Below are 43,122 nucleotides of genomic sequence, written 5' to 3' on the forward strand. Positions count from 1 at the left end.
TTCGTATGTACAAGGCCCCCATACCTTTTACATTCCCGCCAAGCAAAGACTGCAGTAACTTATTATATCTCCCGGCCTTCACTACACTATTCATCCAGGGCAGCATGGAAAGAAGAAAAAGCAGACTTATATTCCCAGCAAAGAAAGAAGGTATTTCACCTGCTGAGATGTCACTTGATACAAAGAAAAAAATGCCGACTGCTAGCAGTACGACACCAAGCATTTGGAAAACCCTGTCGGACCTGGGGAAATTAACGAATAACATAACCATTCCCATGATCCCAATGACGAAGAAGAGAATGTCATTTGCCCAAAACACGTGAACAATATTTAATAAAAACACCAATGAGTAAAAGATGTATAAATGGTTTGTAATCCTTAAATTATGCATAATCTCTCCTGCCCATAGGCGAACAAATAACATATGGAATGAGTTCGTCTACTTATTTTTACCAATGCTCTCATCCTATCGGTTACAATGAACATTTTCAAGAATCTTGAATTTCGGACTAACCCCAAATTTCAAAAAGGCAATCTTATGGCTTTGAACCTGAGAGAGATTAATTTGCATCCTAATATAACAAATATAAAAAGATTGACTACTCTTTTTTTGCGCCCCGCTAAGAAGCCTTTTCTATACTCATTCCATCCACTAACTCTTGAAGTTCATATGTTAATTGATTTAGCTGATCAACGACTGCTTCCAATTCCTGAGACATGGCCAGCTGTTGTTGAGAAGCAGCAGCTATTTGCTCACTGCCCATGGAATCTAGAACTCTCGCTCCACTTGTACGGATTTGGGAAGAACGCTGGCCCTTATCTTTCATTCGGTGAGTTCATCCGAGATGGCGTCTTTTCTGTAATATCCCGTACAACAGAAACAAAAGTAGAGACCTCACTAATACTAATGTTAATCGGGTTCCGTATCTACTCGTAAAAAAAAAGCTGCCGGAAAACCAGCAGCTTCATTCTTTCCTTCATTCTTTTTATCGGATGTTCATCTCAGAAGGTTTAGGTCCTTTTCTTTCTCCGCGGTCTAATTTATTAATTGCATTCATGTCCTCTGCCGTTAGTTCAAAATCGAACACATCGAAATTTTCTTCGATTCTTGAAGGTGTTACAGATTTTGGTATAACGATGGTATCATTTTGAAGATGCCAGCGGATAATGACCTGGGCGGCTGTCTTATTGTGCTGCTCCGCTATGGATTGGATGGTCTCGTCCTTCAGAACTTCTTTCCCTTGCATTAATGGGCTCCACGCTTCTAAATGAATGCCATTTTTGCGGCAGAAATCTTTTAGTTCATTCTGAGCAAGGTAAGGATGGCATTCAACCTGGTTGACGGATGGTTTTACTTCACACTCTTCCATCAGGCGGTCGAGATGGTCGATATCAAAGTTACACACGCCGATCGCTTTTACTTTTCCATCCTTCTGCAGCTGTTCTAGTGCTTTATAAGTTTCTACATATTCGTCATATTCAGGCGTTGGCCAATGGATAAGATAAAGATCCACATACTCAAGACCCAGTTTATCCAGACTAGTTTCCAACGCTTGAATTGTGTTGTCATACCCTTGGTCGGCGTTCCATACTTTGGTCGTAATAAAGAGTTCGTCACGGCCTAAACCGCTTTGTTTAATAGCTTCGCCCACCTGTTCTTCATTTTTGTAGGCAGCAGCCGTATCTATATGGCGGTATCCAGTTTCAAGTGCCTTGGATACAGCAGCCACAGCGTCTTTCTGTTCTACTTGCCATACTCCGAATCCTAGTTGAGGCATTTCCACATTGCTATGAAGTGTCATAGATTTCATTCAAAAAAACTCCCTTTCTTATAAAGGTTTACAGAAGAAGTGTAGCATAGAAAGTTTTCCCAATGCTTCTATTCTGCTTACCCTATAAGAAAGGGAGGCTTCTTAGTATTATTTATATGTGACTTGATATAATTCTACAGACCTTTCATGGCCACAGGTTAGTTGATAGATGAGATCTCCTTCTTGCTCCTTCTTATCAATGCTTTGACACGTCTTTGTGGTTACCTGTCCATTTCCGAGTTTATCTCTTCGGTTATCATGCTTATAATTAATCTCTTCCCCATTAAAAAATAGATCAATAAAAATAGGATCGCCTTCTGTTGTACGCCTTACGATGTGTACCTCATCCACGATCCCCTGCTGAACATTTTGAATAAAAGTATCCAGCTGTTCAATAATCTCAACTTGATTTTCTACAGACTTTTCCTCCGTTTCTTCTTGGCTCACCACAGGAGAGTCCTCCAGCTCTTTTTCTTCTTTCGGATCGGCTTCATGATCTTTCGTCTCCATCGTTACGCTTTCCTCTTCCTCGGAGTGGTCCTTTTCAGTGCTCTCAGCGCAGCCGGCAAGTAATAAAACAAGCAATAAAATTCTCCATATTTTCATGCTTGATCACCTCTACTTCATTAGACGAATCAAATGAAATTACGTTACAACCGGCCGCGAGAAGCTCAATTTTTAAATAAGGTAATCTGCCAATTCGATCCAGTTCCAATGTTATAAGCATTGGCGAACGAACCCTGATTAATAGCTACACCTAGATTATCAAGTGAATTCACGTAAACTAAAGGCTCCCCTTTATGTGTATCAGCAAACGAACGACCAAAAGTCATCGAGTTATGGTAAGCTTCCCGACCATCGTAAGAGATCGCCACTTCCAACGTATCTCCATAACCAACCCCAATGTGTTTGAAAAAATCATGGGGGATGTTGGTCCACAAGTTACCAAAACGAATATCCAAGATGTCGATGCTGCCAACTACGTAATCTCTCCCTATGCTGGGTTCCTGTATAGGAAGTACCTCCAGGGAATCTAACGCTACTTCCGGTCCTACTTCTTCAAACGAAATCACTCCAGAAGCAAGACGCGCTCCTGTATATGCATAAATATCTCTTCCGTGAAACGTATAGGATTCCCCTGACCTTGGCAGCCGATTGATAGATTCATCAATTTCCCTAGCCTGGACAATACCTTCTGTACGCTTAATGTGAGTTAACGTTCCGTTATCAGGAGTAATCACAAAGTGACCTGCCCCTGTCTTTACTCCGAGACTCCTTCTCGTCGAACCTACACCGGGATCCACCACTGAAACAAAGACCGTGCCTTCCTTCCAGTAAGCAATGGTCTGCCACAATCTGTAGGAAGCTTCCCATATATTGAAAGGGGGAATGTCATGGGTTAAGTCAAAGATAGATAGCCCATCAAATACGGAGTAGGCCACCCCATGCATGGCGCTGACTGCCCCGTCACTTCTACCAAAATCGGATTGTAGAACTAATGCTCGATTCATTGAATCCCGCCTCTTTTTTTAGTTATAAATTATTGATAGTTTATCCAAATCCTTCAGCAAAATCAACAAATCTTTGTTTAACTTATTAAAACGATTTTACACATAATCCGCTCGAAACGATTTAAACAATACTTTTTTAAGTCATCATGTTAATTCTTAAAGATAAACTCCCATTACTGGAGCACTCAGTTTCGAGATAAATGGGGACCGTTACTCTATTTGGAAGAGGGCTGGCGGGGAAATAACTCGCTTTCCTATGGCCCTACACGACGTGGGGTCGATCGACCCTGCGTCGTGCAGGGCCGCGGAAAGCGAAATCGTCCCCCGAAGGACCTTCACTCTAACCCAATATCTCGAAACTGAGTCTTAAAGTAAACGGCCCTATTGTGGAATAAGGCTATGATGAAATAACGAGCCAAATTGCTTAATAGAGCCAAATAATAAAAATAACCAAACGTTACAGTTAACGTTTGGTTTTCTTCTTAGGATATATAATAATCATCCGAAACATGATATAAAAAAACAGGGAAAAAAATATAAGAGCGCTGAGACTGTTGGGAACGGGTGTGTTTTTTAAAAGAATACTTAAAATTAACGGCACGGTAGCAGCATATGCCGTCATCTTCCACAACTGCTGGTACGTCAATTTACGTTCCAACTGTCTCGTGATAAGAAGAGCCGCACCTGCAAGAGCAGATACACCCACGAGAATCAGAAAGATAATCAGCATCGGATAGAAGACAAATACCTGTACCAGATAGAGTCCGCGGGACACTTCCGTCAAGTTTGAGTCAAGACGTATAATCGTACCAATCATATCCGGCAGAAACAGTACCGTCATTAATATGAACAAGTACACGATGGTATTTGTAATTCCTTTTCTATTTAGGCGGAACATGGCTTCCTTCTTAGGTAAACGTACACTATTCCATAACGAGTCAAAAAACCCCATTTTATTCTCCTGCCTTAATCTGCATAAACAGCAAGTTCTTCTTCAATCTTTGTACGGATTTTATCCAGAGCTTCTTCTTTCGTTTTAGCAAAGACACGAGTCCCATTAACAATAGCATAAGGTCTGACCGCACACATGCCGCAGAAGGATAGGCATTCGTTCATGAGTACCGCCACTTCAGGGTATTCGGACTCAATAATGCCTTCAATATCCAGCTCAGTTATTAAGTTTCCATCACAAACTTCGACTACAACTACCCCCATGGTTGAATACTCCTTTCTGTGATGACTAAAATGATAGCCCTAGAATCTCTCGTGCATGGCGTTCGTCCTGTTTCATTTCTTCTACAAGTGCATCCATTCCCTTGAAATCCACCTCATCCCGAAGATGACGAAGGAACTTCACGGATACTGTTTGATCGTATAAATCCCCTGAAAAATCCAGAACATACGCTTCGACTTTATAAGAATCACCGTTTACCGTTGGCCGGTAGCCAGCACTAATTAGCGTATAATAATATTCGGGAGCCTCCCGGTAAAGTTTGACCACTCCAAGGTAGACAGCTGGCTTTACCTCTACATATTCCTTAATATCTCCCAAATTCAAAGTAGGAAACCCTAGTTCGCGTCCAAGCTGCTCTCCTTTTTCTACAACCCCTGTAATTTCTAAGGGACGTCCAAGCATGGCTTGAACAGCTTCCATTTTTCCTTTGTGCACAAGGGATCGTATTTTTGTACTGCTGATCTTTTCCCCATTCATTTTTAAATGCGGCACAATTTTCACAGGTACGTTTCTTTCCTGACAGAGGTCAGCAAGCCCCTCTGCATCAGAGCCTCTTCCCTTACCGAATCGAAATCCTTCCCCGACAAGAATGTGTGAAATATTTAATTTGCTTAAATGCTCAAAGACGAATTCTTCCGGAGATGTTTTCGCATACTCTTTTGTAAAATGAACATGGTAGTAACGATCCACTCCGTACCCTTGAAGCAATCTTATTTTATCTTGATAAGAAGATAGAGATGAAGCATATTCAGGGTCTCCTTTTAACACCCATTTGGGATGATCGGAAAATCCATAAACGGCAATTTGATCCTCAGAGGAAGCCAGTTTTTTCGCTTCATTCAACAGGTGTTGATGTCCCAGGTGTATTCCGTCCATTTTACCAATAATTAATACGATAGGCTCTGAGTTTTGCGGCGGCTGTGCCGTTACTTCAAATATCTCCATCTCCATTGCTCCCCTTTAGTATAATGATTAAACCTATTAATTATATAATACCATGTCCTATTTAAGCAACACTTGCTCTCATTTGCAACTGTTCTGCACGTTGTGTTTAATAATAGGCAAGAGCTTTTGCAAAGGAGGCTAGCTGATGATCAAGGAAGCGAGAAATTTTGCTGCAGAAGCCCATAAAGGTCAAAAGCGAAAAAATTCAAATACGGACTACATCGTCCACCCTGAAAGAGTCGCAGAATCACTGTTAAAGGCAGGTTTTAGCACAGAAGTAGTGTGCGCAGGTTATCTTCATGACGTGGTAGAAGACACGTCCTATACGCTTAAAGACATTGAAAAAGAATTTGGAGGAGAGGTTAAAGCATTAGTAGACGCTCACACTGAGAACAAAAGCAAATCCTGGCAAGAGCGAAAAAGCCACACGATCCAATCTGTTAGAGAAGGTTCATTGGAGCTTAAAGCACTAATAGTGGCTGACAAACTAGATAATCTTCAATCGTTGAATCAGGATTTAGAGATAAATGGGGATAAAGTGTGGAGTAATTTTAACGCTGGTTATACACATCAGAAATGGTTTTATCAATCTGTAGCAGAAGTGATGGGGGTTGGATTAAAGGAGAAGGATGTTCCAGCTTTCTTTAACACGTACCGTAAACTAGTTAAACAAACGTTTGATTAACTCCAGGGGAAGGCCCGGGTCTCCCCGTCCTTCCCTTGACTTATAACATTACAGGGCGATAATAACTGTCGATAATTTCTTCATCTGAATGAGGAATTTCTTCTCCTCTTACAATCTGGGCATTGTTTATACAGCCACTGGTAAGGAGGATAATGTCATTTTCCTGACCAAGTTCCAGAGACCTCTTTACTCCTTCAGCACGGGTCTCGGCCGTATGAATATAAGATGCTTTAGGTTCTTTAAACCCCGTCATTACTTGATCAATAATGACTTGAGGGTGGTGATAACCTGGGTGATCGACGGTTACGACCACTTGATCAGCTTTTCCTTCAATCGCGGCAGCCATTTTGGGCATTTTTTTAAAGTCCCGGATTCCTATGCCGGCTATCATAACAATTAACTGGCGGTAATCAAGTTTCTTTACTTCTTCCAGCAACCTTTCCAGAGCGACCGGAGTATGAGCATAATCTAAAATGACTTTTTGATTGTTTGGAGTTTGAATCACCTGGAATCTCCCTTCTGGTCCTTCAAGTTTAGGAAGAACGTTTAAAACTTCTTCCATGGTAAATCCAAGCAGAAGGGATGTTCCTATAGCAGATAGAACATTTGCTACATTATAGGTGCCATACACTGGCACATACACCTTTTGTGTAGATCCATTAAAGGTTAAATCGAAAATCGAGCCCTCTTCTGTGACTTCAATATTTTCCGCTCTAATATCCGCCTCGCTGTTTGATTGGATACTGTATGTGATCATATTTTCATCGTAAAGTTTTAGAAGGTCTTCTCCCATTCCCTCGTCATCTGCATTAACCACTTTATGAATGGATTGATGGAAAAGCCTCATCTTGCATTCTTTATAGTGAGCAATGGTTTTATGATACTCGAGGTGTTCTTCAGAAAAATTTGTGTGAATGGCTACATCAAACGTTATTCCTTCTACACGCTGTTGATCAAGAGCTATCGATGAAACCTCCATGACCGCAGCATGATCGCCTTCCTCAACTAAATCACGAAAAATATGATGCAAGTCTAATGACTCAGGAGTAGTGGGAGTACTCTTCTTATAAACAAACCTTCTTTGAGACGACCAGATCCCCGTTGTGCCGATTGACCCCGTTTTCATGCCTAGAAGTGTTAATAATGAACGCACATAAGCAGTTACAGTAGTCTTGCCATTTGTACCTGTTACCCCAATTGTTTTTAAACGCTCATCTGAGTTGCCGAAGAAAAACTTTGAAAAAGAAGCCATGGCTTCTCTAACGTCCTCCACAACAATAAACGTACAATGGGGGTAAGTTTGACTAAGCTCCATAAACAACACTTCATTCACGCCGATAATAAGTGATGCGCCGTTCTGTACCGCTTCTGCTACATATTGATCTCCATTAAAACTCTCTCCTTTAATACTGAAGAAAGCAAAATTCCTCTCCACCCGTTTGGAGTGGAAGGCAAGATGAACCACCTCCTGATAATCAGGACCGTACCTACGCTTTATATTCAAATGTTTGAATTGATCAAAATGTATCATCATAGTTGTTTCCTCACTCATAATATAATAGTTAGCGTCGTCCGTTTCGCATAAAATTATGTATGTTCTCTCTGTCTGATTAACGGAAATAAAACCATCATCTTCCGGGCTTCAATATACCCCCGCCCCCACACTAGATTAATTAAGGCTTTTCCCTCATTTTAACGCAGGCAAACGCTTTTGAGGTCTAATAAATGAAAAACAGTCCCAGCGCCCAGGTTATTCCCAAATAAACCCACCTCAGGTCATCCATAATATGGATGACCTGAGGTGGGTTTATTTTCCTTATTCGCTTTTTTGTTGTGGGGATTTTCAGTAAGGGGAAATGAACGCAGTTGCCCTAAAGCTTATAACATTCACTTGCTTAAACTCAGTTGGAAAAAGGAATGCACTGCACAGCTATCCACCTAGCCATTAAATACTTTAAAGGGAATCCTCTTTATGACTGCGGCTGCACTTCCTTTTCCTCTTCTTTAACAAATGATGTCTTTTTTGTCTTATTCATCAAGACTGTTAAGCTGATGAGGGTAACAAGAATTGTAGCACCCATATCTGACAGAATAGCTACCCATAGTGTAAGCCAGCCCGGAATGGTCAGAAGTAACGCGACAAGCTTCAGTCCTAAAGCCAGTGAAATGTTAAGCTTAACAACTCGATTCACTTGCTTGGCAATTTTTATAGAGCTTGGCAGTTTACCCAGGTGGTCCTGCATAAGAACTATATCCGCTGTTTCAATTGCACTATCGGTTCCTTTCCCCATAGCAATGCCAAGATCAGCTGTAGCTAAAGCTGGTGCGTCATTAATACCGTCACCTACCATAGCGAGCTTAGAACCTTCACTCAGTCTCTTTACCTGTTCTACTTTCTGCTCTGGAAGCAGTCCAGCATAAACATCGGTCAGCCCGATTTCTTCAGCTACTTTTCGAGCTGTTTTGTCATGGTCTCCTGTAAGCATTATCGTATGCTTAATCCCTGCCAAATGAAGGTCTTTAATTAAGGACTTACTTTCTTCTCTTATCTCGTCAGCGATTCCGAATAAACCAAGAATCTCCTCTGAACTTGAAACAATGACCAGCGTATATCCTTCTTCTTTTAATTCCTCAATATCCTTTTGCTGTTCTTTGGATAAGTTTAAGTGAGAAATTGTCTGTTCACTGCCAATGTAGTAAGGATTATGATCAATTTCAGCATAAATTCCTTTTCCCGGGATAGCTTCTACTGCAGAAGGTTCTCTTAATTCTGAGTTTTTAGTATTTACTTCTGCCATAACGGCCTTGGCGATCGGGTGAGACGAACTCTTTTCAATCGATCCAGCGATGGAGTAGAATCGTTCAGGATCATATATTCTCGCTGTCTGAACGGTAGGTTCACCTTTCGTCAATGTGCCCGTTTTATCAAAAGCAATGCTTTCCACTTTACCCAGCTGCTCTAAAAACACTCCGCCCTTTACCAGTATCCCATTGCGTGCGTTTTTCGTAATTCCTGACACAATGGCAATCGGTGAAGATAAAATGAGCGCGCACGGACAACCGACAATTAAAACCGCGAGTCCCTGATATAGAGCTGCTCCCCAGTCCATACTGAATACGACAGGGGGAACGGTCATAACCAATAGGGATATCAGCATGATAGCCGGGGTATAGTACTTAGCAAAGCGATTAATAAATAGCTCGGTTGGTGTTTTCATTTCCTGCGCTTCTTCAACTAAGTGCAGAATTTTCGCTAAAGATGAATCTTCATAGGCTCTCGTTACTTTTACTTTTAGGAGGCCTTCGTTATTAATGCTTCCTCCATACAAATCTTCCCCTGCTGTCTTTTCGACCGGCAGTGATTCCCCGGTAATAGCCGATTCATTCACCGAACTCGAGCCCTCCATCACAATCCCGTCGGACGGGATTTTTTCACCGGCTTTCACAAGAACTAAATCTTTTTCTTGCAGGGATTCGATCGGTACGACTCTTTCTGATCCATCCTCAAGTAACAGGGTGGCCTGTTTGGGAGCTACTTTTAGCAGCTGCTCCATTGAATTCCTTGCTTTTTCCATGCCCAGGCCTTCCAGGTATTCATTTAACCCGAATAGGATAGCTACAATTGTAGCTTCACGCCATTCCCCTATAGCTACGGCTCCTATCAGTGCAATCGTCATCAGTGTATCAATATTGAACTTCAACTTTACTAAATTTTTGGCACCTTTAATAAATGTCTGATAACCGCTGAGAGTCATGGCAGCTACGTACATAACAATTAAAACATAGCTTGAAACATAGTTCTGTAGTAAAAACGTAAGTCCAAAGATAACACTTGAAAGAAAAACAAGCATCTTCATATTAGAACCGTGAGAGTGGTTATGCCCGTGATGGCCATTTTCTCCATGCTCGTTCGTTTCTACAAGTGAGGCTCCGTCTGATTTCAATATTTGACGCACCTTGCTTAAATTAACTTTTTCATGGACGAGAAGTTTGCTTGAATTAAACTTTAGCTGTGCATCGCCGCCATGGTCTAACTTTTTAATTTCACTTTCCATTTCGGCTGCACAATTTGCACAAGACAGCCCCTGGAGTTTATATTCTTTCATTGTTTCTCTCTCCTTTAGTGATGCAGAGCGTGGTTGATCGTTTGCTGTAGAACATTGATGACATGCTCATCATCATGAGAGTAAAATAGTGTTGTACCTGCTCTTCTGTATTTAACTAAACGCAAATTCTTCAAAAACCTCAGCTGATGTGAAACTGTTGACTGTCTTAACTCTAACGTATCTGCAATTTGGTTAACGGACATCTCTTGCTCACATAGAAGATGTAAGATCCGGATACGAGTCGGGTCAGACAAAGCTTTAAACGTTTGGGAGACGACGAACAGTGTCTCCTCATCCAGCCCCTCTACTTCTTGTTTATCCTTCTGATCTTTTTTCTTCTGTTCATTATCCATATGATTTTACACCATCCTTATATGCACATATATTCATATATACACTTATCGTATGCAGGATTGCCTTTATTGTCAACCATGTTCCGCCTATGTTTATTCCACGTTTTTATTGGGAAATACCTTCCTAGCGCATGATGCTGCGTTAAAATAAAATCTCTATAAACATTTTTTTTTATTAAAGGAGGATTTTTGTATGGCTAAGAAAGTATTAATGGTGCTTACCAACCACGATAAAATTACTGATGAGACACCTACAGGCGTATGGCTTTCCGAGTTCGGCGAGGCTTACAATGAATTTAAACAGCACGGCTATGAAGTAACTGTAGCAAGCCCTAACGGTGGAGTCGTCCCTGTAGATCCAAACAGTGTGAGCGAAGATGAGCCTCAGGAAATTTTAGATACAAAACCTCACCTGGAAAGCACAGCACCAATCACTGATTTCTCAGCTGAACAATTTGACGCTGTTTTCTTGCCAGGCGGACATGGAACTATGTTCGATTTTCCTGATAATGAAACTCTTCAAAAACTGCTTTGCAACTTCTATGAAGCTGATAAATATGTAGCAGCTGTTTGTCACGGCCCTGCAGGACTTACAGGAGCTACTCTATCTAATGGAGAGCCACTGGTTAAAGGTAAACGAGTCAGTGCCTTCACAGACGCTGAAGAAGCTGAAACCACTCTTGATCAGTACATGCCTTTCTTACTTGAGAGTAAGTTGAATGAACTAGGAGCTACAGTTTCTTCAGGACCTAACTGGAGCACACATTATGAAGTGGACGGTTACTTGATCACTGGTCAAAACCCTCAATCCACGGAAGCTGTCGCTAAAGAACTCGTTAAACAATTAGGTTAATAGTAGATGAAGGCTGGTATCCTGCTTGGATATCAGCCTTCTTTATGTATTGAAAAAGGCGCTACAAGAGTTGCTCAGTTATTACTTGTGGAATGGTGGCCATATCCACCGTTATAAAGTCCGCTTGTATTTCTTAATAGCTCATTAATAGAGTTTAGACTCCCCTATACCGCAGAAAGATTCATCTTGTAATGGAAAAAGTGTCTTATGGTAGTATAATTCATACACAAAAGGAGGTTTCTGATGAAGAAGAAATTAGATCATATCGGTGTTGCCGTTCGAGATATAGAAAAGAGCATCGATTTTTATACAAATGAACTGGGCGGGGCATTAATCGACCGCTACCGAAGTGAAGCGGAAGGAGTGGAAAGTGAAATCGCCATCATAGATATTGAGGGCGACAGGACAGAACTTCTCATGCCTACGAATAATACGACTTCTCCCATTGCCCGGTTTATTAAGCAAAAAGGAAAAGGCGTTCATCACATTGCTTATCACGTGGGGGATCTGGATCAAGCTTTGCAAGAACTGGAAGACAAGGGCATCCGCACACTAGAATGGTCGCTTCGAACGAACAAGCATGGAAGACGTTTAATTTATTTGAACCCCGCCGATACAGAAGGAACTATTATCGAATACTGCGATTATCCAGAATAAAAAAGTAAGAATTTCTTAGGTTGAGCAGCTTTGACAAAGCTTAATGAAAATTCATTTATAAAGGCCTGTATTAACCACAGGCCTTTTTTTATTTACTTGATTTTGGTGGTATGAGATTGGCACGCACCAAGCAGATCGGGCAATCCGATTATTATTAATAATATCGGTAAATAAATACCGATTGGCTCGTGCCAGGTATTTTATTTTCTTTCTGGAATAGGGGTGTACATAAAAAAAGACCAAATCGCTTAGCGATCTGGTCTTTTTTGGCCCATCTGCTTTGTGTAGCTCTTTAAAGAGACAGAGAGACTTACTCTCAAGATCGTCACTCTTTCTTACTACATAATCTCTATGGCTTCTGATAGATCATAATCAGCAGGATCGAGCTCTGTCTCCTGACCTAAAGCAAGTTTTGCAAGTTCAGCCCCGAGAAATGGACCGGAAGTTAAGCCAGAAGCCCCAAGACCGTTAGCGGCCAGAAGACCGGGGCGACCGGGCACATAACCAAATACCGGCAGAAATCCTGGCGTAAACGGCCGGAACCCTACCCGTGTTTCCTGAAGGGAACTGTTATATAATCCTGGAGCGTAACTGAGTGTTTGGTCGAAGATTTCATGAATTGCTCCCGCTGTCGTCCGATGATCAAATTCCGTATCATCTTCATGTGTGGATCCAGCAATAATTCTACCTCCGCCGAACGATAACAAATATTTATTGGTCGGCGGCATAACCACAGGCCACTCACTTGTATTCTTGTCCGGAAGTTTTAAATGGACAATTTGAGCCTTTTGGAACGTAACCTTAAAATCAATGCCTAAAGGAGTAAACAATTCCTTCGCCCAGGCGCCTGCTGTCACGATCACTTGATCTGCAGAGCAGAACTCATTATTCACTTGCACACCTCTATCTTCCCCTTTATATACAAGCGAAGCTTCTCCTTTGATCTGAACAGTTCCGTGTTTCTCGGCTGCACGAAGCAGAGCATCTCTCATTAAGCGCCCATCTACTCGAGCCCCTCCACTTACATGAACCGCTCCATATTCCTCCGATAATACCGGAAAAAGTTTATACGTTTCTGCAGGAGAGAGTCTTGTTACTTCTCCGATCTCTGGTGCTTCCTTCCTTCGTTTTAGCACCCGTTCTACCATCTTATCCAACTTATCTTCATCGGTATGCAAACTAATTGCTCCGACTTTCTTGTACCCTGTTTCAGTTTCTCCATCACTTTCCAGCGATTGAACTAAGTCTGGATAGTACTTAGCCCCTCCTCTGACAAGCTGATACCACTTTTTATTTCGACGCTGGGAGAGCCACGGACATACAATTCCTGCAGCTGCTTCCGTGGCCTGTCCCTGATCTTCTCGATCCACGATGGTCACTTCAGCACCTGTTTTTGCTAAATGGTAAGCCGTTGAAGCACCAAGAATCCCTGCGCCCACCACAATATATTTAGTCACATCTAACACCCTGTTTCCTCTTAAATTCATTAATTAGTTATTTTACAAGAGATGAGAGGGTCTCACAAACGTGAACACATTAGGCTGAATGGCCAGCATATCTCCTCAATTTTCAGTGCTCGCAATATTCACAGAGATACCGATAACATTGGTCCATGGTACTTACACAATCATGAACTTCTTCATTTTCTATTTCATAAAGGCCATAATTATTTTTCGTGATCGTAAACGGATGGATGGTGATCGTCCGGCAGTTATCATTGGAGAATCTTTGCAGTTCTAAAAAAATAGGATCCCATTCATCTTCTGCTAATTCAAACCAGCTGCCCTGCTCCATCTGACTCTCTCCTTTTCCGCTTCCATTAACCCTGTTTATTTCAGCACAGATACCTTATGCTCTCTATTAAATAAATTCTACTTCCCACTTATCATTTACATAAAGACCAATAACCTCTGCTTGAAAACCCCACGATTGAACAAGCTCCACCGATTGGTTAATTTGTTTTACTTTTTCTTCCCTTGGAACTGGATTCCCTGCACAGTCGTGGTGCCCAACAATTGCAATAATGTCAGACCCGTGTTTTTCACAGGAAATACTTACTTTCGTTTGCATCGCTTTCAGGTTTTCCGGTGAACCTTCCAGTAAATAACGAGTCGGTCCTGCTTCTGTAATCATATCTACGTATTCAGCGTCGTACTTCTCCTGCATCCAATGGATTACCGGCAGTTGGACTCTTCCGTCCATACAATTAATTGCTGTCACAAATTCTCTTTTACTCAAAACAATACCTCCTGATATTCATAGTCTATCTAATAGTTTATCAAATTTTGCAGTTGAAAATTGATTCTTTTTTAAAAAAGTATGGCTCAGTTAAAGTTTATTATCGATTATTCATAAGAGGTTTATTACACAATAGGGCCGGATTGTGGAAGACTCGATTTCGAGATATTTTGTAGAGAAAGGGACTCCCGTGGGAGAAGGAGCTAGGCGAGACCCCACAAGGAGCGATAGCGACTGAGGAGGCTTGCCAGTTCCCCCACAAGAAAGCGAGTTATTTCCCCACCAACCCTTTTCCATCTAGAGTAACGGGCCCATTTATCTCGAAACTGAGTCTTCCACAAACGGGAGCTTATCCTTAAGATCAACACGGAAGTTTAACGGAGCCAAAAGTATAGGAATAGTCGCTTATATTAAAGCAGCTGCTTTAATATAAGCGACTATTCCACTGCATTTCTCTTAGCGTGATTATGCCCTCTTATGCAGATAGTCGGCCAGTCCCATCGCGCAGACTTCAAAATCTAAGCGCAGCAATTCAAAAACTGGATGTTCTTCTGTAATGTTCTGTTTATTTAAATAAGCCGAAACACGTTTATGGAGCCGCTGCTCAATACCGGCGATCCCTTCGTTCTTACTCCATGCTTCTTGTGCTTCCTCCACAAAGACCGGAATCCAGTCACTGACTTCATTAAAAGCTTGTTCAGGTTTTTCTGTTTTACCAAAATGTCCGAAGAAAAGCCGTTTCGGTTTCATAGCGCGAAAACGCTCAATGGATTGCTCCATCGCTTCCGGATCGAATTGGTTCGGTGAGGTAGTAGGAAGATAAAAGGTCAAACCTGTGTCTTCGGTTTGATGATAGCGGATACCTGCTGTGTCACCCGTAAAAATTCCCTGACTGGCAGAATCAAAAATTCCTAAGTGGTGTTTCGCATGACCAGGAGTATCATAAAAAGTCAAACGGCGGTTTTCCTCAATATCCAGCGTCTCTCCATCCGATTTCACAAGTATTCTTTCTTCGGGGACTGGAAGAATAGGATCAAACAGCTTATCAAATTGATCTCCGTAAACCGCCCGTGCGCCCGCAATCAACTTGGATGGATCAACCAGGTGCCGTTTTCCCCTTTCGTGCACAATGATTGTGGCATTTGGGCATTCCTGAAGCAGCAAACCCGCTCCACCTGCATGATCCAGATGAATGTGAGTTAAAATAATATACTCGACCTGCTCAACAGCGAGCGATAAATCCTTCAATCCTTCTAGGATCCTTGGAACGGAAGGGCTGGGTCCTGTTTCCACTAAAGTAAGCTTTTCTGCCTGTAAGACATATGTACCTGTGCGGCCTTCAAACCCTAAGTCAAAACCATCAATTAAATAAATATCGTTTCCTAGTTCTATCGGTGCTTTCTTGTCCAATGCCTCCACCTCACCTTTCCTTTTTTTACAGTTTACTAAAATATGGATAGAAAAACACCCTGGATGTTTGTCACCAAATGAAAATGGGTGAATATCATGGTTTTGTGAGGAGTTGATAAACAATGGCAGATGAAAAGAATATGTACCAGCAGGCGGCGTCTCACATGAAACCTACTTACAGCCAGTGTGAGAAACACAAGTATTATCACGTTATGGTTACGCTTGAAGATGGAAACACAGTAGATGGCATCATCATTGATGTGAAAAATGATAAAATCACGTTGCTGATTAGTGAAGATGTTATGGTAGATGAAAATGGTGAAAGCTTAAGTTCGAACGATCGCCAATTCGGTTATGGTGGATATGGGCGGAGAAGAGCCCGCCGTTTCCGACGTTCTGTCTTGCCGATCGCAGGATTAACCGCCCTTGCCCTCTTCCCTTACTTCACCCCTTATCCTTACTATCAGTATCCGTACTATTATTAATCGTGTTCCAAGCAGTAGTCAGGGTATCTCTCCATGTCTCCGCCCTAATTACTAGAAAATAAAACCACCTCAGGTCATCCAGAAAATGGATGACCTGAGGTGGAATTTTTTTACTTCATTTTGAGTCTACCCAAAGATGGTTTTTTCGATTTGTTTCATTTCATAGAAGTAGCCTTGCTTATGCATCAATTCATTGTAGGTACCTTTCTCAACAATCGTACCTTCATCCATCACTATAATCTGATCCATGAGTTCAAGACCTGTAAGTCGGTGACTGACTATAATCAGCGTGTCCCTCTCTGCCTGGTCAAACAACCGATCATAAATTTTCCGTTCCGTCAGAGCATCTATAGAAGAAGTAGGTTCATCCAGTATCCAAAGCTTTTCTCCCTTCAGCATCGCCCGTGCGATCGCCAGACGCTGCTTTTCTCCACCGGAGAGATTTTCTCCTTTTTCAAACACAGGGTAATCCAGCTGAAAAGAGCCCAGTTCTACGTCATTGAGGGCAGCCTGCATTTGCTCATCCGTAAGGCCTTCTCTAGCTAATTGCAGATTATCCCGCACGGTGCCAAAAAAGAAATGATTTTCTTGCAGGACAACATTGCTCCTGCTCCAAACACTCTCTTCATCAATATGATCCATTGGATGGTCATTCAACCAGAGCTCCCCATGATCAGGAGTGTGAATTTTTAAGAAGAGCTGCAGTAAAGTCGATTTACCTGACCCACTTGGACCGACAAGAGCGGTCTTAGAACCTGCTGGAATTTTCAAATTCACTTGTTGCAAAGTCTGACGCTCCTCTTCTGGAAAATGAAAATCCACTCCGTTCACTTCTAAACCGTATGACTCCTTGCCAGCGAGCTGCATTTTGCCACTATCCTCAAGCATTTCATCTCCTATGGAAAACAGTCGGCTGGAAGCTCGTTTACTGTCTTCTAAGTGGCTCGGAAGTACGGCCATAGGAGTAGCGTTTTCGAATACCGTAAGCGAAATCATGACAAGCATCGCTAAAAAGAGACCATTCAAATCCCCTCTGGCAACCAGATAAGCTCCCAGTCCCAATACAACCCAGGAGATTAATAAAGATACCAACGTATTAACTGAATGGCTGAAGATTCTCTGCATCCCTTCCCGCTCCTGTTCTTTTATATAAGAAGCGGATGATTCATGCAGCTGGTCTTCTTTCTCTTCCAATTGCTGATAAATTTTCAAATCACGGAATCCATAAAGAAATTCCGTTACATCTATTGATAACTCGCCCCGCGATTCCCTTACTCTATTTTCAATCGTTCTTTGCCGTAATGAAAATAAAAAGGGAACAAACACTCCTGTGAGAACCAGTCCGAGAAGCAGTACGATTGCAATTGAAGTAGAAAAGATCGACGTAAACACAATCGTACTTAAGAAGATCACGACGAGAACCACCGGTGGGTAATAGACCCGCAGGAAAAAGTTCTGCAGACTTTCTACATCTCCTACAATACGAGCCAGCAGATCACCACTCCTGTATTTTTGAAAGACACGCGGAGCATAGGGTTCCAGTTTCTCAAAAAAAGCTACTCGAATATTACTTAACATAGTGAAAGTCGCGCGGTGGGAATAGTAACGCTCCGCATAACGCCCCAGAGCCCTTGCAAATCCAAATAATTTCAAAAAGGCAATCAGCACCGTGAGCGCGTATAGAGGCGGAACAAGAGCGGCTCGTGAAATCAAATAGCCGCTTGAGGCAAAAAGGCCGACAGCTGACATTCCAGCTAGAAAACCAAACAAAATCGATAACAGCACATCTTTTTTCTCCATTGCGACAAGCTTTATCATTTGGCTTAAATCTTTCATGCTGGCGTCCCTCCTTGCTGAAGCTGCACCATTTCTCGATATTCTTTATGACTCTCCATTAATACATCATGAGGTCCTAAAGCAGCCAGATTCCCCTGATCTAAGAACAGGATCTGGTCGGCGTTTTTGATCGTGTGAAGACGATGCGCTACTGTAATGACTGTCGAAGTTTTAGAGAGTTCTTTCATAGATTCCTGCAAGATACGTTCCGTCTTTAAATCAAGTCCTGTCGTGGGTTCATCAAAAAGGATAACCGAAGGACGCTTTAAAAAAGCTCTTGCGATTGCAAGTCTCTGTTTTTCTCCCCCTGAAAGTCCACGGCCTGCCTCTCCTACCGGAGTCTCATAGCCCCGCTCCAGGGATTCAATTAGCTCTGCAATTCCCGCTCGCTGTGCCGCAGTTTTAATGTCGTTCATCGAATGATTACCGCGGCCGCCAATTTCAATATTTTCAGCAATGGTTCCCGCGAATAGATAAGGATGTTGAGAAATATAACTGACTTCTTTAAACCACTCTTGCTCTTGATAAAAAGACAGAGGTTCCCCATTCACTTTCACATGTCCCTCTGAAGGCTGGAGCAGCCCGGCTACAACGTGGAGGAGTGTAGATTTACCTGAACCGCTTTTCCCGACAATCGCTGTTTGTGAATAAGCGGGAATTACTGCCTGGATATTTTCCAGTGCAAACAATCCCTCCTCTTTTCCATAACTGAAATGTACACTCTCAAGTTTTAAAGATGGGGGCTTTGAACCAGCAGAGAGCTCCCCTTCTCCCCACTCTACATAGGATTCCGATTCATTCAGCTCGTCTTCCAATTGATTGGCAGCGCCTGAGCTTCCGCGTCCTGTATGAAATGCACTGCCGAAATCTTTAAGAGTTAAGTAGAATTCAGGTGCCAGTACTAGAATGAAAAAAGCAGAGAAGAACGGAACACTTTCATAAACCACCAGACGAATGGCAATTTCCAGAGCGATCAGACCGATACTGAGCATAGATATAAATTCAAGCATAAGCGATGAAATAAAAGCTACCTTCAGAACGCCCATCGTAGCATCCCGAAATCCAAGGCTGCTCTTTTCTATTTCGTCTTTCTGCTTCTGGGCTCTTCCAAATAACTTTAACGTCGTTAAGCCTTGAAGCGTATCTAGAAACTTACCTGAAAAAGCTGAAAGCTTCTCCATTTGTTCTTCTGATTTTTTCTTCGTCATTACTCCGACTATTGCCATGAAAAAGGGAATAAACGGAGCCGTAATCAGCATGATGAGTCCAGAGTAAATATGATGCGTAAACACAACAATGAGAATCATAATCGGGATGACAGCAGTCTGAATCATTTGAGGTACATAGTTACTAAAATAACCATCTACTTCGTCTACTGAATCCATAAGCACACTTACTTTACGGCCCGACTGGCCTTTCAATGAGGCTTGAATGGGATTTCTTGAGAATTTCTGAATAATAGCCTTACGATAATGACTCTTTGCGCGAGCCGCCATTTTTACACCCGTACGACCATGAAGCCAAGTAAATCCAGCCCGCCCAGCCAGGACGAGTAAAAGTCCAATGAGCAGAGGGACAATTTCCTGAAAGGATTGCTGTCCCAAAAATATACGGTCCACAATGGCTACGAAAAAGTAAGCCTGTCCTATGATCGTTCCACCGATAATGAGAGAAGTGATGAACAAAGCCAGGATCACTTTTCTTTGACCAAAGGCTAATTTGCTCAAATGTTTCATCTATATAAACTCCTAACTGAAGCTATTTGTGAATTATTTCACACATTAATTTTATTATAAGGGATTTTGCTTAAAACTTCTAAGGATAGAACTGATGAATTTATGACAATTTCTATTCATTTTTTCCTTATCCTTCCCGCCGCATACTCCTTCACGAATCCCTTCTACAAAAAGAGTCTTCATGCTTTCTAAAAGTTCCGGGCTATCCCTTAAAACTCAAATGGTTCAGGAAATCTCTGATTTCCTTCTTACTTCTTAAAGCAACTATTCTTTTTTCAGGGTCCATTTCCTGAAAAGCCTCCAGCCTCTTTTTCATTTTCTTCTTACGAGGATAATAGGTAGTAACAATGAACTTAATAAACTCGAAATCAAGCTTCTCTTTACAACCTTCCCCCATATCTACCCGAGTCTTTCCGCGATGCATCCACCACCTTTTAAGAACACGGGAGAGACAAGTAAGAAGGGGAAGTTCCAGATAAATAATTGTATCTGCATAGGAAGCTCTCAGGTCGTAGGTCGAACTATAATTTCCTTCGATGATCCAAGAGTCTTTTACAACCACTTCCTCCTGATTGCTTTTAAATTCTTGAAAGCCTGCTTCAGTCCAGCCTGGTTTCCAATAGAAGGTATCGAGATGGTAAACATCTATATTCAGCTTTGCTCCCAATTGCCTTGCAAATGTGGATTTTCCAGTCCCTGCTGAAATTCCCATCACCATAATCCGTTTCAATCCTTCATCCCTCCCTTCACTAATCTCACAGTTTTCTATTTATTCCAATCCTGCTCCAAGATGGCATATACAAAAGAATCACGCCACCGGTTCTTCACCCGTAAATTTTCATGCAGGCGACCTTCTTTTTTCATAGCATTTTTTTCTAATACACGGGAAGAAGCCACGTTTCTTACATCGCATGTCGCGTAAATTCTGTGAAGATGGTGTTTAACGAAACCGTATTCAATGAGCATGCCTGCCAGTTCGGTCGCCAGATTCTTAAAAGCATCTCTAATGATCTGGTTCACATATACCCGGGACTGTTCTTTTGTATTTGGTCCCCAGGGCTGGTATTGGCTCACGGCCGGAATAGATGCATAGGAGTGAACATCCTCCCAGTCCTCTTCAACGATTTCACGCAAATTTATGTGATTCCCTTTCCATAAATTCATGATTCTCCTCCTGCTCTTCTATACTTATAAGTAACTTCGATACGTTTCCAGAATGAACCTGGCTCGTTCGTCTATTTTTTCAGGCAGATGCTCGCAAGAAAAGTAACATAAACTTAAACTCTCGTTATCATTTATCTTTAGGGTCCCCTCTATGTTCGAAGCCAGGAACACACTGATGACATTGTAGACTTCATCTCCGTTTGGATACTGAAAATAAAGTTCCTCTCCAGATAAAGTCCCAAGATGCATGTATTTCAAAGCCACAAGTCCTGTTTCTTCATGCAGCTCTCTTTCTGCCGTTTCAAGGAAACTTTCTCCTGGCTCCATAGCTCCACCGGGAAGTCCCCATTCTTTTGTGTCCGATCTGAATTGGAATAAAATTTTATCATCTGGATTTTTAAGCAAAATCGTAGACCCTGCAATAATGAAAGGTCTTCTCCCAATTAAGCTCCTCATTTCTTTCACGTAGTCTCTCACCATTTCACCTGCCTTCTCAGTCCTTAGTTTTCTTACGAGTCGGGCCCACGATTGTTTCAACTTTTCGTCATGACGCTTTGATCCCGCTTCTTCCCCCATTCATAATATTTTCGTTTAGAAGGCTGAGCCACTGTCGCTGTGAGAGCCAACGTGCATATAAGCATGAAAGCAGATCCAGCACTAACGATCATTCTCAGGGAGTACATTTCCGCAAGCAGTCCGAAAACCACCGTGATTATAATAATGAGGACTGACTCTATCCCTTCATAAATACTGCCGACCCGACCCATTACATCAACCGGAACATTACGTTGATAAAAGGTTATAAAACCTGTAGATGCGAATGCTAAAGCAAATGAAAGAACGAAGAAACCTATCGCTGCGCCCATAAAATTCTGGGAGCAGGCATATATCAGATAGCCGGTCGAAACGACCATCGAGCCTGCTCCCATCAAGAGTGATACGGGGAGTCGATTAGCAGCGAGGGCATTAGTCAGTGCTCCTATAGCAATTCCTGTACCAGCAATGCTGACAAGCCCTCCGTATTCACGATCGGACAGCCCTAAAACATCTTTTGAAAAAGCTGCCTCCAGCGAATCTACCGCAGCGGTCATAATGATCATGGCATTAAACAGGAAATAGACCAAAGCCACATAAATATAACGACGGCTGAAGTTCCGAACTACACTCCAATCTTCTCTCCACACCTTATACTGGAAAGAGGGCTTGCCTACAGATTCTTTTCCATCTAATACAGGAAGTAGAAAGGTAAGCAGACCGGATAAAAGAAAGGATAAGCTATTTAGGTAAAACGCAGCGTTTACGGTCCCAATCCCTATCATTATACCAGCGATAGCAGGACCAATAATAAAACCTCCGGACTCCGAAAGTCCCCGCCATGCATTAAAGCGCACACGGTCTTCTGATCCAATTACTTTCGTGATGTACGCCGTCGAAGCCGGCCGGAAGACGGCACTTCCCATACTAATGAGGAAAGCCAGCACGTACATTCCTGCAAGTGGAACAAAAGGAATCATACAAACAAGCACAGCTCTCAGAATATCCAGCTGTATCATTAAACGTCGTTGGTTTGTCCGATCGATGAAGCTGCCTGCCCACATACTCGTACTTAATGCACCCAATGGGTTTAAAATGTAGAGAAGGGCTACTGCCAATGGTGATCCAGTGATCTTTAGGACCATTAAGTTTAAAGCGATAAGGTAAATCCAATCCCCTAGGTTTGATATACCAATACTAACTAACAGGGCGGCTGCCGGCTGGTTCAATATCCTTTTCAATTGAGAATACCCTCCTTGTCTAGTTACAGTAAGAGTTCATTCCAAAAAAAAATCCCACCCCCAAGACTATGGTCTTGGGGGCGAGATCGATATCGCGGTGCCACCCCAGTTTATTAATGTGTTCTCACATTAACCTCATCAAGTACGGCATGATTTCATGCTTATACCCTATCCCTGTAACGGGAGATCCCGTCTCACCATCCCTTGCTGTTCCGGTGAGCTGCTCTGAGGTTTGGTTCAATAAGGATTTCCTGCTCACTTCCAGCAATACGGAGCTCTCTGTTAAGAAATCATTTATCTACTCTTCTCTTCCCAGCATGTAAAATTTTTTAAATCTTACCATACGAATCCAGCTAAGTAAACAAACCAAAACCACATTTATCCAATACGGGTAAACTATTCTCGATGATTTTAATAAGATAGTTCTTACGCTATAACGCCGGATGGTTGAAGCTCAGTTTTGAGAATTGAGAGAGAATTAGGCCCTCCTGGGAAAATCCGGCCAGCTTCATCGCCAGGACACTCGCTCCATAAGCAGGAAGTTCAGGCGGGAAGAAAGAGCACATCTCTTTTGATTTTCCTGCTTATATCTTACCTGTCACGTGCTTCCCGTAGGAGTCTCCCCGTCCCCCTCCGGACCTTGCTTAAATTTAGACTAGTTTTCCTCCCACCCCTCTATTAAAAACGGGAAAAATTCTTGAACTCGGCGGCGGAAATGAGAGTAGTTATGCTCCCCACCATCAATAATCTTAAATTCAGAAGGTTCGACCTTATACTTTACTATATCGTACATGCGCTGATTTGATTCTATGAACCCCTGGTTAATAGTTTCCTCATCGCTCCCCGCTTCGAGAGTACCGCAATCAACATAAAACCTTTCCGCAGAAGATAAATCAGCACTATAAGCCAGTTGCTCCATTTCCTCCTGATTACGAAAAAAAGCTGACGATATGGCTGCCGCTCTTTTAAAGAGGGTTGGATATTTACACATAGCATAAGTAGAGATTAAGCCACCAAGTGAAATTCCAGCCATGGCTGATTTATCCGGCTGAGTGTGGTAGTTTTGGTCAATGTAAGGCTTTAACTCTTCAACAACAAATTCTATGTACTGTTTTCCGCCCCCGCCAATTCGACTTTCATCTTTCATCATATCCCGGCTATACTGGCCATTTTCCCATGGACAATACTCCACTTTTCTTTGTTCCCCAGGCTTTGAATCGATCCCTACTACAATGACCTCATGCTTGTTTCTGTTTAAAAAATGTTCTAAGTTCAGGGATACACCGCCTATAGCTTCCTGGTCATGAAAAATATTCTGCCCATCATGCATATATACAACAGGATAGCTTTTTTCTTTTTCACCATAATCATCCGGTGTATAGACTCTGACTGTTCGTAAATCATTTAAACACTTTGAATTTATTGAAAGAATTTTTAACATCTATTTCCCCACGCCCCTTTACCAATATTACCTATAATTCACTTACGTATTAACTCATGTAAAGTTTCACGGCTTACTTTTGCCTATTCCCTATTATTCAAAATATTAGAATCGAAAAAACAAAATCAGGAAGGAAGTAACTTTCATCTTTATATATGCTTAAAAAAATAAAATTAAGGGAAGATGTTACAGGAAAAAAAGAAAAAGAAGTATAATCATGGCCTGTTTTCCATCCTTGACCATGAACTTTTGAGGTGAAAGAATGAATAAATCATTAATATCGTTAATATTACCTTCTTATAATGAAGAAAAAAATATTCCTATGATCTATGAGGCTATCCATAATCAAATGGAGCCGCTCTCCTACGATTATGAACTCATTTTTATTGATGATGGCAGCCAGGATCATACTTTAGAGTCGATCCAAATGCTTGCTTCTGCTCATGATCAAGTAAAATATATATCCTTCACTCGTAACTTCGGTAAAGAGGCAGCAATGCTGGCCGGACTTGAAAAATCGAAAGGGGAAGCTGTTATTATTTTAGATGCAGACCTTCAGCACCCAAGTTCGTTGTTGCCCGCGATGGTCGAAGGATATGAAGAAGGATATGATCAGGTAATAGCCCGCCGCAATCGAACAGGAGAGTCTCCTCTTCGCAAAGCCCTGTCATCAACCTTCTACAAAATTATCAATCAGCTTGTAGACGTAACATTAGAAAATGGTATTGGTGACTTTCGTCTATTAAGCAGAGCTGTCGTCAACGACATTCTAAAATTAAGTGAAGGGAACCGTTTCTCTAAAGGGCTGTTTTCCTGGGTCGGATACGAAGAAAAAGTGATTAATTATGAAAATGTGAGCCGGCAGGAAGGAGATTCGAAGTGGTCGTTTTCAAAACTTTTAAACTATGCAATCGACGGCCTGGTCTCCTTCAACACTAAACCGCTGAGAGTTTGTTTTTATGCAGGACTCCTCACTTTATTACTATCACTTGGATACATCGGCTTTATTTTTATAGAAATTATCAGGACAGGCATTTCAGTACCCGGTTATTTCAGCACCATCTCAGCGATCCTTTTCCTTGGCGGCGTTCAATTGCTAAGTCTTGGCGTGATCGGGGAGTACATCGGCCGCATCTATAATGAGGTCAAACGCCGTCCACACTATCTTGTAAAGGACACGAATATTCATGACACTAAAGATCAATTCATTCAACAATGAACTTACACGTTTTATCCTCGTTGGAGGAATGAACACTCTTAATTACTACATTGTGTTCTTATTCCTCCACAACTTACTAAATTTTCATTATATGGCCGCTCATATCACCGGCTTTTTCATAAGCTTTGTTATCTCTTTCTTTCTTAATACCTATTTCACTTATAAAGTAAAACCTACCCTCAAAAAGTTCCTGCAGTTTCCATTAACTCAAGTGGTCAATGTAGGAGTTTCATCACTTCTGGTCTTTGTGCTGGTCGATTTACTCAGTTTAAACAGTAATATTGCACCGCTGATTGCTGTGTTTTTCACCGTACCTGTAACCTTTATCGTCACAAGTAAAATATTAAAACAATAATGGTGGTTCCTTATGAATAAACAAAAAATCACGATACTATTTATTGCAAGCCTCCTTGTCGCCACCTTCTCCCATCTTTTCTTTTTGAGAGAGTGGATGGGAGGCACGTTTATGGCTGGGCCCAATGACGGGCTGAACCAAATGATCCCCTTCAAACAATTTATATACGAGAACTATACGAGCGGGAATTTCTTTTATTCGCTCGACTTCGGTTTTGGTGGAGGATTTTTTGGACAGCTGGGGTATTACTTCTCTACGAATCTGTTCTTCCTCGTGACGGTAGGTGTGGTATTTTTATTAGAATTGCTGCACGTGATCGGTACTCCCGACTCGTTATTCTGGGCTCAGGCTATTATCTTCAGCAGCATTATTCGCATGACCCTTGTCATTTTGCTTACAACCTATGTTTTTAGATATATGTCGCTTCACACTATTCCGTCTTTTATTGGGGGTACTCTTTACGGTGCTTCCGTTATATACTTCCGGCATGTATCTTACTGGGAATTTTTCGCAGATGCCTTTCTATTTGTCCCTCTCTTAATTCTCGGGGTTGAAAAAATCATACGTGAACAAAAGCCAGGCTGGTTTATTTTTGCAATTGCCGCAACCATGTTTAACAATTTCTACTTTGCTTATATAAGCTTCATTTTTGTTGGCATCTATATTCTCGTTCGCTGGCTTATTTCCCTGCAGGAAGAAGAAACAAGGAAACTCCAGCAGCTTAAACTCTATGTCATTTCAATAGCACTTGGTATGGGAGCCGCTTCTATTTCATTTGTTCCCACCCTATATGCTTACTTTCATAACTATCGTCCAGCGTTTAATCAAGAACGCCCGCTGATTGACTTCAGCGATAACATGTTGCTGGACAGCCGGACGTTTCTCCTATCGACCATTGTAGTGCTTTTTCTGTTTATCTTTTCTTTTTATAAAAATAGACTATTCCGGTTGTTTGGTGTCTTAACATTATTATTTATTCTTTTTCACTTCAGCCCTTTTATGGGGAGCGTATTTAACGGATTCTCTGCCCCAAGGCACCGTTTTGAATACCTGGGCTTTTTTGCAGCAGGAGGATTGGTCGCAGCCGGCCTTCAGTTAATGAATCGGATAAAAAAATGGGAAATCTGTGCGGCGATCGTCTTAACTGGTTTAAGTTATTACTTGTTTGTCTGGAAGGATCGTTATTACCAAATTGAAAGCGTATTTGATCAATACATGCTGTATCAGGTCGGTATCTCCATAGCAGCTTTTCTATTGCTCAGTATCCAGCATAAAAAAACCTGGGTAGCAGGAGGAGTGATTATTGTGCTGCTGAATGCAGGGATGATGAACGTTTATCAGCATGACAAACTTTTTAAAGCAGGAAATCTCGAAGAAACTACTAAAGAATACATGCTTAGTGATGGCTATGCTTCTCCTGAACAGAAGCAGCTGGTGGAGCGCGTCCAGGAGCAGGACCCAAGCCCCTTTTATCGATTCGAATGGAAAGGGATGGATGACCGCAATAACACCCCGCTTATTCAGGATTTCAGCGGAACCAGTGTCTATTCAAGTATATTAAATGAACATATCCTCTATTGGTATTACGAGGATATGGAAGTCGATATGAAGCAAGAGAGTATCAGTCGTTATTCTGGTTTTGGCGACCGAGCTAATTTATACAGCTCCTTGAGCGGCAAATACATTATGATCAAAAAAGGCTCCGACAGAAATATGCCTTATGGGTTTGAGCCTTATATGGAGAGCAATAACTATCAAGTTTATCGAAACACCCGGTTGCTGCCATTTGCACGGACCACAAGCCAAGTATACAGCGTAGAATCCCTATCGGATGCTTCCATGATTAAACGGGAACAAGCCATGCTTGAAGGAATCATTTTAGAAAATCCGGACTCCGAAACCTCTCAGGTTAAACCGCTCCCTGATTTGATGGATGACGCTGAGGTACAAGCAGTTGGAGGCACCTACAAAGATGAACGGCTGCGAGTGACCGAAGAAACGGGCGGTTTAGACTTGAAGCTCGACTCGCTCCCTCAAGACGCTGAAGATATTTATGTATCCTTTTATATAAAAAATAATGTTAAATCCGCTCCATGGTTTCCGTTGTACGTGAATGATTACCGAACATCGAGAAAATCACGGGAATCGTTTTACAGGACTGGAATGAACGATGTGACGATACGTGTACCTAAAGACGATACAATATCCATCCGCGTACCTGAAGGAGATTATCAGCTGGCCGAGCTTGAATTGCATTACGAAACCTATGAAACACTTGAGAAAACTTATGATGAAGCTAACGAGGTTGCAAGCGTAGCTGCGAATGGAAACCAAATTGATATTCAGGCGAATAATAATCAAAAGGATCAATTTCTTACGATTCCTGTTCCTTACGAAAAAGGCTGGCACGTCGAGGTCAACGGAAAATCAAAGAAAGTGTTACGTGCGAACTATGCCTACCTTGGTGTAAAACTTGAGGAAGGACAAAACCATGTATCTTTTACGTATCATCCTCCTTATTTTAAAATGACACTTGCTTTATTTATCTTATCCATTCTCCTCTCCTTTTTATGGATCAGGAGAATGCAAAACTAACAAAAAGGACGTCCACTGGGCGTCCTTTTTATTATGCCGATTTTTAGTCAGGTGGCATGAATACTCCCGCTCCTTTAAAATAAAAGCAAGAGTTAACGATTTAATCTATTTTGAAGGAGTCTGTTATCATGGCTGAAAACCAAAGAAAACTGCCTTTATATATGCAAATTAAAAATAAAATGGTACACAACGTAAAAAACGGAGTATGGAAGCCAGGGGAAGCCATTCCTTCTGAAAGTCAGTTAATTGAAATGTATAACGTAAGCCGTACCACGATTAGGCAATCGATACGGGAACTAGTCCAGAACGGCGTGCTGGAAACCCGTAGAGGTGCTCCTGCGAGAGTGCGCACGATTCCTCCGGAAAAAGGAGTAAACCCTGGCGTTCTCCACCATGAAAAAGGAACCCATTTCTCTATAAAAGTGCTTCGATCCGGTAAAACTACTTATGCGTTCCACGCCCGGAACGCTCTCGAGCTCGCCGAGGATGAAGAGATATTTCTAATTGAAAGAATCCGATTGGCTGATGGAAAACCAATCGCATTCCAACAGTTGTTTCTCCCCTTCTCTATCGGTAAGACTATTGAAAATAACGTAGATACATCCTTTGACATCTTCCCTAAGTTAGGAGAACAAGGGATTTATTATTCGAACATTCAAGAAGACGTGTCTGCATCTAACGCCACCTCGTTTGAAGCGGAATTATTAGGGATCATACCTGGAGAAGCGCTCATTGATATTGAACGGACAACAACGGGGAGCGGATTGAAACCTCTAGAATACAGCCGTACAAAATACCTCCCTTCCGGCTTTAATTATAAAGTAGAAATTGGAAGCTAGGTTTCTTCATCACCTATTGCAATAAGTTAACCCTTATTGTAATATGTTAATCAATACACAAACGTGAATGAGGAGGAATTACTATCTCTAAACTGACAAGTAATAGACATGACAAAACCCAGATCGATCTTGTCCGTATGCGTCAATATAGACTCGGCCGTGTTCGTGAACAACTAAAAGCACTGGGATACGGCGGCATTGTGATTTTCGACCCGGTGAACTTGCGCTATGCCACTGGCAGCAGGAACATGCAGGTATTTATGCTGAGAAATCCCGGGCGTTATGTATTCATTCCGACAGAGGGACCCATTACATTGTTTGACTTCCCAAACTGTGAACATCTCTCCGAAGGGCTAGAGACCATTGATGAAGTTAGACCAGCCATCACTCTATCTTATGTAGCCTCCGGTGAGAATCTTTATGATAATGCGAAAGAATGGGCAAAAGAGATTGCTGATTTGATGGCTCAGCATGCAGGATCTAACAAAAAACTTGCTGTTGATTATATTCCTTCTGTAGGAGCGGTTGAACTTGCTAAACAAGGAATCGATGTCCGCGACGGGCAAGAACCGATCGAACATGCCCGAAGCATTAAGAACAAGCAGGAAATTGAAGCCATGAAAATTTCTGTACGCACCGCAGAAGAAGGTATGATCCGCATGCAGCAGGCTCTTGAACCTGGAATTACTGAAAATGAACTGTGGTCCCACCTTCATCAGGTAAACATTGCTCAGGGAGGGGACTATGTTGAAACACGGCTTCTAAACTCTGGAAACCGTACGAATCCATGGTTCCAAGAATGCAGTGACAAGGTGATTAATGATGGGGAACTTGTTGCTTTTGATACAGATATGAATGGTCCCTTCGGTTTTTTCACCGATATCAGCCGAACATTTTTGTGCGGTGATTCTGAGCCTTCAGACGAGCAGAAACGCCTGTATCAGACCGCTTATGAGCAGATTCAATATAATATTGACCTATTAAAGCCAGGGATGACCTTCCGGGAGTACGCTGAAAAGAGCTGGCAGATCCCTGATGAATTCTTCCCGAACCGCTACTTTACTGTAGCTCATGGTACCGGCTTAAGTGGAGAATACCCTTATATTGTTTATCCGCAAGACTTCGAAGAAAAAGGATATGATGGGGTTATTCAAGAAAACATGGTACTTTCAGTGGAAAGTTATATTGGCTCCCCTGGTGGTAAAGAAGGAGTCAAATTAGAGGAACAGCTTCTCGTAACAAAAGATGGCGTAGAAAACTTCTCTGACTTTCCTTTTGAGCATCGTTTATTAAAATAATTGTTGATTCAAAAGCCTTAACCTCCCTTTAACCTGGGAAGTTGAGGCTTTTATTAATACATCTCCGAGTTGCTTATTACACATAAGCTCCCGTTTGTGTAAGACTCAGTTTCGAGACATTGGAGGAGCGGAAGGTCCGGAGGGGGACGATTTCGCGTTCCGCGGGAATGCGCGGAGCCTCCTCAGGCTTCGCCTTCCGGGGTCTCCCCTGTCATTTTCATCCCGCAGGAGTCTACATCGTCCCCCTCCGGACCTTGCGATATATAGAGCTCGAAATCATGTTTGAAAAACTCTGGTTTATGATGGAGAGACATTTTTAACAACGAGCTTATCCAGTTGGATGAATCCCGTTGTATAGGCATTTGAGGCGGATCAAGCTCCCCTTTTCGCCTATAGAAGGGTCCGTTCACTCTTCAATCATAGGGTGGCGAAGGAAACAAGGAGACTCCCGCGGGAGAAGGAGCTAGGCGAGACCCCACAGGGAGTGTCAACGACCGAGGAGGCTTGCCAGTTCCCCCCGCAGGAAAGCGAGTTGTTTCCGTAGCCACCCTTATCTATTTTTGGCAACGGACCCAAGATATCTCGAATCTGAGTCTTCAACTAAACGGCCCTTTAGTGGAATAACCTGCCGTTGAAATTCAACTACACCGTTTAAGACATCCATTAAAAAACCACCCTTTACTGTTTACAAGTAAAAGGTGGTTTTTTGGTTTTAGGATAGGTTTTGACTCCAGTCAATGACTGCCTCTCCCTCAAGGAAACGCTCAGAGTCCATGGCAGCCATGCATCCTGTACCTGCTGCCGTAACCGCCTGCCTGTATTTTTGATCCTGTACATCCCCGCAGGCAAATACGCCGGGAATATTTGTATCGGTTGTACCAGGTTCTACTAAAAGATAGCCTTTATCATCCATATCCAGCTTTCCTTTTAAGAAATCTGTGTTTGGATTGTGCCCAATAGCAACGAAGATTCCGTCTGTTTCAATTACTTCCTCTTCTTCTGTTTCATTGTCTTTCACTTTCAAACCAGTAATCTTCATACCATCTGAGATCATTTCCACTGGAGTTTTATTAAGAGCCCACGTAATTTTATCATTATTTTTCGCTCGTTCCTGCATAATCTTAGATGCTCGCAGTTCATTACGGCGATGCACGACTTGCACTTCGCTTGCGAACTTGGTTAAGAAAGTAGCCTCTTCCATGGAGGAATCGCCGCCCCCAACAATGACCACTTTTTTATTACGGAAAAAGAAGCCATCACATGTAGCACAGGTACTTACGCCTTTGCCGATGTTTTCCTTCTCTCCTGGAATGCCAAGCAGCTTAGCAGACGCTCCTGTAGATATAATCAATGTTTGCGTCTCAAGCTCTCCTATACCATTTACATTTAAGGTAAATGGGCGTTGATCAACATTAACATCTGTGACCCAGCCTCGTTTGAAAGTAGCTCCAAAACGTTCGGCCTGTTTCTTCATATTATCCATTAGTTCAGGACCCATGATTCCATCAGGAAAGCCCGGAAAATTCTCTACTTCTGTCGTTAACGTAAGCTGTCCTCCTGGTTCTGGACCTTCAATAACAAGGGGTTCCATATTCGCTCTAGCCAGGTAGACAGCTGCTGTCAACCCTGCTGGTCCGGTCCCTAATATAATTGATTTATAAGCCATAATGATTCCTCCTTTAATATAATATCCGCTCTTAGTGGTATAACCTGTTTCGGGCATCCTCATTCACTTTTTCAATCCTTGTTTCATCGTATGCAGCCGTTTTTATCAATTTGCATGTAGTTAAAATGAAAAGAGACCAAACACACTACTTAAAGACGGCTTCAGGTCTGGCCTAAACTGCCTACTTAGACCATACCCGCTCCAATTATTTTTTTAACAATCCATTCGTTCATTTCTTGAGATTATTACAGGCTGCCTATTCGCTCTATAATTTTTATAACCCTTCATTTCTGGGCTGATGAAGAGGCTGGATAGTAGAATCATCATATGATATAGCACAAGAGGTCCTGCGCACGGTTCAGCTATTATGAAGGAGGAGAAAGTACAATGAAACGCCATAAACGCCTCTACCGTTCAGGCTTTTGCCTGTTTCCAGGGTATAATTACTGCGGGCCGGGCTGCAGCGGACCGGGAGCGCCTGTGAACGCTGTAGATTCCGCTTGCAAGGCTCATGATGAATGCTATAGGTATTACGGGAATTATTGTGAATGCGATATAGCTTTTATACGCCAATTAGAACAGCTTCAGAATCCTTATACAGTTGAAGGGCGTCAAGCAAGAATGTTGTATAAATACATGAAATTACAGCGTCTTTTCACCTGTGCGTTTTAAAGCTCATAACAAAAAACAGGCAGCTGAGTAGTAAAACCTCAGCTGCCTGTTTTTTATATTATAAAGTATTTTTATTCTACTGTCACACTCTTAGCTAAATTACGAGGCTTATCAACATCGCAATCACGGTGAAGCGCGGCATAATAAGAAATAAGCTGCAGAGGAATCACAGAGACAAGCGGTGTAAGAAGATGATGGACATGAGGAATCACAAATGCGTCTCCCTCTTTATCCAGTCCCTTCATACTTATAATTAAGCTGTTTGCCCCACGTGCTTCTACCTCCTGTACATTACCGCGAATAGAGTAGTTAACATTCTCTTGAGTGGCAAGGGCTATAACAGGGGTACCATCTTCAATTAGCGCGATGGTTCCGTGCTTCAATTCACCGCCGGCAAAACCTTCCGCTTGAATATAAGAAATTTCTTTTAATTTCAGTGAACCTTCAAGTCCTACATAATGATCGACACTGCGGCCGATGAAGAAGCAGTTGCGGGTGGTCGGCAGGTATTCCCGAGCCAACTCTTCCAGTTCTTCCTTCTGGTCGGTTAAAGCTTCCATAGCGTTGGCAGCAATTCCTAATTCCTGCATTGGATCAAATTCGAGCTCTAGACCCTTAGCACGTGCGGTATCAACAGCAAGGATAGCCAGGACGGCCATTTGTGCTGTATAAGCCTTCGTGGATGCAACTGCGATTTCAGGTCCTGCATGCAGGTGCATTGTATAATTTGCTTCCCGGGAAAGGGTGGATCCAGGCACGTTTGTGAGCGTTAACGCTGGATGACCAAGTTCTTTTATCTGGACAAGTACGGAGCGGCTGTCCGCTGTTTCTCCGCTTTGAGAGATAAACAAGAATAAAGGCTTTTCAGAAAGAAGCGGCATGTTATAAGAGAACTCACTGGCAACGTGAACTTCCACTGGAATATTCGCTAATTTCTCAATGAATTGTTTTCCTAGAAGTCCTGCATGGTAACTCGTTCCAGCAGCAATGATATAAATGCGGTCACAATTTTTCATAGCCTGACGAATATCAAGGTCCAGCTTAATATCATCATTTTCATTTTTGTATTCTTGAATGATCTTACGAATGACAAATGGCTGTTCGTCAATTTCTTTAAGCATGAAGTGCGGGTAAGTTCCTTTTTCTATATCTGTAGCATCCAGTTCTGCTGTGAATGGTTCACGAGATACGGCAGTTCCGTCCAATTGTTGAATTTCTACTCTATCACGCTGAACGATAACCGTTTCTTTATCCATCAGCTCCAAGAATTGATCCGTAACATGCAATGCAGCCATAGAATCGCTGGCGACCACATTGAAGTCGTCCCCAAGACCAACTAATAATGGACTCTTATTTTTAGCCACATAAATCGTGTCTTTATTCTCACGATCAATTAGAGCGATAGCATAGGAGCCAGATAGTAATTCTATTGCTTTACGAAAAGCAGCTGCTACATCGTCCATTTGCTCATTTAACACTTCGATGAGCTGGACAATGATTTCTGTATCCGTTTCACTCTTCATATTCACATCAGCCAGATACTCATCACGGATATCGATATAGTTTTCGATAACACCATTATGAACAATGGTGAATCGCTCAGAAACACTTTGGTGCGGGTGAGCATTTTCACGGCTTGGCACACCATGTGTTGCCCAGCGAGTGTGACCGATTCCAAGAGTAGCTTGATTACTTTCATCAACAGCTTCTCTTAAGGCAGCAATGCGCCCTTTTACTTTAAATACATTCACGCCTTCATTGTTTAAAGTGGCAATACCCGCAGAGTCGTACCCGCGATATTCCAATTTCTCAAGACCATTTAATAAAATATCCTTCGTATCCTCTTGTCCTATATATCCTACAATTCCACACATAAATTGTTGTCCTCCTCAAATTATGGAGTAAGGGCAACGAATGAGCATCGATCTAATTCAGGGGCCGATTCGCTGCCCCTCTCCCGTCACATTTCTTTACTATTCAGCACTATGTTCAGAGGATTTGAGCAAAGAGTCGCCTCTTTGGTTTAACCTTTGAACTTCCAGTTGAGTGCAGCAACTGGGAGGCATCCGCCGAACGTTCGATGAACCTCCTCCTCGTCAACTGTGTTACTTCTCCAGCACACAGTCCTGGCGCTTTTAGTAAAAACTGAATTCTTTCCTCCTTTTCTATGCTAGAATCCGGCCCTTAACCTTGCATTACCAAAACAGGGCTATGGTAAACTTATTTTTTTATAGGCCAGCTTTTATTTTACCTGAACCCTCATTTATAGGTCAATCTTTATTCCAAGGTCCTGGAAAAAACCTCGCTATATAATATGCGCAGAATGCACCCATGTGCATCCTGCGCCTTACCCTTATTCTTCTTTCATACCCAGTTCTTCTTCTACTACTTCTACTACTTTGTTCACGTAGGTTTCACATTGTTCCTCTGTTGGTGCTTCGACCATAATACGTACAAGTGGTTCAGTTCCTGAAGGGCGGACAAGTACCCGTCCGCTGTCCCCCATTTCTTCTTCTACAGCCTGAATCGCTTCTTGAACGCGCGGGTGAGTCTGTACTCTGTTTTTATCAATGACCTTCACATTCTTAAGCACTTGGGGAAATTTCTCCATTTCACCGGCAAGCTCTGACAGAGGCTTTCCTGTTTCTTTCATAACATTGACAAGCTGAAGAGCAGAGAGAAGCCCGTCGCCGGTGGTATTATGATCAAGGAAAATAATGTGGCCTGATTGTTCACCACCCAGATTATATCCGCCTCGGCGCATTTCTTCCATCACATACCGGTCTCCTACTGCAGTTTTATCACTCTTCATACCTTTAGATTCTAACGCCTTATAGAAACCGAGATTACTCATCACCGTTGAAACGACCGTTGAATGAGCAAGCGTGCCATTATCATTCATGTACTGAGCACAAATATACATAATGCGGTCACCATCAACAATATTACCTTTTTCATCCACTGCAATTAACCGGTCTCCATCTCCGTCAAAAGCAAGACCAATGTCCGCTCTTTTTTCCTTAACCAGTTCCTGTAGTTTTTCAGGATGGGTTGATCCAACACCTTCGTTGATATTCAATCCATCAGGTGATGAACCAATAGATGAGATATCAGCTTCTAAATCAGCAAACAAATGAGAAGCCAGTGAGGATGTTGAACCGTGTGCGCAGTCTAATGCGATATGCAATCCATCAAAATCATAATCCACTGTCTGCTTAAGATGCTGTAAGTATTTTTGTCCACCTTCGAAATAGTCATTAATTTGTCCTAGATCAGAGCCGGATGGACGTGGAAGTGTATCTGTCTCTCCATCAATCAGCTCTTCGATTTCTTGTTCTTGAGCTTCTGTTAATTTGAAACCATCAGGTCCAAAGAACTTGATCCCATTATCCTCCACGGGATTATGGGATGCAGAAATCATAATTCCTGCTTCTGCCTGAAGAGCTTTCGTCAAAAAAGCTACCCCCGGAGTGGAAATAACTCCAAGGCGCATAACTTCAGCACCAATGGATAACAAACCGGCAGCTAGAGCGCCTTCAAGCATTTCTCCGGATATTCGTGTATCACGTCCGATAAGGACTTTAGGCTTTGTAACCTCTTTTGTGAGCACATACCCACCATATCTGCCAAGTTTAAATGCAAGTTCCGGGGTCAGTTCTTTATTAGCAACACCACGGACCCCGTCCGTTCCAAAATATTTTCCCATAAATAAAACCTCTCTTTCTGTAGTGAACCTGTTTGTATTCTTAAGCTGCATCTATTTTTGATCGCTGAAAAGAACCATAGATAATTTACGTTATCGGTAAAGCACTCTGCGAAACATTTTCAATTGTTGTGGGACCATATCATTCCACTTCAATATCCACTTCAAGCTTTTCTGGTTCCACAGAGGTAACCCCTTCCGGAACTGGAATGTCCACTTCCAGTGTCTGGTCTTCCGTAACTTCAGTTATATCTACAGGAATCTCCTCCAGCTTATTGATAACCGCCAAAACATCTTCCGGGCCGTACAACGTAACTGTGTCTGTAGAAGTAGTCACCGAATTGACGACTATCCCCTCAGGAGCCCCGCCTTGTGCAGTAACCTCAACAGGGACTTCCTTCTTCCGTTTCGATATTGGAACATTCACTTTAACTGTTGTAGGATCTACCAGCACGTTCAGTTCATTGCCTTGCTCGTCATATACTTTCACAGGTGCTTCCACATCTTCCAGCGAACTTTGAGCTGACCCAACATCGATTACAGATTTCACAGAAGCCACTCGATCTACTACAGACGCTGAACCTGTAATTGTTGCCATCTCCGGTTCCACCGTCGGATCTTCTATAACCAGTTCACTATCCAGTCTGCTTTCATTCAGGTAATCAACCTGCACTTCGAAATCCTCACTGACTTTTTCTTCAATAGTGACTTCGATAGTCTTTGGTTCCAGGGTAACAGACAGCTGATTCGATATCCCTGAATGCTGAAGAGAAACTTCGTGTACGCCGGGACCTAATCCATTTAAATCCACAAAGACCGTGAAATTCTTCTGGCGTACCACCGGAGTAACTACACTCGCCTGACCTTCGACTGTTACAGAAACCTCCTGAGGCAATCCACTTACTACATATTCTTCACTGTCAAATCTGATTTCCAGTGGAATATTGTCCATAGTCTCCATATCTGAAGAATTTTCATTAAAGAACAACGAATCAGAGTCCATATTATTATCAACATTTACTGTAATCCATAGTAAACCTGCCAGAATCAAGGAAATAATTCGGATAAACCATACACTTTTCAGCCAATTATCCATTCTTTTTCCCCCTCCAGTTCCAGGTTTTCACTGCAGCGGAGTAATCCAGTTCTGTCCGGAGGATTTCTTCCAGTTTTTCTTGATCCAGGTTTCTATGAAGTTCTCCGTTTTTCGTACATGAAATGGCTCCCGTTTCTTCTGATACCACAATGGTCAATGCATCAGTAACCTCACTGATTCCCATTGCTGCCCGGTGTCTTGTCCCAAGCTCCTTCGATATAAAAGGACTTTCAGACAACGGCAAGTAGCAGGCAGCTGCGACTATTTCATCATTTTTAAGTATTACGGCACCATCATGAAGCGGAGTGTTAGGGATAAATATGTTGGTCAATAATTCACTGGAAAGGTGGCCGCCAACGCGGATCCCTGTTTCAACGTAGTCTCCCATTCCCGTATCCCTTTCAATCGTTATAAGGGCTCCTATACGGCGCTTAGCCATATAATTACATGATTTGATTATAGCCTGAATTGATTTTTCAGTCGTATCCTCTTCGGATGAATTTCTACTGAAGAAACTCCCTCTTCCCAATTGCTCTAATGCACGTCTGAGTTCAGGCTGAAAAAGAATAATAATAGCAAGAAAACCCCATGTAATGGCCTGGGACATTAACCACCTTAACGTGGTAAGTCCAAATAAATTACTCAGTAACCATATACCCAGGATGACGAAAATACCTTTTAGCAGCTGCACGGCTTTCGTCCCCTGAATCAGCATGATTAATTTATATACAACAAACCAGACAAGGGCGATATCAACCGTAATTAAGAAATAATCTAATACATCAAATCCCCCATCAAGCATGCCTACACTTCCTTTTATTTTTAAGATCAAGCAATTTTTAGAAAAAAATTTACCTGTATTATTATATCACACTTCTATTTATCGGAATATGAGAAGCATTATTCAATTCAAACGAACAATTTCAGTATAAAAAAACCAGGGTGAAGTTTCACCCTGGAGATTATTCCTCCTGATCTGATTCAAACGAAAAGAGATCGGTAACTGTATGTTTCGTTTGATACCATACCCACTCATAGATTTGATTGACCTCGGTCAATTCTCCCGTATAGGCACGGAGGGTGGTTGAATCTAAATTATTTTCGATGTCACCCTTTGGCTTTCCATCAATAATATCACCATTAATGATGGTAACATCGCCTTTTATTTTTCCAAGGATTTTTAAATCCCCATTCCGGACGACCAGATCGTCGTTAATCGTAACTCCTTCAGGAACGATTACGGTATTATCCCTGATTTCCAGGTTTTCTTGTTTAGACACCGTTACATGGTGATCCTGATTCCAAGCCGAAAAAATTCCACTGAACATAAGAATGAAAAATACTGCTGCAGCCGTTAAAATTGGATGACGCTGCATGGTTCGAATATAGTTCTTCCGTTTTTTCTCTTTAGGAAGACTGCTCATTACGTTCGCCGTAAAATTTCTCGGGGCCGAAGCAGGACCTGTATTTTTTATCAGCGTAATCGAACGCTTTAATTCATGAAAATGGTTTTGACAGGATGGACAGGCTTGCAGATGGTTACGCAGTCGTCTCTCTTCTTCTCTATTTAGCTCCCCATCCAAATATTTATGCATGAGTGAAATAGCTTCTTTTTTGCAATTCATTCCCTCAACTCCTTTACACATGGCGAAGCCTTTTACGCAATGCTTCCCTGCCGCGGTGCACCCTGGTTTTCACCGTACCTACAGGGATGTCCAGCACTTCTGCTATTTCCTGAAGTGCTAACTCGTCTAAATAACGTAATACGATGACACTACGGTATTTAGGCGGCAAGGCCAATATTTCCTTATGGATATAACTCTGAAGTTCAAGGCTCTCCACCTCTTCTTCCGGCAAAGCCTGGTCAGCTGCCAATTGAGAATACATATCCAGTCCATCCGTCCCTCTTACTTCAGCATCGAGGTGATAATCCGGTTTCTTTTTACGGATTCGGTCGATTGTCAAATTGGTTGCAATTCGATATAACCAAGTTGAAAATTTCCTTTTCTCATCAAACGTATGGATATTTGTATAAGCACGGATAAAGGCTTCTTGTGCAAGATCTTCAGCTTCATAGGCGTTTCCAATCATACGTAAACAAATATGGTACACTTTGGTCTGATAAAAAGATACAATATCTTCAAACGCTGACTGGTCCCCTTTTTTCACTTCTTTAATTTTCTGTTTAATCATGGTTTCCATCTGCTATACCTCCGCTTTACTTGCGGTCGATATCCTTTACGGATGACCTCTGGTCTAAGTTTCAAAAAAAATATAAAAATATATCTTTTTATAAGTTTAACTTCTTTTAGTATGGGTTATAAGAGAGTAAATGTAAAAACTTACATAGGAGGAATGTTCCATGGAACAGGAAATATTTTTAATTAATGAAATTGAAACATGTCGTGAAGAAATGAGCAGGGCGGCAAGAAAGAACTCATTAACTTCCAAAGAGGTCCTGCAGATGAGTATTCGTTTGGACGAGCTTATGAACGAATATGAAAACCTTAAACAAAAAGAACAGCAACCTGCCTGAGACAGATTACTGTAAATAAAAACTTTATTTTAAACTTTCTCCAAATAAAGACCCCATCAAACCGACTGCGACACTTGCGGTCTTATTTTTTTCATCTAAAATCGGGTTAACTTCCACGAACTCCGCAGAAGTAATCATTTCGGACTGATAAAGCATTTCCATAGCTAAATGACTTTCGCGGTAGCTTAGGCCGCCAATTACAGGTGTACCGACTCCCGGCGCTTCATGAGGATCCAATCCATCAAGATCGAGACTCAGGTGAACACCATCCGTACGTCCTTTTAAGTATTCTACACTTTCTTCCATCACTTTAGTCATGCCCATTCGGTCAACCTCGTGCATGGTATAAACTTTAATTCCACGTTCCTTAATTAGTTCACGCTCGCCCTCATCTAATGAACGGGCCCCGATAATCACCACATTCTCAGGCTTAATCTTAGGTTCATAACCATGGATGCTTGTAAGTTTCTCATGCCCTATTCCCAGGCTTACCGCTAGAGGCATGCCATGGATGTTACCTGAAGGTGAACTGTCAGCCGTATTTAAATCCCCATGAGCATCGTACCAAATAACTCCTAAATTCTCATAATGTTTAGCTATGCCGGCTAAGGTGCCCATCGCTATACTGTGGTCCCCGCCAAGTACCAGAGGAAAGCGTCCCTCTTTCACAACCTTATCCACCTCTACAGCTAAACTTTGGCTTCCTTCAGAGATTTCATTCAAGTTTCTTAAATTATCAAGTTTCTCGTTTCCTGTCTGAGGAGGTAAAGGAATATCAATATCTCCTAAATCTTCTATATCATATTTCAATTGTTCTAAGCGCTCTCTCATCCCTGCATATCGAATCGCGCTCGGCCCCATATCGACGCCTCTTCTCATTTGGCCCAAATCCATGGGCACCCCAATAACGGAAATTTGTTTATTCATTTATTTTTCCTCCTTTATTCACTACTCTAATTGTATCCTTTTTTTGATAAATGACTCAACTAGACATCTTAGTGTATATATATGCGGCTATAGGCATCATAAAAGAGGCACACATGCATGATTACTTACTTTGCGTGCAAGTTTTGGCTAAAACTAAAAAAACTGACATCCATTACTGATGTCAGTTTCGTAATACATTCATAATCTTGTGAGTGGAGCCTAGCGGGATCGAACCGCTGACCTCCTGCGTGCAAAGCAGGCGCTCTCCCAGCTGAGCTAAGGCCCCATTTGGAGCGGGAGACGGGATTCGAACCCGCGACCCCCACCTTGGCAAGGTGGTGTTCTACCACTGAACTACTCCCGCATAAGTAGAACGGTCACAACATTAAAGTATTGAAGGAATGAGCCATGAAGGATTCGAACCTTCGACCCTCTGATTAAAAGTCAGATGCTCTACCAACTGAGCTAATGGCTCGTAATGTAATTTAAGATCTCGTTACTAGTGTGTGTCAGATGCTCGTCGTGTTGCAAGTTGGTTCAATGAAGCCTCACTCCTCGCAAGCCTGCAAAGAAGTCTATTCAAGTAGCTGGCTTGCTCTACCAACTGAGCTAATGGCTCTCGATGAAAATTAAACTCTCGTCACTAGCAGCTTAAGAACTTGAACCATAAGTATATTTCATCCATACCCCTGCTTATAAAGGATAAACATAGAAATTATGTAGCGAAAAATAAAAAATCCCGTCAATTTATTGAAGGAATTAAAATGGCTGGGCCAGCTGGATTCGAACCAGCGCATGACGGTACCAAAAACCGTTGCCTTACCGCTTGGCTATGGCCCAACAATTACAATGTTAGTATGGTCATTGAAATAAATAATATACATAAATATATATTTTTTCATAAAAATATGCTGATCTATGTACTATCAGCAATCAACCATGCTCTAACAACTAAATAAATGGTGGAGGGAGTAGGACTCGAACCTACGAACCCGATGGGAGCGGATTTACAGTCCGCCGCGTTTGGCCAACTTCGCTATCCCTCCACGTTAGTCAAAAAACATTTAGTGGTGCCGGCCAGAGGACTTGAACCCCCAACCTACTGATTACAAATCAGTTGCTCTGCCAGTTGAGCTAGGCCGGCTAACTATGAAATTAGAATGGTGGAGGATGCAGGGATCGAACCTGCGACCCCTTGCTTGTAAGGCAAGTGCTCTCCCAGCTGAGCTAATCCTCCATTACTTGGTGACCCGTACGGGATTCGAACCCGTGATACCGCCGTGAAAGGGCGGTGTCTTAACCACTTGACCAACGGGCCTTTTTTACATACTTCTGAGAGCTTCCAGCCGGATTTGAACCGGCGACCCCTTCCTTACCATGGAAGTGCTCTACCACTGAGCTATGGAAGCAAGTGGCTCCAACGGTAGGATTCGAACCTACGACCAATCGGTTAACAGCCGATTGCTCTACCACTGAGCTACGTTGGAATAATATAAAGCTTAAAAATGCTAAGTATAAGGGAAATGACGTGGCGGCGTCCTACTCTCACGGGGATCGACCCGACTACCATCGGCGCTGAAGAGCTTAACTTCTGTGTTCGGCATGGGAACAGGTGTGACCTCTTCGCCTTCACCACCACATCATATACAGTTCGAGGTGAACCCTCAAAACCGGATAAGGATCATTCAACCATCGGACGAGCGAACGTCTCTTCCGACTTCTTTTTAATCTGGCTACAGCTCCTAGATCCTCACTGTTCTAAGCAATCTCTCTTCAGGGTTGAAAGAACACAACCCTGCTGCGAGCTTACTTAGCCAGGCGGATCTGACCAGTCGCTTTCGCCTTTTACGATAGATAAGTCATCGATCCATTAGTATCCGTCAGCTCCACGTGTCACCACGCTTCCACCTCGGACCTATCAACCTCATCGTCTCTGAGGGATCTTACTTACTTGGCGTAAGGGGAAATCTCATCTC

41 protein-coding genes, 10 tRNA genes, 2 rRNA genes and 1 other annotated feature (1 of these 54 cut by a window edge) are annotated in these 43,122 nt (G+C 42.3%); of the genes, 11 read left to right on the forward strand and 42 right to left on the reverse strand.

What is annotated here, in order from left to right; all coding sequences use genetic code 11:
• From ACTWPM_RS12585 to ribF, 8 genes are all read right to left on the reverse strand, one after another.
• A protein-coding gene (locus tag ACTWPM_RS12585; protein WP_443133388.1) for a hypothetical protein crosses the window boundary here: on the reverse strand, positions 1 to 391 show its start. It extends 983 nt beyond the left edge of the window; the window shows 391 of its 1,374 coding nt (coding positions 1-391); its start codon is at positions 389 to 391; its stop codon lies beyond the left edge, outside the window.
• 229 nt (positions 392 to 620) lie between these two features.
• Entirely contained in the window at positions 621 to 827 is a 207-nt protein-coding gene (locus ACTWPM_RS12590; RefSeq protein ID WP_443133389.1) for a hypothetical protein, read from the reverse strand.
• A gap of 159 nt (positions 828 to 986) precedes the next feature.
• On the reverse strand, positions 987 to 1,811 hold the full coding sequence (locus tag ACTWPM_RS12595; protein ID WP_443133390.1) for an aldo/keto reductase: 825 nt from the start codon (positions 1,809 to 1,811) through the stop codon (positions 987 to 989).
• A 108-nt stretch (positions 1,812 to 1,919) separates the two neighbouring features.
• A complete protein-coding gene (locus tag ACTWPM_RS12600) occupies positions 1,920 to 2,417 on the reverse strand; it encodes a DUF4362 domain-containing protein (protein WP_443133391.1) in 498 nt (165 codons plus the stop codon).
• A gap of 65 nt (positions 2,418 to 2,482) precedes the next feature.
• The gene (locus ACTWPM_RS12605) at positions 2,483 to 3,322 is read right to left on the reverse strand and encodes an SAM hydrolase/SAM-dependent halogenase family protein (RefSeq protein WP_443133392.1); all 840 of its coding nucleotides are present in this window, start codon (positions 3,320 to 3,322) and stop codon (positions 2,483 to 2,485) included.
• A gap of 463 nt (positions 3,323 to 3,785) precedes the next feature.
• Positions 3,786 to 4,274, reverse strand: a complete 489-nt coding sequence (locus tag ACTWPM_RS12610; protein ID WP_443133393.1) for a DUF1189 family protein — start codon at positions 4,272 to 4,274, stop codon at positions 3,786 to 3,788.
• Between the two features lie 14 nt (positions 4,275 to 4,288).
• A complete protein-coding gene (locus ACTWPM_RS12615; protein ID WP_443133394.1) occupies positions 4,289 to 4,537 on the reverse strand; it encodes a DUF1450 domain-containing protein in 249 nt (82 codons plus the stop codon).
• 25 nt (positions 4,538 to 4,562) lie between these two features.
• Positions 4,563 to 5,501 carry a riboflavin biosynthesis protein RibF gene (gene ribF, locus ACTWPM_RS12620; protein ID WP_443133395.1) on the reverse strand — a complete coding sequence of 313 codons (939 nt, stop codon included), beginning with the start codon at positions 5,499 to 5,501 and terminating at the stop codon, positions 4,563 to 4,565.
• Between the two features lie 145 nt (positions 5,502 to 5,646).
• Here ribF and ACTWPM_RS12625 point away from each other — a divergent pair, with 145 nt between their 5' ends.
• On the forward strand, positions 5,647 to 6,186 hold the full coding sequence (locus ACTWPM_RS12625; protein ID WP_443133396.1) for an HD domain-containing protein: 540 nt from the start codon (positions 5,647 to 5,649) through the stop codon (positions 6,184 to 6,186).
• A gap of 40 nt (positions 6,187 to 6,226) precedes the next feature.
• Here the strand turns inward: ACTWPM_RS12625 and ACTWPM_RS12630 are convergent, their stop codons facing one another.
• From ACTWPM_RS12630 to ACTWPM_RS12640, 3 genes are all read right to left on the reverse strand, one after another.
• Positions 6,227 to 7,720 (reverse strand): UDP-N-acetylmuramoyl-L-alanyl-D-glutamate--2,6-diaminopimelate ligase, encoded by a 1,494-nt coding sequence (locus ACTWPM_RS12630; protein WP_443133397.1) that lies wholly within the window; start codon positions 7,718 to 7,720, stop codon positions 6,227 to 6,229.
• 436 nt (positions 7,721 to 8,156) lie between these two features.
• On the reverse strand, positions 8,157 to 10,292 hold the full coding sequence (locus ACTWPM_RS12635) for a heavy metal translocating P-type ATPase (RefSeq protein ID WP_443133398.1): 2,136 nt from the start codon (positions 10,290 to 10,292) through the stop codon (positions 8,157 to 8,159).
• Positions 10,293 to 10,306: 14 nt separating this feature from the next.
• Positions 10,307 to 10,645: an ArsR/SmtB family transcription factor gene (locus ACTWPM_RS12640; RefSeq protein WP_443133399.1), complete on the reverse strand. Its 339-nt coding sequence runs from the start codon at positions 10,643 to 10,645 to the stop codon at positions 10,307 to 10,309.
• Between the two features lie 193 nt (positions 10,646 to 10,838).
• Between ACTWPM_RS12640 and ACTWPM_RS12645 the strand changes: the two genes are divergently transcribed.
• Both ACTWPM_RS12645 and ACTWPM_RS12650 read left to right on the forward strand, forming a co-directional pair.
• Positions 10,839 to 11,498 (forward strand): type 1 glutamine amidotransferase domain-containing protein, encoded by a 660-nt coding sequence (locus ACTWPM_RS12645; RefSeq protein WP_443133400.1) that lies wholly within the window; start codon positions 10,839 to 10,841, stop codon positions 11,496 to 11,498.
• Between the two features lie 243 nt (positions 11,499 to 11,741).
• Positions 11,742 to 12,155, forward strand: coding sequence for a VOC family protein (locus ACTWPM_RS12650; protein WP_443133401.1), 414 nt, complete (start codon positions 11,742 to 11,744; stop codon positions 12,153 to 12,155).
• A 338-nt stretch (positions 12,156 to 12,493) separates the two neighbouring features.
• Here the strand turns inward: ACTWPM_RS12650 and ACTWPM_RS12655 are convergent, their stop codons facing one another.
• The 4 genes from ACTWPM_RS12655 to ACTWPM_RS12670 all read right to left on the reverse strand — a co-directional run bounded on the left by ACTWPM_RS12655 (position 12,494) and on the right by ACTWPM_RS12670 (position 15,803).
• Entirely contained in the window at positions 12,494 to 13,612 is a 1,119-nt protein-coding gene (locus ACTWPM_RS12655; RefSeq protein WP_443133428.1) for an NAD(P)/FAD-dependent oxidoreductase, read from the reverse strand.
• A gap of 112 nt (positions 13,613 to 13,724) precedes the next feature.
• Positions 13,725 to 13,949: a hypothetical protein gene (locus ACTWPM_RS12660; RefSeq protein ID WP_443133402.1), complete on the reverse strand. Its 225-nt coding sequence runs from the start codon at positions 13,947 to 13,949 to the stop codon at positions 13,725 to 13,727.
• Positions 13,950 to 14,015: 66 nt separating this feature from the next.
• Positions 14,016 to 14,393: a carbonic anhydrase gene (locus ACTWPM_RS12665; RefSeq protein ID WP_443133403.1), complete on the reverse strand. Its 378-nt coding sequence runs from the start codon at positions 14,391 to 14,393 to the stop codon at positions 14,016 to 14,018.
• Between the two features lie 465 nt (positions 14,394 to 14,858).
• Entirely contained in the window at positions 14,859 to 15,803 is a 945-nt protein-coding gene (locus ACTWPM_RS12670) for an MBL fold metallo-hydrolase (protein WP_443133404.1), read from the reverse strand.
• A 122-nt stretch (positions 15,804 to 15,925) separates the two neighbouring features.
• Between ACTWPM_RS12670 and ACTWPM_RS12675 the strand changes: the two genes are divergently transcribed.
• Positions 15,926 to 16,288 carry a small nuclear ribonucleoprotein gene (locus tag ACTWPM_RS12675; protein WP_443133405.1) on the forward strand — a complete coding sequence of 121 codons (363 nt, stop codon included), beginning with the start codon at positions 15,926 to 15,928 and terminating at the stop codon, positions 16,286 to 16,288.
• A 126-nt stretch (positions 16,289 to 16,414) separates the two neighbouring features.
• Here the strand turns inward: ACTWPM_RS12675 and cydC are convergent, their stop codons facing one another.
• The 7 genes from cydC to ACTWPM_RS12710 all read right to left on the reverse strand — a co-directional run bounded on the left by cydC (position 16,415) and on the right by ACTWPM_RS12710 (position 24,240).
• A complete protein-coding gene (gene cydC, locus ACTWPM_RS12680; RefSeq protein WP_443133406.1) occupies positions 16,415 to 18,124 on the reverse strand; it encodes a thiol reductant ABC exporter subunit CydC in 1,710 nt (569 codons plus the stop codon).
• Complete coding sequence (cydD, locus tag ACTWPM_RS12685) at positions 18,121 to 19,860, reverse strand: thiol reductant ABC exporter subunit CydD (protein ID WP_443133407.1); 1,740 nt, start codon at positions 19,858 to 19,860, stop codon at positions 18,121 to 18,123. Before cydD ends, cydC begins: the two co-directional genes overlap by 4 nt.
• 202 nt (positions 19,861 to 20,062) lie before the next feature.
• Positions 20,063 to 20,590 (reverse strand): topology modulation protein, encoded by a 528-nt coding sequence (locus ACTWPM_RS12690; RefSeq protein ID WP_443133408.1) that lies wholly within the window; start codon positions 20,588 to 20,590, stop codon positions 20,063 to 20,065.
• A 35-nt stretch (positions 20,591 to 20,625) separates the two neighbouring features.
• On the reverse strand, positions 20,626 to 21,024 hold the full coding sequence (locus tag ACTWPM_RS12695; RefSeq protein WP_443133409.1) for a GNAT family N-acetyltransferase: 399 nt from the start codon (positions 21,022 to 21,024) through the stop codon (positions 20,626 to 20,628).
• 24 nt (positions 21,025 to 21,048) lie between these two features.
• Positions 21,049 to 21,504, reverse strand: a complete 456-nt coding sequence (locus ACTWPM_RS12700) for an NUDIX hydrolase (RefSeq protein ID WP_443133410.1) — start codon at positions 21,502 to 21,504, stop codon at positions 21,049 to 21,051.
• A gap of 53 nt (positions 21,505 to 21,557) precedes the next feature.
• Complete coding sequence (locus ACTWPM_RS12705; protein WP_443133411.1) at positions 21,558 to 22,799, reverse strand: MFS transporter; 1,242 nt, start codon at positions 22,797 to 22,799, stop codon at positions 21,558 to 21,560.
• 73 nt (positions 22,800 to 22,872) lie between these two features.
• Positions 22,873 to 23,122: a binding site (T-box leader), on the reverse strand.
• A 332-nt stretch (positions 23,123 to 23,454) separates the two neighbouring features.
• On the reverse strand, positions 23,455 to 24,240 hold the full coding sequence (locus ACTWPM_RS12710; protein WP_443133412.1) for an alpha/beta hydrolase: 786 nt from the start codon (positions 24,238 to 24,240) through the stop codon (positions 23,455 to 23,457).
• Between the two features lie 262 nt (positions 24,241 to 24,502).
• On the opposite strand from ACTWPM_RS12710, the gene ACTWPM_RS12715 reads away from it, so the two are divergent.
• The 5 genes from ACTWPM_RS12715 to ACTWPM_RS12735 all read left to right on the forward strand — a co-directional run bounded on the left by ACTWPM_RS12715 (position 24,503) and on the right by ACTWPM_RS12735 (position 30,546).
• Positions 24,503 to 25,459 carry a glycosyltransferase family 2 protein gene (locus tag ACTWPM_RS12715; RefSeq protein WP_443133413.1) on the forward strand — a complete coding sequence of 319 codons (957 nt, stop codon included), beginning with the start codon at positions 24,503 to 24,505 and terminating at the stop codon, positions 25,457 to 25,459.
• Entirely contained in the window at positions 25,428 to 25,814 is a 387-nt protein-coding gene (locus tag ACTWPM_RS12720; RefSeq protein WP_443133414.1) for a GtrA family protein, read from the forward strand. The genes ACTWPM_RS12715 and ACTWPM_RS12720 overlap by 32 nt, the downstream gene beginning before the upstream one ends.
• 12 nt (positions 25,815 to 25,826) lie before the next feature.
• Positions 25,827 to 28,409: a YfhO family protein gene (locus tag ACTWPM_RS12725; protein WP_443133415.1), complete on the forward strand. Its 2,583-nt coding sequence runs from the start codon at positions 25,827 to 25,829 to the stop codon at positions 28,407 to 28,409.
• Between the two features lie 128 nt (positions 28,410 to 28,537).
• The gene (locus ACTWPM_RS12730) at positions 28,538 to 29,248 is read left to right on the forward strand and encodes a GntR family transcriptional regulator (protein WP_443133416.1); all 711 of its coding nucleotides are present in this window, start codon (positions 28,538 to 28,540) and stop codon (positions 29,246 to 29,248) included.
• Between the two features lie 137 nt (positions 29,249 to 29,385).
• Positions 29,386 to 30,546, forward strand: a complete 1,161-nt coding sequence (locus ACTWPM_RS12735) for a M24 family metallopeptidase (RefSeq protein WP_443133417.1) — start codon at positions 29,386 to 29,388, stop codon at positions 30,544 to 30,546.
• Between the two features lie 712 nt (positions 30,547 to 31,258).
• On the opposite strand, the gene trxB is transcribed toward ACTWPM_RS12735, so the two are convergent.
• Positions 31,259 to 32,212 (reverse strand): thioredoxin-disulfide reductase, encoded by a 954-nt coding sequence (gene trxB, locus ACTWPM_RS12740; RefSeq protein WP_443133418.1) that lies wholly within the window; start codon positions 32,210 to 32,212, stop codon positions 31,259 to 31,261.
• 387 nt (positions 32,213 to 32,599) lie between these two features.
• On the opposite strand from trxB, the gene ACTWPM_RS12745 reads away from it, so the two are divergent.
• Positions 32,600 to 32,884, forward strand: coding sequence for a phospholipase (locus tag ACTWPM_RS12745; protein WP_443133419.1), 285 nt, complete (start codon positions 32,600 to 32,602; stop codon positions 32,882 to 32,884).
• A 71-nt stretch (positions 32,885 to 32,955) separates the two neighbouring features.
• On the opposite strand, the gene glmS is transcribed toward ACTWPM_RS12745, so the two are convergent.
• The 6 genes from glmS to sigW all read right to left on the reverse strand — a co-directional run bounded on the left by glmS (position 32,956) and on the right by sigW (position 39,885).
• Complete coding sequence (glmS, locus tag ACTWPM_RS12750) at positions 32,956 to 34,758, reverse strand: glutamine--fructose-6-phosphate transaminase (isomerizing) (protein ID WP_443133420.1); 1,803 nt, start codon at positions 34,756 to 34,758, stop codon at positions 32,956 to 32,958.
• 479 nt (positions 34,759 to 35,237) lie between these two features.
• Positions 35,238 to 36,590, reverse strand: coding sequence for a phosphoglucosamine mutase (gene glmM, locus ACTWPM_RS12755; RefSeq protein ID WP_443133421.1), 1,353 nt, complete (start codon positions 36,588 to 36,590; stop codon positions 35,238 to 35,240).
• Between the two features lie 139 nt (positions 36,591 to 36,729).
• On the reverse strand, positions 36,730 to 37,683 hold the full coding sequence (locus tag ACTWPM_RS12760) for a CdaR family protein (RefSeq protein ID WP_443133422.1): 954 nt from the start codon (positions 37,681 to 37,683) through the stop codon (positions 36,730 to 36,732).
• Complete coding sequence (cdaA, locus tag ACTWPM_RS12765; protein WP_443133423.1) at positions 37,676 to 38,485, reverse strand: diadenylate cyclase CdaA; 810 nt, start codon at positions 38,483 to 38,485, stop codon at positions 37,676 to 37,678. Before cdaA ends, ACTWPM_RS12760 begins: the two co-directional genes overlap by 8 nt.
• A gap of 160 nt (positions 38,486 to 38,645) precedes the next feature.
• Positions 38,646 to 39,308 (reverse strand): zf-HC2 domain-containing protein, encoded by a 663-nt coding sequence (locus ACTWPM_RS12770; RefSeq protein WP_443133424.1) that lies wholly within the window; start codon positions 39,306 to 39,308, stop codon positions 38,646 to 38,648.
• A 13-nt stretch (positions 39,309 to 39,321) separates the two neighbouring features.
• Positions 39,322 to 39,885, reverse strand: coding sequence for an RNA polymerase sigma factor SigW (gene sigW / locus ACTWPM_RS12775; protein ID WP_014641465.1), 564 nt, complete (start codon positions 39,883 to 39,885; stop codon positions 39,322 to 39,324).
• 160 nt (positions 39,886 to 40,045) lie between these two features.
• Here sigW and ACTWPM_RS12780 point away from each other — a divergent pair, with 160 nt between their 5' ends.
• Positions 40,046 to 40,219, forward strand: a complete 174-nt coding sequence (locus ACTWPM_RS12780; RefSeq protein ID WP_443133425.1) for a Spo0E family sporulation regulatory protein-aspartic acid phosphatase — start codon at positions 40,046 to 40,048, stop codon at positions 40,217 to 40,219.
• 24 nt (positions 40,220 to 40,243) lie between these two features.
• Here the strand turns inward: ACTWPM_RS12780 and rocF are convergent, their stop codons facing one another.
• The 13 genes from rocF to ACTWPM_RS12845 form a co-directional block, all read right to left on the reverse strand.
• Positions 40,244 to 41,146 carry an arginase gene (gene rocF / locus ACTWPM_RS12785; protein ID WP_443133426.1) on the reverse strand — a complete coding sequence of 301 codons (903 nt, stop codon included), beginning with the start codon at positions 41,144 to 41,146 and terminating at the stop codon, positions 40,244 to 40,246.
• Between the two features lie 213 nt (positions 41,147 to 41,359).
• A tRNA-Ala gene (locus tag ACTWPM_RS12790) sits at positions 41,360 to 41,432 on the reverse strand.
• 3 nt (positions 41,433 to 41,435) lie between these two features.
• A tRNA-Gly gene (locus ACTWPM_RS12795) sits at positions 41,436 to 41,510 on the reverse strand.
• Between the two features lie 38 nt (positions 41,511 to 41,548).
• Positions 41,549 to 41,621, reverse strand: a tRNA-Lys gene (locus ACTWPM_RS12800).
• Between the two features lie 290 nt (positions 41,622 to 41,911).
• A tRNA-Gln gene (locus ACTWPM_RS12805) sits at positions 41,912 to 41,986 on the reverse strand.
• Between the two features lie 120 nt (positions 41,987 to 42,106).
• Positions 42,107 to 42,192: transfer RNA gene (locus ACTWPM_RS12810), tRNA-Tyr, on the reverse strand.
• Positions 42,193 to 42,214: 22 nt separating this feature from the next.
• Positions 42,215 to 42,290: transfer RNA gene (locus ACTWPM_RS12815), tRNA-Thr, on the reverse strand.
• A 17-nt stretch (positions 42,291 to 42,307) separates the two neighbouring features.
• Positions 42,308 to 42,383: transfer RNA gene (locus tag ACTWPM_RS12820), tRNA-Val, on the reverse strand.
• 6 nt (positions 42,384 to 42,389) lie between these two features.
• Positions 42,390 to 42,464, reverse strand: a tRNA-Glu gene (locus ACTWPM_RS12825).
• A 19-nt stretch (positions 42,465 to 42,483) separates the two neighbouring features.
• Positions 42,484 to 42,555 (reverse strand) — tRNA-Thr (locus tag ACTWPM_RS12830).
• 3 nt (positions 42,556 to 42,558) lie between these two features.
• Positions 42,559 to 42,633 (reverse strand) — tRNA-Asn (locus tag ACTWPM_RS12835).
• Between the two features lie 39 nt (positions 42,634 to 42,672).
• A 5S ribosomal RNA gene (gene rrf, locus ACTWPM_RS12840) occupies positions 42,673 to 42,786 on the reverse strand.
• 210 nt (positions 42,787 to 42,996) lie between these two features.
• Positions 42,997 to 43,122: ribosomal RNA gene (locus tag ACTWPM_RS12845) — 23S ribosomal RNA — on the reverse strand; the annotation flags it as partial.

This window comes from Halobacillus sp. K22 (genome assembly GCF_052246795.1).
Lineage (GTDB): Bacteria > Bacillota > Bacilli > Bacillales > Halobacillaceae > Halobacillus.

Coding starts and splice junctions, on each gene's coding strand:
- ACTWPM_RS12590 (WP_443133389.1), bottom strand. CDS start 827: ATGAAAGATAAGGGCCAGCGTTCTTCCCAAATCCGTACAAGTGGAGCG.
- ACTWPM_RS12595 (WP_443133390.1), bottom strand. CDS start 1,811: ATGAAATCTATGACACTTCATAGCAATGTGGAAATGCCTCAACTAGGA.
- ACTWPM_RS12600 (WP_443133391.1), bottom strand. CDS start 2,417: ATGAAAATATGGAGAATTTTATTGCTTGTTTTATTACTTGCCGGCTGC.
- ACTWPM_RS12605 (WP_443133392.1), bottom strand. CDS start 3,322: ATGAATCGAGCATTAGTTCTACAATCCGATTTTGGTAGAAGTGACGGG.
- ACTWPM_RS12610 (WP_443133393.1), bottom strand. CDS start 4,274: ATGGGGTTTTTTGACTCGTTATGGAATAGTGTACGTTTACCTAAGAAG.
- ACTWPM_RS12615 (WP_443133394.1), bottom strand. CDS start 4,537: ATGGGGGTAGTTGTAGTCGAAGTTTGTGATGGAAACTTAATAACTGAG.
- ribF (WP_443133395.1), bottom strand. CDS start 5,501: ATGGAGATATTTGAAGTAACGGCACAGCCGCCGCAAAACTCAGAGCCT.
- ACTWPM_RS12625 (WP_443133396.1), top strand. CDS start 5,647: ATGATCAAGGAAGCGAGAAATTTTGCTGCAGAAGCCCATAAAGGTCAA.
- ACTWPM_RS12630 (WP_443133397.1), bottom strand. CDS start 7,720: ATGATGATACATTTTGATCAATTCAAACATTTGAATATAAAGCGTAGG.
- ACTWPM_RS12635 (WP_443133398.1), bottom strand. CDS start 10,292: ATGAAAGAATATAAACTCCAGGGGCTGTCTTGTGCAAATTGTGCAGCC.
- ACTWPM_RS12640 (WP_443133399.1), bottom strand. CDS start 10,645: ATGGATAATGAACAGAAGAAAAAAGATCAGAAGGATAAACAAGAAGTA.
- ACTWPM_RS12645 (WP_443133400.1), top strand. CDS start 10,839: ATGGCTAAGAAAGTATTAATGGTGCTTACCAACCACGATAAAATTACT.
- ACTWPM_RS12650 (WP_443133401.1), top strand. CDS start 11,742: ATGAAGAAGAAATTAGATCATATCGGTGTTGCCGTTCGAGATATAGAA.
- ACTWPM_RS12660 (WP_443133402.1), bottom strand. CDS start 13,949: ATGGAGCAGGGCAGCTGGTTTGAATTAGCAGAAGATGAATGGGATCCT.
- ACTWPM_RS12675 (WP_443133405.1), top strand. CDS start 15,926: ATGGCAGATGAAAAGAATATGTACCAGCAGGCGGCGTCTCACATGAAA.
- cydC (WP_443133406.1), bottom strand. CDS start 18,124: ATGAAAGATTTAAGCCAAATGATAAAGCTTGTCGCAATGGAGAAAAAA.
- cydD (WP_443133407.1), bottom strand. CDS start 19,860: ATGAAACATTTGAGCAAATTAGCCTTTGGTCAAAGAAAAGTGATCCTG.
- ACTWPM_RS12695 (WP_443133409.1), bottom strand. CDS start 21,024: ATGAATTTATGGAAAGGGAATCACATAAATTTGCGTGAAATCGTTGAA.
- ACTWPM_RS12700 (WP_443133410.1), bottom strand. CDS start 21,504: ATGGTGAGAGACTACGTGAAAGAAATGAGGAGCTTAATTGGGAGAAGA.
- ACTWPM_RS12710 (WP_443133412.1), bottom strand. CDS start 24,240: ATGTTAAAAATTCTTTCAATAAATTCAAAGTGTTTAAATGATTTACGA.
- ACTWPM_RS12715 (WP_443133413.1), top strand. CDS start 24,503: ATGAATAAATCATTAATATCGTTAATATTACCTTCTTATAATGAAGAA.
- ACTWPM_RS12720 (WP_443133414.1), top strand. CDS start 25,428: ATGACACTAAAGATCAATTCATTCAACAATGAACTTACACGTTTTATC.
- ACTWPM_RS12725 (WP_443133415.1), top strand. CDS start 25,827: ATGAATAAACAAAAAATCACGATACTATTTATTGCAAGCCTCCTTGTC.
- ACTWPM_RS12730 (WP_443133416.1), top strand. CDS start 28,538: ATGGCTGAAAACCAAAGAAAACTGCCTTTATATATGCAAATTAAAAAT.
- ACTWPM_RS12735 (WP_443133417.1), top strand. CDS start 29,386: ATGCGTCAATATAGACTCGGCCGTGTTCGTGAACAACTAAAAGCACTG.
- trxB (WP_443133418.1), bottom strand. CDS start 32,212: ATGGCTTATAAATCAATTATATTAGGGACCGGACCAGCAGGGTTGACA.
- ACTWPM_RS12745 (WP_443133419.1), top strand. CDS start 32,600: ATGAAACGCCATAAACGCCTCTACCGTTCAGGCTTTTGCCTGTTTCCA.
- glmS (WP_443133420.1), bottom strand. CDS start 34,758: ATGTGTGGAATTGTAGGATATATAGGACAAGAGGATACGAAGGATATT.
- glmM (WP_443133421.1), bottom strand. CDS start 36,590: ATGGGAAAATATTTTGGAACGGACGGGGTCCGTGGTGTTGCTAATAAA.
- ACTWPM_RS12760 (WP_443133422.1), bottom strand. CDS start 37,683: ATGGATAATTGGCTGAAAAGTGTATGGTTTATCCGAATTATTTCCTTG.
- cdaA (WP_443133423.1), bottom strand. CDS start 38,485: ATGCTTGATGGGGGATTTGATGTATTAGATTATTTCTTAATTACGGTT.
- ACTWPM_RS12770 (WP_443133424.1), bottom strand. CDS start 39,308: ATGAATTGCAAAAAAGAAGCTATTTCACTCATGCATAAATATTTGGAT.
- sigW (WP_014641465.1), bottom strand. CDS start 39,885: ATGGAAACCATGATTAAACAGAAAATTAAAGAAGTGAAAAAAGGGGAC.
- ACTWPM_RS12780 (WP_443133425.1), top strand. CDS start 40,046: ATGGAACAGGAAATATTTTTAATTAATGAAATTGAAACATGTCGTGAA.
- rocF (WP_443133426.1), bottom strand. CDS start 41,146: ATGAATAAACAAATTTCCGTTATTGGGGTGCCCATGGATTTGGGCCAA.